Below are 55309 nucleotides of genomic sequence, written 5' to 3'. Positions count from 1 at the left end.
ATCACCGACTGGAAGCGCGAGCTGGCGCCCTACTACGACCAGGCGAAGCGGATGCTCGGCGTCGTCACCTACCCCCGCATGACGCCGTCGGACGACGTGATGAAGAAGGTCGCCGAGGAGATGGGCGTCGGCGACACCTACCACCAGGCGCCGGTCGGCGTCTTCTTCGGCGGACCCGGCCAGCAGCCCGGGGAGGAGGTCGCCGACCCGTACTTCGGCGGCGAGGGGCCCGCCCGGCGTACCTGCACCGACTGCGGCGAATGCATGACCGGCTGCCGCCACAACGCCAAGAACACGCTCGTCAAGAACTACCTCCACCTCGCGGAGAAGAACGGCGCTGTCGTCCACCCGCTCACCACGGTGACGCGGGTCTATCCGCGTGAGGGCGGGGGCTACGTGGTCGAGGCCCGCTGGACCAAGGCGAAGCTCTCCCGGCGGACCGCCGTCAAGACGTTCACCGCCGACCAGGTCGTGTTCTCCGCGGCGGCGCTCGGCACGCAGAAGCTGCTCCACAAGCTCAAGGTCACCGGCGACCTGCCGGCGATCTCCGACCGGCTCGGCGAGCTGACCCGGACCAACTCCGAGTCGATCCTCGGCGCCATCGCCCCCGACCTCCAGGTCGACTACAGCGAGGGCGTGGCGATCACGTCCTCGTGGCACCCGGACGCCGACACGCACATCGAGCCGGTGCGCTATGGCCACGGCAGCAACGCGATGTCGCTCATGCAGACGGTGCTCACCGACGGCGGTCCCGGCCGGATCAGGCGCTGGCTGCGGGAGATGTGGGCGCAGAAGGCGAACGCCACCAGGCTCTACGATCTGAGGCACTGGTCGGAGCGGACCGTCATCGCGCTCGTCATGCAGTCCCTCGACAACTCGATCACCACGTTCCCCAAGCGTGGCCCACTGGGCTGGCGGCTCTCGTCGCGGCAGGGACACGGCCAGCCGAACCCGACGTGGATCCCGGCGGCCAACGAGGCGGCCCGCAAGATGGCCGAGGTGATGGGCGGCGGCTTCCCCGGCGGCACGATCGGCGAGCCGTTCAACCGGCCGCTCACCGCCCACTTCATCGGCGGCTGCACGATCGGCGACTCGCCGGAGAGCGGCGTCGTCGACGCCTACCAGCGGCTCTACAACTACCCGGGCCTCCACGTCGTCGACGGCTCCACCATCTCGGCCAACCTGGGCGTGAACCCCTCGCTGACGATCACCGCCCAGGCCGAGCGGGCGATGGCGTTCTGGCCCAACAAGGGGGAGGCCGACCCGCGGCCGCCGCTCGGCTCGTCGTACGCCCCGCTCGAGCCCGTCGCGCCCGCCTCGCCGGCGGTCCCGCCGACCGCTCCCGCGGCACTGCGGCTGCCGGTCGTCGGCATCGGCTGACCTCGTCTATCCCACCCGGAGAAATAATCCGGGAATGGGCGTACGACGGCCGTAACCGGGTCCGACCAGCCTCGTTGGACTGGTCGGACCCGGGATTGCTCCCTCCCTTACAGACCGGGTCTCATGTCCAGGCGCTGTCCAACAGATGCGTGGACGATCAGGGCCCGGCCACCCTCCCTCCCCGGCCGGGCCCTGGTGCATTTTCCGAGCCTGCCGGCCCGGAGCGCAGCGACGGGCCGGCAGATGGCGAGGAGGTCGAGCGAGCGCACGGACGAGCTTGCGGTGCGTGACCGCGAGTCGAGACCCCGCAGTCGGCGTCGGGGCGCTAGCGAGTCAGCGCCCCGGTGAGTTCGGACCCGGGCGTACGCCCCGGTAGGCTCTGTCCATGGCGGAGGCTTCTACGCACTCAGAACACGACCTGGTCCTCGTCGTCGACTTCGGCGCACAGTATGCGCAGCTCATCGCCCGCCGCGTCCGCGAGGCCAGGGTCTACTCCGAGATCGTGCCGCACTCGATGCCCGTCGAGGAGATGCTCGCCAAGAGCCCCAAGGCGATCATCCTGTCGGGCGGCCCGTCGAGCGTGTACGCCGAGGGGGCGCCGTCGATCGACACCGGCCTCTTCACGGCGGGCACGCCGGTGTTCGGCATGTGCTACGGGTTCCAGCTGATGGCGCAGGGGCTCGGCGGCACGGTCGACGCGACCGGCGCGCGCGAGTACGGCCGTACGACGGTGACCGTCAGCGACGAGGGCACCCTGCTCGCCGACATCCCGCCCGTGCACAACGTCTGGATGTCCCACGGTGACTCGGTGACCGCGGCGCCGGAGGGCTTCGAGGTGCTCGCCTCGACCACGGTGACGCCGGTGGCGGCGTTCGAGGACGTCGGGCGTGGCCTGGCGGGGGTGCAGTGGCACCCCGAGGTGCTCCACAGCGAGCACGGCCAGCGCGTGCTCGAGCACTTCCTGTGGGACATCGCCGGCTGCCGCCAGACCTGGACCATCGGCAACATCGCCGAGGACCAGGTCGAGGCCGTCAAGGCCCAGATCGGCGATCGCGGCCACGCCATCTGCGCGCTGTCGGGCGGCGTGGACTCCGCCGTCGCCGCCGCCATCGTCGCGAAGGCGATCGGCGACCGGCTGACCTGTGTCTACGTCGACCACGGCCTGATGCGGAAGGACGAGAGCGAGCAGATCGAGCATGCCTTCCGCGAGTCCACCGGCGCCGAGCTGATGATCGTCGACGCGGAGAAGCAGTTCCTCGAGGCGCTCGCCGGGGTCACCGACCCGGAGGAGAAGCGCAAGATCATCGGCCGGGAGTTCATCCGCTGCTTCGAGCAGGCGCAGGTCGACATCCTCAGCAAGGCTCTGCCCGACGAGGGGGACGCCACGTCCGGGCCGGAGAAGATCGCCTTCCTCGTCCAGGGCACGCTCTACCCCGACGTCGTCGAGTCCGGCGGTGGCTCCGGCACCTCCAACATCAAGTCCCACCACAACGTCGGCGGCCTGCCCGACGACCTCGAGTTCGAGCTCGTCGAGCCGCTCCGCGCCCTCTTCAAGGACGAGGTCCGGCTCGTCGGCCACCAGCTCGGGCTGCCCGACGAGATCGTCTGGCGCCATCCGTTCCCCGGGCCGGGGCTCGGCATCCGGATCATCGGCGAGGTCACCAAGGAGCGTCTCGACATCCTCCGCGAGGCCGACGCGATCGCCCGCGAGGAGCTGACCAACGCCGGGCTCGACCGCGACATCTGGCAGTTCCCGGTCGTGCTGCTCGCCGACGTACGCTCCGTCGGCGTCCAGGGCGACGGCCGCACCTACGGCCACCCGGTCGTGCTGCGCCCCGTCACCTCCGAGGACGCCATGACCGCCGACTGGGCCCGGCTCCCGTACGACCTGCTGGAGCGGATCTCCACCCGGATCACCAACGAGGTCGCCGAGATCAACCGCGTCACCGTCGACATCACCTCGAAGCCGCCGGGCACCATCGAGTGGGAGTGACCCTGCGCGTCCCGTGAGCGCCGGAGCCGGCTTCGCTCACTCTGCGGATCGCGAGGCCGCCGTGTGGGCGAGCAGGGCAGACAGCACGACGTCGTACGCCGCGGGCGGCGGCACCTCGTGGCCCATCCCGTCGACGACGAGGAGCGTGGCGCCCGGGATCTCCCGCGCCAGCGCCTCGCCGTGCGCGAGCGCGAAGACCGGGTCGGCCGTGCCGTGGACGACCAGCGTCGGCGCGGTGATGTCCGCGAGCGATCCCGTGATCGGCTCCCCGCCGGGGAGCAGCGCGTGGTTGGTCAGCGCGGCGCGCACGTCGACGCTGCGCCGCACCACCCGCTCGGCCAAGGCCCGCGCGCGCGCTTCGTCGAACCCCACCGGGGCGAGCCGACGCTGGTCGGTGACGAGATGGTCGACCACCGACGCCGGGTCCGACCAGTCCGGCTCGGGCAGCTCCCCGAGGTCGCTGTCGTAGTCGAGGGGAGGGCTGTCCGCCGGCAGGGGTACGACGGGGGTGGTGGCGATCAGGGTGAGGGAGGCGACCCGCTCGGGGTGACGGAGGGCGACGGCCTGGGCGACGGCGCCTCCCATCGAGATCCCGACGAGGTGGGCGGTTGGGAGACCGAGATCGTCGAGCAGCCCGGGGACGTCCTCGACGAGGTCCGAGAACGTGTAGCCCGGCTCGCCGGGCGGTGAGGTCGTGGACCGGCCGGTGTCGCGCTGGTCGTACCGGACGACGTACCCGCCGGCCGCGGCGAGCAGCTCGCACAGCCCGTCGTCCCAGCAGTCCATCGGGCTCGACATCCCCGCGACGAGCAGGACCGCCGGATGCTCCGGCGTCCCGGACGTCCGCACGCAGAGCTCGACCCCGTCGACCTCGATCAGCCGCTCCATCGCCGCCCTCCGGAAGACATCCGATTGCAACATGCAAGCAGCCTGGTCGGTCGCGGTCAAGCCCGTTAGGTTCACGCCATGCGAGCGATCCACCACTGGGACCTGTGGGTGTCCGATCCGGCCGTCGCCTCCGAGGAGTGGGGGTGGCTGCTCGGCGAGCTGGACTGGGCGGCGGCCGACGGCGGCGGCTCCTGGGAGCATCCTGACGGGACCTACGTGTTCATGGAGCGCTCGATCGACCAGCGCGACGAGCCGTACGACCGGCTCCGCCCCGGCGTGAACCATCTCGCGCTCACCGTGGAGGACCGTACGACGCTCGACCGGCTCCGCGCCGAGTCGGGCGCCCACGGCTGGCGGGAGCTCTTCGCCGACCGCTACCCGCATGCGGGCGGGGAGCAGCACGCGCTCTACCTCGAGAGCTCCGAGGGCTTCGAGGTCGAGATCGTCGTGGCGCCCGAGTGATCCGACACCGATCGGGGACCGACCACGTGCGTCGCGTGTGCCCCCCGGCGGGCGGGTACCGGACGGCGTACCCGAACGAAGGAGGCCACGATGGCCGACACGATCGTGGACGACCGCCTCTGGGAGAACTTCCACCGCGCGGTGAACATGACCTCCCGCGAGCTCCGCGAGTGGCTCTCGGTCCAGGGGGCCGGTGAGGAGACCGAGACCGAGCCCGACCATGCCGGAAGCCGGCTCGGCCACCATGTCGCGGACATCCTCGCCAAGCGGCGGGCGGACCTGACGGAGGACGACGTCGCCGTGATGCGGCGGGTGGTCGACAAGGTCACCGACCTGCGCGGCGGCGACGTGGGGGAGTGGGAGCCGACCGCCGGCGACGACCACTGGCGCCGACGTCTCATGAACGTGGGCCACGACCCGCTCAAGCCATGACCTCCCGCGAGGCCCCCGGCGCGGACCGGTGGGTGCCCGATCGGCCGACGCTCCGCAAGCTCGACAGCGCGGTCCAGGACTGTCGCGGCTGCGAGCTCTACCGCGACGCCACCCAGGCGGTGATGGGCCGCGGCGACACGGGCGCGGGCCTGATGCTGCTCGGCGAGCAGCCGGGGGACCGCGAGGACATCGAGGGCGAGCCGTTCGTCGGCCCGGCCGGCGGCGTCCTCGACAAGGCGCTGGCCGAGGCCGGCATCGCGCCCGACTCCGTCTACACGACCAACGTCGTCAAGCACTTCCGGTTCCGCACGGTCGGCAAGCGCCGCATCCACCTCTCGCCGACCCGCGGGCAGGTCACCGCCTGCGCGCCCTGGTTGGCGGCCGAGCTCGAGGTGGTGCGGCCGGCCGGCGTCGTACTCCTGGGTGGCACCGCCGGCAAGGCGCTCTACGGCTCGTCGTTCCGCGTCGGCAAGGCCCGGGGGAAGGTCGTCGGCTGGCCGGAGGACCTGCCGTCGACCGACCCGGCGCCCTGGGTGCTCGCGACGATCCACCCGTCGGCTGTTCTCCGTGCGGAGGACGACCGCCAGGAGGCGTACGACGGGCTGGTGGCCGATCTACGCACCGCGGCCGCCGAGCTGAAGAGCTGAGCGGCCCGGCCGAGGGAGCGCGGTCGGACATGGCGGAGGCGCCACCCGGACGGGTGGCGCCTCCGCGCGTGTGCTGCCCCCGGCGCTGCGGTCAGGTGAAGAGGCTGACCCCTCCCGGGCCGACGAGACAGCCGAGCACGATCAGGGCGACGCCCCAGAGGATCCCACCGCGGAACAGACTCACGATCCCGGCCACAACCAGGATCACCGCGATGATCCACAACAGAAACGCCATCATTCCCTCCTTGGTTGGTGAGCCCGGGAGGTACCCGTCATCGCGGCCGGGGCATGCGCGCTACTCCTCTTCCCACTCGTCCGGGACGACGTGGACGGCGGCCTCCTCGGCCGAGGCTCCGGCCCCGTCGATCCCGACGTCGTCGCCGACCAGGTCGGACTCGGTGTCCTCCCCGAAGCCCTGGTCGGGGTCGACCAGCCGGCCTGCGCGACGGTCGCCGACCTCGCCGTCGTCGACCTCGTCGTACGACGACGGCTCGGCGTACGGGTCCCTGTCCGGCTCCTCCTGCTGCATCCGCTGGTCGATCGACTCGCGGTGCTCCTCCTCCCAGGCGGTGTTGCCGTAGCCCTGGCCGGGGGAGTACTTCTCCGGCGGCGAGTAGCCGGGGTCGAGCTCGTCCTCGGGGTCGTTCTCGTCCCGAAGGGTGTCCTCGGCGCCGGGCTGGTCCTCGTCGTCCACGCTGTAGTCGCCGTACGACTCTCGCTCTTCACTCACGCGGGATCACTCCTCTCGGACGCTCTGTCCTTCGACTCGTGACGGTACCCCCTTGGCGCCGCTCTGAGACCGGCGATCGCCCCGCCTGCAAAGAACAGAAAGTCGAGTGAGTTACTATTTTACAAATCGCGCAACTTGTGAGCCTGCTGTGGCGTCTAATGAGCCCACAGCGCAGACGGAGCGGTGAATGAGACGACCCACGACCCTGGCCGCGCTGGCGGTCGCCGTACTCGCCAGCACCGCGGTCGCCATCGACATGGCGCTGCCCGGCAGTCCGGTCGAGCACACGACCGCCTCGGCGCAGCCCGGTGCCGCGGGGCTCGGTGCCGCGCGGCCCGGCCCCCACACGTCGACGGCGATCCTGCCCAAGCAGGCGACGCCGACCCCCAGCTGGACGCCGTACGGCGCCGCCGGCGGCCGCCGGCCCAACATCATGATGATCACCTCCGACGACCTGTCGCTGCCGGACCTGAAGTACATGCCGCACGTCCGGGCGATCTTCCAGCAGGAGGGCGTCACCTTCTCCGACGCCATCGCGCCGACCCCGATCTGCGTTCCGTCCCGGGCCTCGCTGCTGAGCGGGCAGTACGCCCACAACCACGGCGCCGTCACGATCAGCGGCCCCCACGGTGGCTTCGCCGCCTTCGACGAGAACCGCACCCTGCCGATCGCGCTCCAGCGGGCTGGCTACGACACGCTCTTCACCGGGAAGTACCTCAACGGGTACGGCGAGACCGACCAGAGCTACGTGCCGCCCGGCTGGACCGACTGGCGCGCGACCGTCGACCCGTGGACCTACGGCTACTTCAACCCGCGCCTCAACCACAACGGCCTGGTGACGCAGTACGAGCGCTACACGACGTACCTCATGCAGGACCAGACCAACGAGATGCTCAACGCGCCGGCGCGCCAGGACAAGCCGTGGTTCATGTGGGTCAACTACGTCGCCCCGCACCACGGCGGCCCGACGCAGAGCGAGGACCCGGCGTACCTCTTCCCCGGGACGGGTGCCGCGACGATCCCGACCACGGTGCCGGCGCCCCGTGACGACCACCGGTACGACGGCGTACGACTGCCGCGGCGGCCCGACCTGTTCCGGACGCCGACCGGTGTGCCCGCGAACTCGCCGTCACGACGTCACTGGACGCCGCTGGAGCGCACGGCGATGCGGATGGAGTACGACCAGCGGATCGAGGCCGTGCAGGCGCTCGACCGCGCCGTCGCGAGCCACCTGCGGGTGCTCCGCCGGACCCACCAGCTGAGCCGGACGATCATCCTCTTCGGCTCCGACAACGGCTTCTCCGTCGGCGGCCACAACGTCAACGGCAAGCTCGACCACTACGACCAGATCCTGCGCGTCCCGCTGATGATGCGCGGACCCCGGGTGCCGCAGGGGAGGACGGTGCGGACGACGGTGACGATCCCGGACCTGACCGCGACCTTCCTCGCGATCGCAGGGGCGAAGCCGCTGCGCCCGCTCGACGGCGTCGACATCATGCCGTGGCTGCGGGGCCCGAGGCAGATGAGGGTCGTGCCGATCGAGGGCTGGCCGGTGAAGGACGGGAGCCACCGGTTCTACTCCGGCGTGCGCGTCGGGCCGTGGACCTACGTGCGCTACCGGGTCGGCGGCGAGGAGCTCTACAACCGCACGACCGATCCGTACGAGATCCACTCGCTCGTCGGGCGGCCGGGCTACCGCGCCCAGCTGCGGCAGCTGCGTCGGCTGACCGACCGGTATCGCGACTGCCGCGGGGCGAGCTGCCCGAAGTCGTTCTACCCCGCGCCGTCGCGGGCGTAGCCGCGGGCGTCAGGCGTCGGAGTCAGGCGTCGGCGGCGCAGCGGAACCCGAGGTTGCCGGCGGTCGAGTCCGGCGGCGAGCTCGACCGCGCGGACACGCGGTAGCGGTGGCAGTAGGACGCGTGGCAGAGGTAGGAGCCGCCGCGCATGACCCGGGTGACGCCCTCGGCCGGGCCGCGCGGGTCGCGCGCCGTGGCCCCCGCCAGCTCGCCGTAGTAGGCAGGGGAGAACCAGTCGGCGCACCACTCCCACACGTTGCCGGTCATCTGGAACAGGCCGAAGCCGTTGGGCTCGAAGTGGCGTGCCGGCGCCGTGGTCAGGAAGCCGTCCTCGAGGGTGTTGACGTCGGGGAAGTCGCCCTGCCAGACGTTGCAGCGGTGGCCGCTCTCCGGCACGAGGTCCTCGCCCCAGGGGAACCTCGCCCCGTCGAGGCCGCCGCGGGCGGCGTACTCCCACTCGGCCTCGGTCGGCAGCCGCGTCCCCGCCCAGGCGCAGTAGGCCAGCGCGTCGTCGTACGACACATGGACGACGGGGTGGTTGCTGCGTCGGCCGACGTTGCTGCCGGGGCCCTCCGGCGTACGCCACGAGGCACCGCGTACGCCGAGCCACCAGGGGGTCTCGGGCGCGCGGCCGAGGACGTCGCGCGGGTCGCCGGTGAAGGCGAGGTGGAAGACGGCGGAGAAGCCGGCCCGCTCGGCGGTCGTGACGTGGCCGGTCGCCCGTACGAACCGGCCGAACTCCTCGTTGGTCACGGTCGTCGCGTCCAGCCGGAACGCGGGCACCTCGACGTCGTGCACCGGTCCCTCGCCGTCGGCCGGGTAGCCCTCGCCGGTGCTGTCGCCCATGGCGAAGCGGCCGGCGGGGAGGTCGACCAGGCCGCGTCGCCGCCTCGTGGGCACGGCCGGCGGCCGCTCCGCCGGATCGGCGCTCGGCGCCCGCGTCGCCCGGAGCTCCACCGGGCGCGGCTGCGGCGCCCCCGCCGCGGGCTCGGGGACGCAGCAGGGGCCGGACATGCCGCCAACCCTACGTTCGGCGGCCCTACGGGTGCGTTCGGCGCGCGTCGGGCCCTGGCAGCGGGCACACTGGTCGCATGTCTCCTGCCGGACTCGCCGTGCTCGTGGTGGCCGCTGTTGCGGTGGGCGCGCTCATGGGGCTCACGATCGCGGGCGAGCGTCGGCGGGCGCGCGGCTGGGGCGCGGCAGTCGTGGCCGGCATGTTCTTCCCGGTCACGTGGACGGTCTGGTACGTGCGGGACGTACGTCCATACGCCGTCGGCCGCCGCGGCTGACGCTGTCCGGTCGGCCTGGGCGGTGAGACTACCTACGGCTCGGAGAGCAGCGTCCCGAGCGGACCGAGGTCGATGTTCAGATCCGCGGAGGTGAGGTCGAAGCGGGTCTTCAGCTCCTCCATCGCCCGCTCGAGCGCCATCAGCCCGTTGCCGAGGTCCTCGACCTGCTCGTCGCTCAGGTCGCCCTCGTCGACCCGGCGCAGCGCCTGCTTCTCCATCAGCTGGCGGATCAGCTCGACGATGGTGAGGACGAGCTTGACCAGGTCGCGCTCGACCGACTCCGCGTCGGTCTCGAGCCGCTGCGCGATCGAACGCCCCCGCTGCGTGTCGGGCTGCCTGCGGGGCTCGCTCATTGCGCCATCTCCGCCCGGACCGACGCGATGAGCGCGTGCAGGCGGATCTGCACGAGGTCGACGCCGGCGAGCGAGATGACCAGGTCGCCGGCCAGCACGACGCCGCTGCCCAGCAGCCGGTCGACGAGGTCGACCAGCGCGATCTGGGCCTGCGCCTGCCCTTCGGCGGTGGCCAGCGTCATCGGGCCTCCAGCGTCGCGAAGGAGTACGGCGGCCACGGCCCGGCGACCACGACCGAGACCGCCGGCTCGGCGTCGGCGGCCTCCTCCACCCGCGCGCGGAACCGCTCGGAGGCGTCCTGCTCCACGAGCACCGCGAGGTTCAGCAGCATCGTCCCCTCGAGCCCGGACAGCCTCGGGTCCTGCGGCTGCAGGCGGCGTACGGCGACGGCCTCGGGCGCGCCGTCCGTGAGCGCGTCGGCCACCCGCCGGGCCGCCTCGACGGCGTCGCTCTCCGCGGTCTGCCGGGCCTGGCTCTCGGCCTTCTTGCGGCGAAGGTACTCCGCGCCGCCCGTCGGCGCACCGGCCGCGACCGGCTCGGCGGGCCGCTGCCTAGCCAGCACCTTGACGCTCCACTCGGCCCGGCCGTCCACCCGGTCGAGAGCGGCACGCAGCTCGTCGTACCGCTCCTCGACCTGGCGCCGGACCCCGCCGTCGTCGAGGAAGATCGTCGCGAGCCGCATCGGGGCGGTGGGCGCAGCCGCCGAGGCCGCCTGGACGACCGTGTCGTGCGCCCGTGCCGTCGCCTCGACCCAGGCGAGGTCCTCGAGGTTGCGCCGCAGACTGTCCTCGCCGTACTCCTCGAGGTCGACGTCGGAGACCAGGGCCACCAGTCCGCGGTGCTCGACCGTCTCGAGCGGTCCGCCTCCGATCCCGTCGACGCCCGCGAGGGCGCCGGGCGGCAGGTCGCGTACGACGGCGTACACGTAGCGGCCGGTCTCAGTCATGGTGCGACTCCTCACGCTCCTCGGTGACGATCGCGCCGTCGGAGCCCTGCCCCGCCTCGAGGGCCTCGACCCGCTCGCGCAGGCGCCGGTTCTCGTCGGCCAGCCCCTGCTCGCTCGAGGTCAGCAGCGGGTCGTTGCGCCACCAGTCGATGCCCATCTCCTGGGCCTTGTCGACCGAGGCGACCAGGAGCCGGATCTTGATCGTCAGCAGCTCGATGTCGAGCAGGTTCACCCGGATGTCGCCGGCGATGACGATGCCCTTGTCGAGCACCCGCTCGAGGATGTCGGCGAGCGAGGCGGGGTTCGGCGCCCGGGACGTGCCCTGCGGCGCGAACGGTCGGGTGGTGGGCGCGTTGCTCAGGCTCTCGGTCATGTCAGTCCTCCTCCGCCGACCCGCGGACGTAGCGACGCAGGCGGCGGCAGGACACCAGGTCGCCGTGCTCGTCGAGCTCGACGGCGTAGCAGGCGAGGATGTCGGTCGTCTCCGGGATGCGGCGGAGCTCCACCGCCTCGATCTCGATCCGCCAGCCGTCGTCGGTGCGCTCCATGCCCACGACCGCCTCGGCCGACTTGCCGGTCAGGTCGTGGAGCTGCCGGGTCGCCAGCGAGGCGGCCTTGGAGCCGCGCAGCTTCTTGTCGTCAGTGGCAGTGCGTTCGGTGCGATCAGCCATGTCCTCTCGTCACCCGGTCCGGTGACGTCCTTCCATCAGTCGTGCGATGAGCTCGTCCTCCCACGCGGCCGCCTCCTCGTCGGTCAGCTCGCCGGCGTCGCGCAGGCGGTCGACCTCCTCCAGCTCGGCCCTGATCCGGGCCGGGTCGTAGAACTCCCCCTCAGCCTGGCGGCGGATCTGCTCGGCGACGGCCACGGTGCCGCGCACCGGCGCGAGCGGGAAGGTGAGCAGGCCGGTGAGGAGTCCCATCACTCGGCTCCGACGAAGTCGTACGGCGCGGTCGGCCCGACGAGCTTGATCCGCAGTCGGTCGTACGCCGCCGCGGCCAGGTCCTCCAGGTCCTGCTCGAGGGCGGGGAACCGGTCGGCCTCGACCAGCGCCGCGACGTCGAGCACGTCCATGCCCCCGACCTGGTGCTGCACCTCGGCGAGCGTGTGGGGACGGAGCACGGCGAGGACCCGCTCGGAGTCCTCCTCCGCCCGTCGGGTCACCGCCTCGGAGGCCAGCTCGCCGAGCCGGATCCGGTCGCCTCGGGCGAACTCCTCCGGCAGGTCCTTCGTACGCTGGCGCAGCTCCTGGATCTCCGGGTCTGAGCCGACCACCTCGCGCAGCACGGCCTCCTCGACGTACCGCGCGCGCACCTGGACCTGCACCTTGCCGGCGAGCTCCTCGAGCAGGGCGGCCAGCCGGACCTCCTCGGGTGCGAGCACCTGGTCGACCACGTCCTGCTCATCGGCGAGCAGCGACCCGAACTGCACGGGTACGACGGGCCCCTGTGCGGCCAGTGCGTCGACGACGCGGCTGTACTGCAGCAGGTCGTCCCGACCCGGACGCCAGTCGGGCAGGACTCCGCCGACGACCGCGGCGAGGTCGTGGTACGCGACCTGCCGCAGCCCCGAGCCGTCCGGCCCCACGGCGTCGGCCGGGAGGTCCGCGTCGCCGGCGACCACGCCGTAGACGAAGACCCCCGGCTGCGGCGTCTCGGTCACTCCGACCGCCTCCGCGAGGAGGAGGACGACTTCCGGGCAGGTCGGCGCCGGCCCTCGTCGTCGTTGTCGTCGTCGTTGTCGCCGCCGCCGGTGACCGCCTTCTTCACGCCTCGGATGGCGCCCTGTGTCTTCGACTCGGCGCCACCTTCGCGCAGGTCGTTGACGACGTCCCCGATGTCCTTCCCGCCGTGCTCGTAGAGGTCGAGTCGGTTGGTGGCCTCCGCGAACCGGAGGTAGGTGTCGACGCTGGCGATCACGATGCGCGCGTCGATCGTCAGCAGCTCGATGCCCACCAGGGAGACCCGTACGTAGGCGTCGATCACCATCCCCTTGTCGAGGATCACCTCGATGACGTCGGCGAGGCCGCTGGGTGCGGGCCTCTCCAGGTAGCCGCCTCCGCGGCGCGGCGTGGTCGTCTGTACGGTCATCAGCCAGCCCTCCTCGAGCGGGTGCGTCCCCTCGGAGCCTCTTGCTCCTCGGGCTCGTCGTACTCGTCCTCCGGCTCCTCCTCATCCGGCTCTTCTTCGTCCGGCTCCTCGTCGGCCGGCTCCTCCTCGTCGAGGTCCTCGTCGTCGTAGTCGTCCTCGGCTTCGTCCTCGGGCAGGTCCTCGGCTTCGTCCTCGGCCTCGTAGTCGTCCTCGGGCTGGTCCTCGTCCTCGGGCTCGCCGTCCTGCTCCTCGGCGTCCTGCTCCTCGGCGTCGAGGGCGTCCTCGTGGGTCTCGACGACCTCGCCGTCGTGGATGGTGCCGCGCCAGCCCTCGACCTGGTCGGGGTCGAGGATGGTCCGCGTCATCACGTGGCGGCGGAAGTGCAGGAGCTCGGCGCGCACCCGGCGGCCCTGGGCGCGCCAGAGGTTGCCGGTGCGCTCCATGAAGCCCTGGGGGTAGTACTCGAGCACGACGATGATCCGGGTGAGGTTCGGCCCGAGCTCGTGGAACGTGACCGACCCGTCGACGTGGCCCTTCTGGCCCTCGGAGCGCCACACGATCCGCTCCTCGGGGGTCTGCTCGAGGATAGTGGCCTCCCACTCCCGGTGCGACCAGAAGATCTGGGCCTTCCACTTGAGCCGCTCGTCCTCCTCGGCGTTGACGTTCTCGACCTTCTTCATGAAGGTCGGGAACGAGCCGAACTCGGTCCACTGGTCGTACGCGACGCGGATCGGGACGCCGACGTCGATCTCCTCGAGGATCGTGGTCGCCTTGGTGGCCTTGCCGCCACCACCGCTCTTGCTGCCGCCTCCGGTCAGCTTGTCCTTCGTGCCGGAGATGGCGCCCTTGAGCGCCCCCGTGACGGCGGAGCCGCCCTCGGACTTCGACTCGGCGCCCTTCTCGACCGCCTTCCCGATCGGGCCGCCGCCGGCGACGTCCTCGAGCCGGTCGGTGAGGTCCCCGACGCGCGAGCCGACGGTCTGCAGGGCCTTTTGCCCGAGCGCCGACACGAGGTCCTGCGAGACGCTCTTGAACCGCTCGGTGGCCTGGGTGCTGGATGCCATCGGTCTCACTCCTCGGCGTTCTTGGAGGACCGGCTGCGCGAGCTGCTGGACCTCTTCTGTCCGGATCGCGAGCCCGACCGCGAGCCCGAGCGGGACGACGACTTAGCGGCGGGTTTGCGCGCCGTGGACTTCCGGCTGGTCTTCTTGGCCGGTGGGCGCTCCTCAGCCTCGGGCTCCTCGTCCTGGGGCTCTTCGTCCTGGGGCTCCTCGTCCTGGGGCTCTTCGTCCTGGGGCTCTTCGTCCCGGGGCTCTTCGTCCCGGGGCTCCTCGTCCTCGGACTCCTCGCGCTGGTCGTCCGCCGGGGCCTGGAGCGCCTTCGTCATCTGCTCCATGCGTGATGAGGCGACGCCGAGGGCCGCGTCCCGGGCAGCCGTGGCCAGCCGACCGCGGACCTGGTCCTGGAGCGCCTTGAGCTCCGGGTTGGACTCCAGCAGCTTGGCGCCCTGCTCCACCAGTGATCCGCGGCTCGCGGCGAGCCGCTGTCCTGCCAGCAGACCGGCGACGGTGACGGCCAGCTTGAGCTTCTTCGTCCTACCGAGCAGGTAGCCGCTCGCCACGGCCGTGGCGATCTTCGTGGTTGTTGACATCTTCGTGCGAGCCGACCCCGCGCCCCTCCCGGACGCGTCCAGGTCGCTCCCTCCTCGACGGCCGCAGTACCCGGCAACCCCGCCGCCTAACACGTACCCCGGCCCGATCCGGCCGGACCACCTGGCCGAGCCTGACGAGCTAACCCAAGAGATCGTTCGACCAGCGGGCAGAGTCTGCAGGGAGCGAGAAGTGGCCGTGCCCGGGGTGCACCCGCAGGCGGGCCTCGGCGATCGCCGACGCGAACAGCCGCGCGTGCTCGACCGGGACCGTCCTGTCGGCGGCGCCGTGGTGGACCACGGTCGGGACGCGGATGTCACCGAGGTCGAAGCCCCAGGCGCGGGTGAGCAGCCGCAGGTCCTGGCGTACGCCGGCGCCGCCCTGCCGGAACGCGTCGAGGTAGCCCGCCAGGAAGTCCTCCCGCGGCCCCTGCCGCCCGAGCGCCTGCCGGTCGGCGTCGGGCAGCTCCGCGGTCACGACGCGGAAGAACGCCGGAGGCGAGCACCGCCCCAGCATCGCCAGCCGCTCCAGGAACCAGCCACCGAAGCCGGGCAGACGTGCACCGAGCGCGAGGGAGCGGCGCTGCCACGGCGCCATGCCCCCGGTCGGCCACTCCGGCGGCCCCAGCGGGGCGAGCAGGACGAGCCGCCGGAACCGCGAGGGCAGCAGCGCCGCACAGGCCGCGGCGAACGCGCCGCCGCCCGAGACGCCGACCAGCTGCGCCTCGGGGATGTCCAAGGCATCCAGGATCTCGGCCGCGTCCTCCACCCATGCGGACACGCGGTCCAGCCGGCGGAGGTCCGTCCCGCCGGTGCCGGGGCGATCGGGTGCGATCACCCGCAGGCCGCGCTCCTCGGCCACCGGGGCGAGCTGGCGCGCGGAGCGGCGCGAGTCGGCCAGCCCGTGGCAGAACAGCGTCGGCGCGCCGTCCGGTGGCCCCAGGAGGTCCACCGCGACCACACCGCCGTCGCGACGACGCAGCTCCATGTCCCCACCCCGGCGGGGAAGCCCGGGCGCCCCGGCGCAGGTCAGCGGGCGAGGGCGCCCATCGGGTCCCACGCGGGCAGCACGGTGGGCTCCTCGTCGAGGGCGGCGAGCAGCTCGGGCGAGAGCATCGACTTCGGGGCGGCGATCTCGAAGACGTACTCGTCGAACCACGAGTCGTTCATCGTGTAGAAGCCCTTGTCGGCGTGCTCGTCGCCCCAGGAGTTCTCGACCCGCCACTTCCGCGGGACCTGGCCGCCGTCCGGACCGTCGACGAGGTCGACGCCGGTGAAGAGCATCGCGTGCGTCATCAGCGTCTGGTGGTAGTCGAGCCGCGCCGCCTTGTCGAGGGTCAGCGCCGTGGCGTAGACCGACTCGAGGTCGTGCAGCCTCGCGTCCCAGATGCCGCGGTCGCGATCCATCTGCTGGCCGACGTCGCAGCCGAACCAGACCGGCGTACCCCCGACGATCATGTCGGCGGTGATCTTCTTCATCGTCTCGATCTCGACGTTGAGGTAGACCACCTGCGGGGCGTCGACGACGTTGCCGAGCAGGTCGACGGTGTAGGTCTTGCCGTACGCCGAGGTCGCGCGCGGGTCGTGCACGAGGCAGACGAGCTCCTCGGCGTCGATCGCGAAGTACTTCTGCTGGAACTCCTGCGGCGTCATCTCGCCGTCGCGGTGGAACTCGCCGTCCTTGTCCTTCCACTGCCAGAAGAACCGCTCCGGCGGGGTGCCGAGGTGGAGGCAGAGGGCGCGCCAGACGGTGGAAAGGGTCTTCTCGACGATCTCGTCGCGGGCCTCGGGCGCCGCCTCGCGGATGTCCCGCGCGGCGGTGTGGAGGATCTTGCGGAGCGAGGAGTTCATCTGTCGGGTGCCCTCGGAGCTGATCGTCTCCGGCATCGCGGCCTTCGGCACCACACCGTGCTTGCGGATGACGGCGACGAACATGTTCCACTGCCCGCCGTCGCCCATGCAGTCCTCGAGGAGGGTGGCGACTGTCCGGTCGTCGACCGGCCGGTCGGCGGTCTCGATCACGGCCTGGAGGTAGTAGTTGGCGCGCTCGATCTTGTCGAAGAACATCGCGTAGTTCTGGCTGAACTCGAACTCCTTGACGTTCAGCTTCTGCGCCGCGCCGACCCGGAACAGGTTGAGGCCGGCGAACAGCCAGCATCGGCCGCTCTGCTTCTGGTTCGTCGCCTTCCAGTCGTCGAGCTGGTGCGACATCGTCGTGTCGGTCGTCATGACCACGTCGTGGTCGAGCGCGACGTCCTTCAGCTCCGCGGTGGTCAAGGCGTTCTGCAGCAGCTTCGCCGTCGGATCGGCCGCGAACTCCTTCCGCAGCCTGGCGAGGTCGTCGGTGGTCAGAGGGGTGGTCGGCATCGAGGGGCTCCGTCTCGTCACGCAGAACTTTCAACGAAGAACGTACGCCTACGGTGTTGCGGACGTGTTGCCGGGATCACTTGAAGCGGATGGTGTCGGAGTACTTGCCGACCTTCGCGGTCATGGTGCCGTGCGGGGTGAAGGTGAAGTACCACCCGTTGCCGACCCCGCGGCCGTCGTACTCGACCTCGATGGTCTTGTCGCAGCTGCTGCCGCAGTTGAAGTTGCCGTCGGTGACGTTGTGGACCTTGAGGTCGTCGTACGGCGTGAACCCCTCGACGTGGAGCTGGTAGGCGATGCAGCCGGGCGCCTCGGTGCAGCTCTTCTCCTTGGCCCACCAGATCCGCGGCGGCTTCGACCGGCCGCACAGCTGCGACTCTGAGGTGCGGGAGGTGCCCCAGCCGTACGTCACGACGGAGCGGGCGCGGAGGCACGCCCGCTCGCCGCCGGCGTCGGTCTCGACGGAGTACGACGTCGCGTTCTCGGACTTGTGCACCACCTTGGCGCCGGCCCGCAGCTCGGCGACGCCGTTCTCGGCCGTCGGCGTGGCGACGTTGAACTGCACCGACCGGTAGCCCGGCACCACCCGGCCCTTCGGCTTCTCGGGGTCCGCGGCGTAGCACTTGTCGAGCGCGTCAGCGGTCCTGTCGTTGTCATCGTCGAGCCCGTCGTCGGTGGGCCGGAGGGCGTCGTCGGCGATGACGCCGGCGATGGAGGAGGCGCCGACGTCGTCGAGGCAGGAGGTGCTTGACAGGTGCCACGCCGAGCCGACCTCGTCGGCCCAGTCGTCGGTGCAGTCGAGCAGGCCCTCGACCAGGTCGTGGGCGTCCTCCGACGTCCACCGGCCGGTGTAGCGCCAGCCCCGCTCGGCGCCCTTGTCGGGGATGACGACGCCGTCGTCCTGCAGGTCGCCGGCGCGGCGCTGGTGGAGCAGCTTGTCGGAGGCGCAGGAGACCTGCTCGTCGTCGGCCCAGTCGGGTGCGTCGACGCCGTCGGCGACGACCGCGGCGACCGCCTTGTCGTCGCCGCTGAGCGGTCCGATGCCCAGCCGGCCGCTGAAGTAGGCCCACGTCATGGCGGCCGCGGCGATCAGCACGACGGCGAGGGCGGCGGCGAGCACGATGAGGCGCGTACGCCGCTTGCGCGGGGGCGGGCCGGCGGCGTACGGGAGGCCCTGGGTGGCGTAGAGACCGCCCGGCGGGGGCGGCTGGCCGGCCTGCTGCGGCGTCGACCACGGCGGAGGCGGCGGCGCCCCGGGGGAGGGGGCCGACGTCGCCGGTCCGGGCGGCGGCGCGGCCGGCCGGCGGGAGATGCGGGTGGGGTCGTACGCCGGCGGCGGGGCGACGGGGGAGGTACCCGGCAGCTGGGTCGGGCCGTCGATCGGCGGCCCGGCGAGGCGCTGGACGGCGGCGTCCAGCGCACCGAGCCATCCCTGGACGCTGCTCTCCGGGAGCGGCTGGGTGACGACGTGGACCAGGCCCGCGGTCTCGCCAACGTCGAGGATCTGCAGGCCGAGGCCGGTGCCGCCGCGGGCGATGGTGGCCGCCTCGCGGGCCAGCCGGTTGCGGAAGTCGGCCGGTCGGGACGCGCCGGGGACGGCGACGGTGAGCCCGACCGTACGCCGCAGGGTGGTGTCGGTCGCCTCGTAGACCGCCGTCGACGCGCTCTGTCCGAGCTGCCGCTGGAGCAGGTAGCGGCCGAGCTGCTGTCCCGGACCGGGGAACGCCGTCATCAGGAGTCCTCAACGCAGGCCAGGGGCCCCCGCCGGGCCCCGGATGCCTTGGTTATCGACCACGATCGGGCGGGGTAAACCTCGTTGTCGGACGGTAACCGTCAGGTGCTCGCCTGCGGGGCAGGCTCGACGGCCCGTCGTCCGCGGTCGAGCCGGCTGGGCCACCAGACCGCGCGGCCGAGGTCGAGGTTGAGCGCGGTGACGAGGACCGAGCGGACGACCAGGGTGTCGAGGAGGACACCGATCGCGACGGCGATCCCGATCTCGACGAAGGCGGTCAGCGGGAGCGTGGCGAGGACCGCGAACGTCGCGGCGAGCACGATGCCCGCGCTGGTGATGACTCCGCCGGTCGCGCCCAGCGCGACGAGCGCACCCTGGCGCGTCCCGCGCGAGGCGGTCTCCTCGCGTACGCGCGTCATCAGGAAGATGTTGTAGTCGATGCCGAGGGCGACGAGGAAGACGAACGCGTAGAGCGGGAAGTACGGGTCGGCGCCGGGGAAGCCGAGGACCCAGGTGAAGATCGCCGTCGAGAGCCCGAGCGCGGCGCCGAAGCTCAGCACGACCGTCACGATGAGCAGCAGCGGCGCGACGATCGCCCGCAGCAGCAGCATCAGGACGAGCAGCACGACGCCGAGCACGAGCGGGATGATCACCCGCGAGTCCCGGTCGGTCGCGTCGCGGACGTCGAGGTTGGTTGCCGAGTAGCCGGTCACCTGCGCGTCGGCGCCGCGGACGTCGTGGACGGTCGCGCGGACGGTGCGCACGGCGTCGTACGCCTTCTCGGACGTGGCGTCGCCGGGGGCGGGGGCGGTCACGAGCGCCGACTGGCCGCGCTTCGCCGAGACGATGGTCGGGTCGAAGCCGGCCTTCGTCAGCGCCCGGGCGACCCGGTGGGCGGTGCCGGGGTTGCTCACGACCTCCATCGGGTTCGACTGGTCGGCGAGGTGGTGCTCGGCCATGACCCGGTCTCCGGCGGTGTTGTCGAAGGAGCGGGTGTACTGGTCGGCGCCGGAGAGGCCGCCGGCGTCGAGCCGGAGCAGCCCGCCGCAGCAGAGGACCAGGATCGCCGCCGTGACGACCCAGACGAGCCGTGGCCGCCTCGAGATCCGCCGCCCGATCCGGGACCAGAGTCCGGTGGCGGTGGGCTCGGTGGAGCCGTACGTCGGCCGTACCGGCCAGAAGATCCACCGGCCGAACACCACGAGCAGCGCGGGGAGCAGGGTCAGCATGACGACCAGGCAGATGCCGATGCCGACCGCGCAGACCGGGCCGAGCCCGGCGGTGGAGTTCAGCTCGGCGACCATCAGGCACAGCATCCCGAGCGCGACCGTCGCCGCGCTCGCGATGATCGCGGGGCAGGCGCGACGCAGCGCGACCGCCATGGCGGCGTACCGGTCGCGGTGGGTGCGCAGCTCCTCCCGGTAGCGGGCGATGAGGAGCAGCGCGTAGTCCGTGCCGGCACCGAAGACCAGCACGTAGAGGATCGCCCGGCTCAGGCCGGTGACGGTCAGCCCGGCGTGCACGGTCAACAGGTAGGTCACCCCCATCGAGGTGACGAGGGCACAGCCGACTCCGAGCAGCGGGAGGATCCACAGGACGGGACTGCGGTAGGTGATCAGCAGGAGGAGGATCACCACGCCGGCCGCCGACACCAGCAGGATGCCGTCGATGCCCTGGAACGCCTCGGCCTGCGTCGCGACGTTGCCGCCCACGCCTGACACGTGGGTCTCGACCCCACTGATCCTGATCATGTCCCTCAGCTTCGAGACCGCGGCCGGCAGCTTCTCGAACGTGCCGCCGGTGGTGAAGTTGAAGACGACCTGGGTCGTCGCGACCGTACGGTCCTTCGACACCAGCCCCCGATCGGGGTCGATCCGGGCGGGCATCGCCGGGATCTTGTGCGCCAGTGCGCGGTTGGTCCTCGCCAGCGCCGAGCGCAGCTCGGCCGGGACCGCGAGCCCGGCCCGGGTCGCCTCGTCGCGCTTCTTCTCCAGCTGCTCGCGCCTCTTCCGGAGCTCCTTGCGTTCTTCCAGGAGCTCGGTGCGCTTCTCCCGGAGCTCCGTGCGCTTCTCGGCGAGCGCCTTGCGTTGCGCGGGCGAGGCAGGAGCGAGGACGGCCGCCCGCCCGGTGCGGTCGTCCTTCGCGACGCCGTACATCTTTGCGATCTCGCGCGCCTGGCGGCTGATCTTCCGGAAGTCGGAGGTCGTCAGACCGCCCGGCCGGTGGTAGACGACCGTCGTCGTCACCTCGCTCGGCGCGTGCACCTTGCCCAGCCGGTCGAGGCCCTCGGTGGACTCGGCGCTGCGGGGCAGGGAGTGGGACGGGTTGTTGTCCTCCGCCGCACCGAGGTGGCCGGCGTAGTGGAGGGCCATCACCCCGGCGATCACGGCCCAGGCGGCGATGACGAGCCACGAGACGATGCGGCCGATGACGCCCGAGATGCGCATGGGCACTAGCCCATCACGCCCGCGGCTGCTTGTGGACGGCAGGGTGGATGTGACTCGTCACACGACGTACGGCGGCTGCCCGGAGATCCTCCGGGCAGCCGCCGTGACGGGTGTGTCGCTCAGCGTCGGACGGTGAACGACCGGGTGTTGCTGGACTTGTTGAGGTTGGTGCCACCGGCGTACGAGGCCACGACCGACCATCCGCCGGTCTTGGTGAGCTTGTTGAACGTCGCCTTGGCGACGCCCTTCCTGAGGGTGACGGTCTTCGAGCCGACCTTCTTGCCCGCGTGCTTGAGGACCAGGGTCACCTTGCCCACGGCGAGGGTGCCGTACTTCGTCTTGACGGTCACCGTGGAGGCGAGCTTCTTCTTGTACTTCGCGTTGAGGAGGCTCTGCCGCGTCGTGGTGGTGTCCTTCACGATCCGGAGCGTCCGGCTGGCCGAGGCGCTGCCGGTGAAGGAGTCCGCGCTGGTCGGGACGTAGGTCGCGGTGACCCGGTAGCTGCCGACGGCCAGGACGGGTGCGGTGAACCGGGCCTTGCCGTTGACGACGGCGACCGTCGCGGTCCGGGTGCCGTACTTGAACTGCACCTTCCCTGCCGCGGTGCCCCGGCTGGCGGCGACGGTGGCCGTGAAGCTGGGCTTCTGGCCGTACGCCGCCGAGGAGCGGCTCAGGCCCAGCGCCGTCGTGGTCGTCGGGACGCCGACGGAGAAGGACTCCTCGTCGGAGGTGCTGCCGGCGTACAGGTCGTCGGACGGGGTGAAGTCCGCCGTGACCTTGTGGGCGCCCTTCGCGGAGGTGTCGAGCGGGATCGACGCGGTGCCGCTGTTGACGGCGACCGGGGCACCGAACGGGGCACCGTCGACCATGAACTGCACCGAGCCGCCCGGGGTGCCGGCGTCGCTGCCCACCGTCGCGGTGGCCGTGGAGGAGTCACCGATCTCCGGGTTCGGGTCGGAGACACCGACCTTGGTCGTCGTCGGCGCGACGACGTCGACCGACGAGGAGGTCACGGTGCTCGTGAGGTACGGCGAGGCGCTGTCCGGCTCGTAGGTCGCGGTCACGGTGTACGACGCGTGGCCCGGCAGCGCCGGCAGGGTCGCGCTCGCCTTGCCGTTGGAGTCCACGGTGTCGCTCACGGTCTTGCCGCCGACGGCGAACTGGACAGAGCCGGTCGCGTCGGGCCAGCTCGAGGTCGAGCCCGTCCGGGTGACCGTCGCGGTGGCGGTCGCCGGCGGGTCGCCGGCGGTCCAGCTGCTCTTGCTCAGCGACACCGTCGTGCTGGTCGGGGCCGTCACCTTCATGGTGTCGATGACCGGGCTGCCCGACGGGGCGGTGCAGTTGACGGGGTAGACCGTGGGCGTGCTGCTCGTGGTGTAGACGTCGAGCTCGAGGACCATGTCGCCGGCCTTCACCTGCGCGGTGCCGGGGATCGTCGGCCCGTGGTCGAGGTGGTTCGGCGCAGGGCTGCTGCCGGAGAACTCGGAGCCCGTGGTGTGCTTGAAGCTCGGGTGGGTCGTGACCGGGATCTGCGTCCCGCTGGCGACGTAGATCTGCTTCACCCCGAGACGGGAGGCGTCCGCGTCGTCCTGGCCGATCAGCTCGACGCCCTGGTATCCGAGGTTGCTGAGCGCGGTCTTCACCGCGTCCGGCAGGGTGACCGTCGCCGTGGTCGTGATGTCCAGCGGAGCGCTGGCCGGTGTCGAGTCGGGCGCGTCGGTGTCGATCGACACGGTCGTGGGCTGGGCGCCGCTCACGAGGTCGCCGTACGTGCAGCTGTAGGTCAGGTCGCCGCTCGCGGCGGAGGCCGCGCCGGGCAGCAGGGCGAACGAGCCGGCCGCGAGCGCCGCGGCGGCGATGGGAGGCAGCGTTCGTCTGAACGCGCGGTTGCGGGTGTTCACTTCGGGGGTCCCCCTCGTCGTCGGTGGCGGCCCCGAGCGGGGCCCGTCGCGGACGACTGTCGTGGCCCCCGTCACGGCGACGGCGAGTCTGTGAAGCCCGTTCCCCAAGTTGGGGGAGCGCTGGCGGCGGGCCCTACCGAATCTGGGGTACGACGAGCACGGCGGTGGGCCGGCACCCGTTCCGCAGCTGCGAACCGATGCCGGCCCACCGCCGGTCGAGGGGAGGGGTCAGACCCGCTCGGGGTCCTCCCGATGGACGTCGGTGGGCTCCGGGCGTGGGCGGGGTACGTCGCCCCCGCGGTCGAGCCTGCTGGGCCACCAGATCTTCGCGCCGAGGTCGAGGTTGAGCGCGGTGACCAGGATGGCGCGGACGATCATCGTGTCGAGCATGACCCCGAGCGCGATCGCCGTACCGATCTCGGCCAGGAAGACCAGCGGGATCGTCCCGAGCACCGCGAACGTCGCCGCCAGCACCAGCCCCGCCGAGGTGATCACTCCGCCGGTCGAGGCCAGGGCGACCAGCGAGCCCTGGCGGGTCCCGCGGGTCTGGGTCTCCTCCCTGACCCGGGTCATCAGGAAGATGTTGTAGTCGATGCCCAGGGCGACCAGGAAGACGAACACGAACAGCGGATAGCCGGAGTCGGCCATGTCGAACCCGTAGAGGTACTTGAAGATCAGGGCCGAGATCCCGAGCGCCGCCCCGAAGGACAGGATCACCGTCGCGATCAGGACCACCGGAGCGACCAGCGCCCGCAGCAGCAGCATGAGGATCAGCATCACGACCACGAGCACGATCGGGATGATCACGGTGTTGTCCCGGTGCGCGGCGTCGGCGGTGTCCAGGAAGAGCGCCGCCGATCCTCCGACCAGCGCGTCGGCGTCGGGCACCTGGTGGACGGCACTGCGGACCGCCTCGACCTGGTCGGCCGCCGCGTCGCTCGCGGGATCGAGGTCCTGGGTGATCTCGAGGTACTTCACCCCGTCGACCGGCGGCGTCGAGTCGTCGACGGCGCCGATCCCCGGGACCGACCGGACGGCCGAGACGACGGCGTCGGATGCGTCGGCGTTCGCGACGACCTGGATCGGCGTCGAGGTGTCGGCGAGGCCGTGGTCCTCCAGGGTGTGCTGCCCGACGATCGAGTCGTAGTCCTTGGTGTACTGCTCGTCGTTCGGGATGTTGCCCGTCTTCAGCGTCAGCAGGCCGAGGCAGGCGACGGCGAGGACGACGGCGGTGGTGACCCACACCGTCCGCGGGCGCCTGGCGATCCGCCGGCCGACCCGCGCCCAGAGCCCGGTGGTGGTGGGCTCGGGCGAGCCGTACGTCGGCCGCTTCGGCCAGAACATCCACCGACCGGTGATCACGAGCAGGGCCGGCAGCAGGGTGAGCATGACGAGCAGGGTGACGACGACGCCGATCGCCATGATCGGGCCGAGACCGGCCGTGGAGTTCATCTCCGCGAACAGCAGGCACAGCATCCCGATCGCCACGGTCGAGGCGCTGGCGATGATCGCCGGCGAGGCGCGGTGCAGCGCGAACGCCATCGCCTCGTGCCGGTCCTCATGGCGGCGCAGCTCCTCGCGGTAGCGGGCCACCAGGAGCAGCGCGTAGTCGGTGCCCGCCCCGATCACCAGCACGCTCAGGATCGCCTGGCTCTGGCCGTTCACCGTGAGGTCGGCGTACTTCGCCAGGAAGTAGATCACCGCCTCGCTCGTGAACAGCGCGACGACCGCCGAGAGGATCGGCAGCAGCCAGAGGATCGGACTGCGGTAGGTGAAGAGCAGGATCACGATGACGACGCCGAGGGCGGCGTACAGCAGCGTGCCCTCGATCCCGGAGAAGGCGTCGGCGGCGTCGGCGGCCTGGCCGCCCGGGCCGGCGAGATGGACGTCCCCGCCGTCGAGCTGGGCGATGTCGCGCAGCTTGTCGACGATCGGCGGCAGGTCGTTCCAACCGTTCGCCCCGAGGTTGAAGGTGAAGAGCGCGGTGGCGACAGTGCCGTCCTTGGAGACCAGTCCCATCTTCTGTCCGGCGGCCTCGTCGGTGGGGACGACGACCGTGGGCTGGCCGTCCTTGCCCTGCACCACGCCCTTGAGGTCGGCGATCTCGGGCGCCTGCTGCTTCATCGCGGCGTAGTCGGCCGTGGTGAGCCCGCCGTCACGGTGGTAGACGACGACGGTCGGGATGTCGTCCTGGTCGGAGAACGGGGCCAACCGCTCCAGCGCCTTGGTCGACTCGGCGCTGTCGGGCAGCCATGACGACGCCTCGTTGTTCTGGACGTCGGTGAGCTTCTGTGCGAACGTCCCGGCGACAGCGAAGATCACGATCCACGCCGCCAGGACGATCCATTTCGTCACGCGCCCGGTCAGCGCGCCCGCGAGCTGTCTGTGCATGCATTACAGGGCAGCACTCTTTACCCGGCCCGGCATCCGGGTTTCCCCCTAGATCGGGCCCTGACATACCTCATACGAGGATCAGGAGATCCACTCCTTGACCTGCGCGATCGCCGCTGCGGCGTCGGTGGCCGGGGCCGGCGTGACGTTGAGGCTGGTGACGCCCGCCTCGGCGTACGCCGCGATCCGCTCGCGCACGTAGCCTTCGGGTCCGACCAGGTTGCCGGACTCGAGCCACTCGAGCGGGACCCTCGCCTCGGCGTCGCGCTTGTGGCCGTCGAGGTAGAGATCCTGGATCTCCTTCGCCTCCTGCTCGAAGCCGTAGGAGACGGCGAGGTCGTTGTAGAAGTTCTTGCCGCGGGCACCCATGCCTCCGACGTACAGCGCGTAGAGCGGTCGGAGCTGGTCGAGCAGTGCCTTCGTCTCGGGGCCCTCCCCGATCGCGAGCATCCCACCGGCGGCGACCTGCAGCGGGCCGAGATCGGCGGAGCGCTTCGCGCGGCCCGTGGCCAGCGGCTCACCCCAGACCTGGTGCGCCTTCTCGGGGAGGAAGAGGAACGGCAGCCAGCCGTCGGCGACCTCCGCGGTCATCGCGACGTTCTTGGCGCCGAGCGCGGCGACCCAGATCGGGACGTCGGCGCGCTCGGGCCGGTTGAGGAGCTTGAGCGGCTTGCCGAGGCCGAGGCCCTGGTCGGCGGGGAGCGGCAGCGTGTAGATGCCGTCGTGCTCGAGACGCTTCCCGGCCAGCCCCATCCGGAGGATCTCGATGATCTCGCGGGTGCGCCCGAGCGGCTTGTCGTACGGCACGCCGTGGAAGCCCTCGATCACCTGCGGGCCGCTCGCCCCGAGGCCGAAGACCGCTCGCCCGCCGGAGACGTTGTCGAGGCCGGCGGCGGTCTGCAGCAGCGCCCCCGGCGTACGGCTGTAGATGTTGAGGATCCCGGTGCCGAGCTCGACGCGCTCGGTCTTCGCGGCGAGGTAGCCGAGCAGGGAGACCGCGTCGAAGCCGTACGGCTCGGCCACCCAGAGCTGGTCGAGCCCGGCCTTCTCGAGGCCGACCACGTGGTCGGCGGTCTCGCGGGGGTTCCCGAAGTACGACAGCGGCATCGAGAGCTTCATGCGCCGGACCCTATCGGCCTCTGGGGTGAGCAGTAGGTTGGGAGTCGTGACAGAGATCAGGTTCGGCTACAAGGCGTCCAACGAGCAGTTCGCACCGACCGAGCTCCTGGACTACGGCGTACTCGCCGAGGAGTGCGGCTTCGACTCCGTGTTCGTCTCCGACCACCTCCAGCCGTGGCGCCACGACGGCGGCCACGCGCCGTTCGCGATGACCTGGCTCGGCGCGCTGGGCGCGAGGACCGAGCGGATCACGATGGGTACCTCGGTGCTCACCCCGACGTTCCGCTACCACCCTGCGATCGTCGCGCAGGCCTTCGCCACCCTCGGCTCGCTCTTCCCCGGCCGGGTCGTGCTCGGGATGGGCACCGGTGAGTCGATGAACGAGGTGCCCCTGGGCCTCGAGTGGCCCGACGGCAAGGAGCGCTTCGCCCGGTTCCGCGAGGCGGTGCGGATCATCAAGCGGCTGTGGAAGGAGGACCGGGTCGACTTCGAGGGCGACTACTACAAGCTCGACCGGGCCACCATCTACGACAAGCCGTCCGTGCCGGTCCCGATCTACCTCGCCGGCTCCGGGCCCGCGGCGACGAAGTACGCCGGCCGCTCCGGCGACGGCTACATCACCACCTCGGGCAAGGGCCGGGAGCTCTACACCGACACGCTGCTCCCCGCCGTACGCGAGGGCATCGAGCTGTCCGGCCGCAAGCCGGACGACCTCGACATGATGATCGAGGTCAAGGTCTCCTTCGACCACGACCTCGAGAAGGCGAGGGAGGCGACCCGGTTCTGGGGCGCGCTCGGGCTGTCCGCGGAGCAGAAGCACTCGGTCGAGGACCCGGTCGAGATGCAGCGCCTCGCCGACGCGCTTCCGACCGAGGCGACCGCCAAGCGGTTCATCGTCTCCACCAACCCCGACGAGCACGTCGAGCGGATCAAGGAGTACCTCGACATGGGCTTCACCCACTTGGTCTTCCACGCCCCCGGCCCCGACCAGGCGACCTTCCTGAAGCTGTACGGCGAGGAGATCCTGCCGAGGCTCCGCGCCCTCTGACGGGCGGCAGTCAGGAGGGAGGTCGGATGTCGACGTTGCAGCGACAGCGCATGTCGTACGACGAGTGGCTCGCCCTTCCCGAGAATCCCAAGGCGGAATGGGTCGACGGCGAGGCGGTGTGGTCCGTGACGCCGCCCCGGCCGCGGCACGGCCGGTCGCAGTTCAGACTCGCGGCGCTCTTCGACCGGGCCCTTCCCGACCTGCCCGGCTACACCCGACGGGGACGGTGACCGTCGACGCCCACGGCACCGTCCACCTCGATCTCCGGTGGATCCTCGACCTCTGATGCGGCGACTCAGCCCGTCCGGCGCCACTGCGGGGCGGAGAGGACCGCGCGGGGGAGCACGAGGAGCAGGCCCGCGAGGACCACGCCGAAGAGGACGCCGACCGTGAGTGCCACCCAGCGGTCGACGACCAGGTCGAACATCAGCACGCTGATCCCGATGATGAGCAGCGACAGGGTGGTGAGGATGCCGCTCATGAGCCGGCGGCCGGTGGCGACGACCCGCTCCTTGATGTGACGCCCGGAGAGCCGCTGGTGCACGGCGATCGCGGTCATGATCAGGGCCGTGGTGAGCAGCGCCAGGACCACCAGCCCGAGGAACAGTCCGCGCTGGGCGCGGTCGAGGCCGGCGAAGCGCTGCTGGAAGGGCAGCGTCAGCAGGAACCCGGCGGTCAGCTGGGCGCCGGTCTGCATGACCCGGAGCTCCTGCAGCAGGTCGTCCCACAGCCGGTCGAGCCGCTCCTCCGGCGTCTCGTTGCGGCCGTCGACGAGATCGGGTTTGTCCTCGCTCATCCGCTCAGTCTCGCGCATGGCAGCGCGGTACCCGGTCGACCGGTGGCCTAGAGTCGCCGCCATGCCGTGGACCCGGGGCGCGCCGCTGACCGCCCGTCACCGCGACCGTCTCGTCACCGCCGGCCTCGACCCGGACGCGCTCGAGGGGCTCGCCTACCGCGAGGTGACCGGCCCGCTGCCGGACTGGTGGCATCAGGGCGGCAACGCGCTCTACCTGCGCGACGGGTTCGACCTCCCCGAGCGGCTCGTGGAGCTGCTGTGCACCTACCCGTTCGGCGACGCGCTGCTCGTCGTCGGGACCGGGCTGGAGTCGCTGACCTGCCTCCTCGTCGGCGGCGACGGTGCCACGATCTACGTCGGCCCGGACAGTGCGCTGGCGGCCGGTGAGATCTACTGCGGCGCCGGCTCCGCCGTCGTACTCGCCGGCGGCGTGGTCGCCACCGCCCGGGCCGTCGTCGACGCCCGCAACGGCGGCTCGGTGGTCGCCGAGCACGACCAGCTCTGGGCGGCGAACGTCTACGTCGCCACCGACGACATGCACCGGCTCGAGGACGCCGCGACCGGTCAGAGGATCAACCCGTACGGCGCCCACATCCGGCTCGGCCGCCATGTCTGGCTCGGCCGGGATGCGATCGTCACCGGTCACGTCGAGATCGGGGACGGCGCCGTCGTCGGGATGCGCAGCCTGGTGCGCGGCCAGAAGGTCGCCCCCGGCACCGCCGTCGCCGGCACCCCCGCCCGCGTCATCCGCGAGGGCGTCGTCTGGCGCGGCGACGACACCCCCTGACCTGAGAGGCCTCTCAGCCGCCCGTGGCTGAGCCGCCGGGCACTGGTCACCCGCCATTCACGTCGTGCTGGCCGCGCGGTCGTCGCCGCTCGCGACCCTCTTCACATGATCCCCGCCGAACGACCGCTGGTCATCGGACACCGCGGCGCCCCCGGGTACCTTCCAGAGCACTCCCTCGAGTCCTACCGTCTCGCGCTCCGCCAGGGCGCCGACGCGCTCGAGACCGACGTCGTCATGAGCAAGGACGGCGTCCTCGTCCTGCGGCACGAGAACGAGCTCAGCCGCACCACCGACGTCGCCAATCGTCCCGAGTTCGCCGACCGGCGTACGACGCGCATCGTGGGCGGCAAGAAGCTCACCGGCTGGTTCACCGAGGACTTCACCTACGAGGAGATCTACAGCCTCGGCGCGCCGACTGAGACCGACAAGGTCATCACCCTCGACACGCTGCTGCTCCTCGTCGCCGAGGAGTCCGCGCGGCGCGGGAGCCGGATCGGCCTGCACGTCGAGGTCAAGCACCCGTCGTACTTCGCCGAGCACGGGCTCCCGATGATCCACCCGGTCCTCGAGACGCTCCGCGACCACGGGGTCGACCACCCCGGCTCGCGGGTCTGGATCCAGAGCTTCGACGACGACTTCGTACGCCGGATCAGCCCCTTCACCGAGCTCCCCCTCGTCCAGCTGATGGACCCCAAGTGGGGCCGGGTCGACTGCCACGCGATCGCGGCGTACGCCGACGCGATCGGGCCGAAGAAGTCGATGGTCCGCAAGAAGGGACAGCCCGCGACCGGCCTGGTCGAGGCAGCGCACCAGGCGGGGCTCAAGGTCTTCGTGTGGACGCTCCGGGCCGGTCGCGACCAGGCGCTGCGGCTCTACGAGGCGGGCGTGGACGGGGTCTTCACCGACTACCCTGACCGCTGCGTCGCGGCGCTGCGCGACGTGAGCGTGGAAGAGACTGCCTAGTCTTGCTGCATGCCGCCGCTGAACGGGGATCGCAGAGTTCTCGACGCGGCGCGCGTCGTACTCCTGCGTGATCCCCGGGCCACGATGGCGGCCGTGGCCCGCCAGGCCGGCATGGGCGTGGGTGGTCTCTACCGCCGGTTCGGGAGCAAGCAGGATCTGCTCCGGGCGGTCTGCGACGACAACCTGCGGAGGTACGTCGCGCTCGGCGAGGCGGCCATCGCCGACTCCGACGATCCGTGGACGGCGCTCGCCCAGTTCCTTCGCAACGTCGTCGACGACGGGATCCACCAGCTGACGCCGTGCCTCGCCGGCGTGGTCCCGCTGGACGACGGCCTCACCGAGCTGGCCGAGCAGGCGGACGACGTCACCGAGCGGCTCCTGCGCTCGGCCCGGGGGAGCGGGGTGCTGCGCGCCGACGTGAGCCGCGCCGACCTGACCCTGCTCGTGGAGCAGCTCGGCAGCCTCGACCTCGGCTCCGAGAGGCGTACGGCGGAGCTGCGCCACCGTTACCTCTCGCTCATCCTCGACGGCCTGCGGGCCGACGCCGCCTCGCACCGACTCCCCGGCCCCGCGCCGCAGGACGGCGAGCTCGCCCTCCGCTGGAAGACCTAGCGCTCCGAGCGCCGGCGGCGTACGCCGGCCAGCGTCACCGCCAGCCCGGCGGCGCCGGCCACGACGAACGGGACCGGCACGAGCCAGCGGATGTCGTCGCCGGTAACCACGTCGGCCTGGATCAGCGCCCAGGCGCCGACGAGACAGCAGAACACCAGACCCATCACGAGCTGTCCGATGTTGACCTGGTGCCGGCCGCTGCGGACCAGCCTGTTCGTGCGCTCACTCATCGGCGTACCTCATCTCGATGTCACCGGCGTGCAGGTCGGCGTCCAGCGTGAGGACGGGCCGGTCCGTCGTCGCGCTCGTGTCGGTGGTGTCGACGCGCCAGGTGGTGTCCCAGCCGTCGCGGTCGTCGCCGAACACCCGGATGTCTCCGGGGCCCTCGACCCTCAGGGTGCCGACGACGTCGAGCGAGCGCGGGACGACGACCACGATCTCGCCGATCCCGCCGTCGAGCTCGAGGGTCCGGCCGTCGAGGTTCTGCGGGTCGGAGACCGCGCTGAGGTCGATCTCGATCCGGCCTGCGTCCACGTCGTAGCTGTCGCCGAGCGCGGCGGCCGTGACCGGGCGGGCGTCGACGCGGTCGGTCTCGACCTGGTCGGCGGCGATGCTGCCGACCAGACCCAGCGAGGCGATCACGCCGAGCAGGATGAGGCCACCCGCCCGGCCCCAGAAGGCCCCGGCCACGAGCGCGGCGCCGATGATCCCGACCGCGAGCGCGGGGTAGGCCGACCCGGCCACGTCGGCGCCGGCCGCGTCGGCGATCCCGAGGAAGCCCTCAGCCAGCGCGATCAGGCAGATCACCGGCCAGAACAGCAGCGGCCCGCGCCGCCGGGGGTCCGGGGGCGGCACCCAGGCCGGCGGGGAGGGGTACGTCGGCGCTGCGCCGCCCTCGAAGGGTGCGGTCGTCTCGGCGCCGGTCGTCGGCGGTGTCGAGGCGGTCGCGGTCGGGGCGGCAGCGGGCGGCGAGGTCGGCTGGTCGGTCGGCCAGGTCTGGCGCTGGGCCTGCTCGCGCTGGGCCTGCTCACGGGTCCACGGCAGCCACGCCCGCTCCCGCCGCGACAGCAGCACCAGGACGATGAGCGCCACCACGACGATCGGCCAGGGGAAGTGGAACTGCCCGGCCGTGTCACCCAGGATCGCGAGCAGCGCGAGCGCCGCAACGACGTACAGCAGGAAGCTGCGGCTGCGCGGGTCCATCCGCACGACCGCGCGGTCGCTGTCCTCCTCGGGCACGCAGAGCCACCCCGCGGCGTACAGCAGCAGGCCGGCGCCGCCGAAGAAGACCAGGACGACCAGCCCGACCCGGACGATGATCGGGTCGATGTCGAGGTGGCGGGCGAGGCCGCCGGCGACGCCGGCGACATACCTGCCCTCGGGGCTCCCGCTGACGGTACGCCGCAGGCGGCCCAGGTCGCGGGCCTCGTCGCCGGTGACCCGCGGCCCGTGGTCGTGGGGCCCGCCGGCGCCGGCAGCGCCGCCGGGATCGCCGGGCGCCGGGGACGGTGGCTCGGTCGGAGTGGTGGTCATGGCTCCAGCGTGGTCGCGCGAGGTGTCGGGCACCATCGGGGACGCCCCTGATTCGCCGGGGTGGCCACCCCGAGCCGTACCCCCGACACCGCCGGGGCGGGATCAGGGCGCTCCCTCATGGTGGCGCGCCCGCGCGCGTGTGACGATGGTCGGGACCATGACAGCACACCAGACGACGACCCCGCTGCCGGGGATCCGACGGGCCTACCGCGACACGGACGCCTCGGTCCTCGGTGGCGTCGCCGCGGGGCTCGCCCGGCACCTCGGCGTCCCCGTGCTGGCGGTGCGCGCCTTCTTCGTGGTGACGGCCGTGCTGAGCGGGCTCGGCGTGGTGCTGTACGCCGGGCTGTGGATCTTCCTCCGCGCCGCCCCGCCGGTGGAGCACTCGACGCCCGGCGGTGAGGCCGCCGCACGCGGCGGACGACGGCCGGCCCGGATCTCGCGGTTCATCGACAAGGGCCCGGCGCTCGCGCTCGTGGCCCTCGGCTTCGGCGCGCTGCTCCTCGTGGAGATGGCGCTCGGTCAGGGCGCGGTGCTCTGGCCGGTCGTCCTCGGCGTCGTCGGGATCGCGCTGCTGTGGCGCCAGGCCGACCAAGCGCAGCGGGAGCGCTGGCTGGACCGCCGCGGGCGACTCGACCCGATCAGGATGGTCTTCGGCAGCGGCGGCTGGGCGTCCTACGGCCGCGTCGCCGCCGGCGTACTCCTCGTCGTCGGGGCCTTCGCCCTCTTCACCGTCCGCGGCGGCTCCGCGGAGGACGCCGGCGATCTCACCCTCGCCTTCCTCGTCGGCATCCTCGGCATCGCGGTCGTCGTCGGGCCGTGGATCCACCGGCTCGTCACCGACCTGTCGGCCGAGCGGGAGGAGCGGGTCCGCACCCAGGAGCGCGCCGACGTCGCCGCCCACCTGCACGACTCCGTCCTCCAGACGCTCGCGCTCATCCAGCGCAGCGCCGACGACCCGGCCACGGTCGCCCGGCTGGCCCGGGCCCAGGAGCGCGACCTGCGCAGCTGGCTGTACGACGCCCCCGGCTCCGCCGAGGAGTCCTTCACGATCGCGCTCCGCGCGGCGGCGGCCGACATCGAGGACGACCACGGCGTCGTCGTCGACGTCGTGGTCGTCGGCGACGCGCCGCTCGGCAGCACCACCACCCCGGTCGTCGCCGCCGCCCGGGAGGCGATGACGAACGCCGCGAAGCACGCCGGGACCGGCCGGGTGGACGTGTACGCCGAGATCCGGCCGGACGCGCTCGACGTGTTCGTCCGCGACCGGGGCGCCGGGTTCGACGTCGCCCTCGTGCCGGGCGACCGCCACGGCGTACGGGACAGCATCATGGGGCGCATGGAGCGCCACGGGGGCGAGGCCACGATCAGGTCGCGGCCCGGCGAGGGCACGGAGGTCCACCTCCACCAGCCGCTCGAGCAGCCCGCACACCAGAGCGAGGGAGCCACCGATGAGTGACGTGCGCGTCGTGGTCGTCGACGACCACGCGATGTTCCGCAGCGGCGTACGCGCCGAGCTGGCCGGGCAGCCCGGGGTCGTGGTCGTCGGCGAGGCCGAGGACGTCGACAGCGCGGCCGCCGTCATCGCGGAGCAGTCGCCCGACGTCGTACTCCTCGACGTGCACCTGCCCGGCGGCGGTGGCGTCGAGGTGATGCGGCGGGCGCCGACGGTCGACGGGAGCCCGCGCTACCTCGCCCTGTCGGTCAGCGACGCGGCCGAGGACGTCATCGGGACCATCCGCGGTGGAGCGCGCGGCTACGTCACCAAGACGATCACCGGACGCGAGCTGGTCGCCGCGATCTCCCGGGTCGCCGACGGCGACGCGGTGTTCTCCCCGCGGCTCGCCGGGTTCGTGCTCGACGCCTTCGCCGGCACCATCGCCATCGCCGACGTCGACGAGGACCTCGACCGGCTCACCGAGCGGGAGCGGGAGGTCATGCGGCTCATCGCCCGCGGCTACTCCTACAAGGAGGTCGCCAAGGAGCTGTTCATCTCCATCAAGACGGTCGAGACGCACATGTCGAGCGTGCTGCGCAAGCTGCAGCTCTCCTCGCGCCACGAGCTCACCCGCTGGGCCTCCGACCGGCGCCTGCTCTGAGCTCGAGGGCCGCCGCCGGCCGGCGTACGCCCACGCCCTACGCTGTGGTGCCGTGACCACCGTGAAGTCGATCCTGCTCGTCATCCACCTGCTGGGCTTCGCGGCCCTGTTCGGCGGGCTGCTGGTCCAGGCCAAGGAGCCGGTGAAGAAGGTCAACGGGCCGATGCGCGACGGCATCGGCACGGCGTTCGTGATCGGCCTCGCGCTGTTCGGCATCGACTCGGCGGACGACCCGGCCCCGGGCTCGGAGTGGCACTGGAAGATGACCGTCAAGCTGGTCGTCGGCCTGGTCATCCTGGTCGCGGTCATGATGAACCTCCGCAAGGAGTCGATCTCGAAGGGGCTGTGGGGCACCCTGCTGCTCCTCACCGTCGGCAACGTCTGCGTCGCCGCCATCTGGCACGCGAGCTGAGGCCGGCGCGCCGAGCTCGGCGCGGTCCCACGTTTCTAGCGCTGTCGGTGGCGGGACATAGGCTGAAGAAAGCATGAGTACGCCGGAGCCGACCCCCACCGCCACCATCCCGGGCCTCGAGGCGTTCGCCGCCGGGTCGCCCGCCGAGCAGCCGCGCACCAAGCGGCGCGGGCCGGGAGCCGAGGAGCTGCTCGAGGGGCTCAACGACGCGCAGCGCGCCGCCGTCGTCCACGAGGGGACCCCGCTGCTCGTCGTCGCCGGTGCCGGGTCGGGCAAGACCCGGGTGCTGACCAGGCGGATCGCGTGGCTGATCAGCCAGCGCGGCGCCCACCCCGGCTCGATCCTGGCGATCACGTTCACCAACAAGGCCGCCGCCGAGATGAAGGAGCGGGTCGAGGCCCTCGTCGGCAGGCGCGCCCGGATCATGTGGGTGAGCACCTTCCACTCCGCCTGCGTCCGGATCCTGCGCAAGGAGGTGGACAAGGTCGGCCTGAAGTCGAGCTTCTCCATCTACGACGCCCAGGACCAGAAGCGGCTCATGTCGCTGGTCCTCAACGACCTCGACCTCGACCCGCGGCGCTACCAGCCGGCGCAGGTCCTCAACTGGGTCTCCGACCAGAAGAACGAGCTGCGCGACGAGGACGAGGCGGCCAAGGACGCCCGCAACGGGCTCGAGGAGACCTACGCCGCGGCGTACGCCGAATACCAGAAGCGCCTGCGCCAGGCGAACGCCCTCGACTTCGACGACCTCATCATGACCACGGTCCACCTCTTCCAGGCCTTCCCGGAGGTGCGCGAGACCTACCGCCGGCGGTTCCGCCATGTCCTCGTGGACGAGTACCAGGACACCAACCACGCGCAGTACGCCCTCGTCCACCAGCTCTGCGCCGACGACCCCGACGACACCGCGCTGACCGACCCGGCGGCCGATGCCGGAGCGCCTCGTTCCGAGCCCGCCGAGCTGATGGTCGTCGGTGACGCCGACCAGTCGATCTACGCCTTCCGCGGCGCCAACATCCGCAACATCCTCGACTTCGAGCAGGACTTCCCGAACGCCACCAGCATCCTGCTGGAGCAGAACTACCGCTCGACCCAGACGATCCTCACGGCCGCCAACTCGGTGATCCAGCACAACAAGGGCCGCAAGGAGAAGCGGCTCTGGAGCGACGCCGGCGACGGCGAGCGGATCGTCGGCTACGTCGCCGACGACGAGCACGACGAGGCGCGGTTCGTCTCCGACGAGATCGACAAGCTCGTCGACGAGGGCCACAAGGCGTCCGACGTGGCGGTGTTCTACCGCACCAACGCGCAGTCGCGCGTGTTCGAGGAGGTCTTCATCCGGACCGGCCAGCCCTACAAGGTGGTCGGCGGCGTGCGGTTCTACGAGCGACGGGAGGTGCGCGACGCGCTGGCCTACCTCCGCATGCTCGCCAACCCCGACGACCAGGTCAGCCTGCGCCGGATCCTCAACACCCCCAAGCGCGGCATCGGCGACCGTGCCGTCGAGTGCGTGCAGGCGCTCGCCGACCGCGACGGCCTCACCTTCTGGCAGGCGCTGCAGAAGGCCGACCAGGCGCCCGGCCTCGCCTCGCGCAGCCTCGCCAACATCTCGGCGTTCGTCGCCGTGGTCGAGGAGCTGCAGCAGATGGTCGAGGCCGGCGAGCGCGCCGACGTCATCCTCGAGACCACCCTCGCGCGGTCGGGCTACCTCGAGGCGCTCGAGGCCTCCGACGACCCGCAGGACGCCACCCGCGTCGAGAACCTCGCCGAGCTCGTCGCCGTCGCCCGCGAGTTCAGCGACGACCCGGTCGCCGCACCGAGCGCGGACCCGGCCGACGTTGACGCGGGCCTGGTCACCCCCGGCCTCGCCGACTTCCTCGAGCGGGTCGCGCTGGTCGCCGACTCCGACCAGATCCCCGAGACCGACGAGGGCGTCGTGACGTTGATGACGCTCCACACCGCGAAGGGGCTGGAGTTCCCCGTCGTCTTCCTCACCGGGTTGGAGGACGGCGTCTTCCCGCACGCCCGCGCCCTCGGCGACGGCACGGAGCTGGAGGAGGAGCGCCGACTGGCCTACGTCGGCATCACCCGCGCCCAGCAGCGGCTCTACCTCAGCCGCGCCGTCGTACGCTCCGCCTGGGGCGCGCCGTCCCACAACCCCGGGTCACGGTTCCTCGACGAGTTGCCGGTCGACCTGGTCGACTGGCGGCGCACGGAGGCCGCCCAGACCAGCTGGGGCCGCCCCAGCCTGGCGGGGGAGCGCTGGTCCGGCCAGCGGCTCGGGCAGCCGACCGCCGCAGGCCGCCGCAACTTCTCCAGCGCCGCCCTTCGCGCCGACGCCGCGGAGAAGTCGAAGCCCGCCCGTGAGGTGCCCTCGCTCGACCCGGGCGACCGGGTCACCCACGACACCTTCGGCCTCGGCACCGTCGTCTCGGTCGAGGGCGTGGGGGAGAAGGCCGTCGCCTCGATCGACTTCGGCACCGAGGGAGTCAAGCGGCTGCTTCTCCGCTACGCCCCCGTCGACAAGCTCTGACGATCTGTCAGTAGGCGTCCGGGTTGACACCGTGCTGGCGCAGGGCCTCGTCGGGGTCGACGGGGTCACCGCCGCCGGGACGGACCTCGAGGTGGACGTGTGGGCCGGTGACGTTGCCGGTCGCGCCGACGTAGCCGATGACCTCGCCCTCCTCGACGGTGTCGCCGACGGAGACGGCGTACTCGCTCTGGTGGCAGTACCACAGCTCGGTGCCGTCGGGCAGGGTGACGACGGTCTTGTTGCCGTACGAGCCGTCGTAGCCGGTCGAGGTCACGGTGCCGCGGGCGACGGCGTGGATGGGCGTGCCGTACGGCGCGGCGAAGTCGAGCCCGGTGTGGATCGTCGCCCACAGGCCGCTGACGTCGCCGAACCGGCCGGTGAGGTGGTAGACGCCGGGGGCGATCGGCAGGCCCCACTGGTTGCTGTTGAGGTACTTGTCCTGGCTCTCGGCCTGCTGGTCGAGGCCGGCCAGCGCCTTGGCGCGCTTGTCGGCGGTGGACTGGGCCGCCGCGGCGCGGTTGGCGCTCCGGCTGACGGGCTCCTGGTCACGCCCGCCGCCGACCCCGGCCGTCTCGGACGTGCCGGTGAGGGCGCTGGCGGTGGCGACACGGCTCTCGGCGACCGGCGTGCTGTCGGGCTGCGCGGTCAGCATCGCACCGCCGACCGCGGCGGCCAGCGCGGCGGCGCCCACGGCGACCGGGAGCGACGGCAGGCCCTTGCGGAGCGTACGACGGCCGGAGGCGCGGCGGCGACCGCCGCCGTTGCCGACGGCGGGCAGGGTGGTCGTCGTCTCGAACGAGAGATCGGTGGTGAGGGTCGCGGCGACGCTCAGCCGGGGCTGACCGAGGGAGGTCTCGTCGCTGAAGAGCGGCTTGGGCAGCCCGGCCGCGTCCGACGGCTCCGGCGGCCGCCTCGGCCCGGGTACGGCGAGGGGCGCGGGGGCCTGATCGGCCGCCTTCCGCGCGGCGGGGGACTGCACCGTCGGCGTCTGGCCGGCGAGCCCCGTCGGCTCGGGGGCACGGTCGGCCTCCGACGTCCGCGGCCGGTGCAGCGGCCGGGAGAGCTCGGGCGGCAGCGGGAGCGGGGCGCGAAGGCGCGGCCGCGGTGCGGTGTCCTGCAGCTCCGCCTCGACGAGGGCGCGGAGCTCACCGGTGCTGATCCGGGGGTCCTCGGTCCGCTCGTGGGCCTCGCGCTCGGCCTCCACACGGGTCCGGGCGGAGAAGAAGTCGGAGAGCTCGGACTCGCGCAGCACCACGCGGTTCGGGCGGTGGCGGGCGACCGGCTCCTCGGCGGGCTGCTCCGCACGCTGCTCGGTCCGTGGCTGGGACGGCTCGTCGACCGGAAGGGCGCGCCGCTTCCCGACGTACGGCTTCGCGGGCGGACGCTCGTCAGCGGGACGGTCTGCGGGGAGCGCGCGGCGCTTGCCGACGTAGCCTCCCGAGGGAGGGGTCACCGAGTCCGGAATGTCGGGTCCGACATCGGCTCGGTGGTTACCCATGTGTTCATTGCTCCGCTGCTCGGGGTTCAGACGGCGAGGCATGACTGTAACGGACGCTCCGAGGGCGTCAAGAATCATCCACAGCGCGTTTCAGTGCCGCACGGCCGTGATGACGCTCGGATCCGAACGTCGGTGACTCATTTCCGCCAGTTCCGCTGGCGGGGATGCGACAGCTGACCAAGCGCCGACGCGCGAGGAGGGGGTCTGTATGGCCTGCGTCACAGGGGTGCACCCTGGACTCGTCCTGCGCCGCGGGCGAGGTCTAGTGTGCCTTGCGGACAACTTCTGACACGTGGCTGCGCCCCCCACGTCGCGCGCCCGTACCGCAATACACGGAACCAGGTGGATCAGTGGATCTCATGGAGTACCAGGCGAAGGAGCTCTTCGCCAAGCACGGCGTCCCGGTGACGCTCGGCAAGGTCGTCGACACCCCCGACGCGGCCAGGGCCGCGGCGGAGGAGATCGGCGGCGTGGTGGTCGTCAAGGCCCAGGTCAAGGCCGGTGGCCGCGGCAAGGCCGGCGGTGTGAAGCTCGCGAAGACCCCGGACGAGGCGTTCTCGTACGCGAGCGACATCCTCAAGCTGACGATCAAGGACCTGCCCGTGCGCAAGCTCCTCATCGTCCCGGCCGCCACCATCGAGGACGAGTACTACTTCTCGTTCCTGCTCGACCGCTCCAACCGGCAGTACCTCACGATCGCCTCCGTCGCCGGCGGCATGGAGATCGAGGAGGTCGCCCACACGAACCCCGACGCCGTCAAGCAGATCGGCATCGACCCGGGTGCGGGCGTCGACGAGGCCAAGGCCCGCGAGATCGTCGAGGCGACCGGCTTCCCGGCCGAGGTCGCCGAGCAGGCCGTCGACTTCGTCCAGAAGCTGTGGACCGTCTTCGTCGAGGAGGACGCGACCCTCGTCGAGGTCAACCCCCTCGCGAAGCTGTCCGACGGCAGGCTCGAGGCGCTCGACGGCAAGGTCACCCTCGACGACAACGCGGTCGAGGTGCGCCACCCCGAGGACGAGCAGTACGTCGACACCGACTCCACCGACCCGCTGGAGGCCAAGGCCAAGGAGAAGGGCCTCAACTACGTCAAGCTCGACGGCCAGGTCGGCATCATCGGCAACGGCGCGGGCCTCGTGATGAGCACCCTCGACGTCGTCGCGTACGCCGGCGAGGCGCACGGCAACGTCAAGCCGGCCAACTTCCTCGACATCGGCGGCGGCGCCAACGCGCAGGTCATGGCCGACGGCCTCGACGTGATCCTCAACGACGACCAGGTGAAGTCGGTCTTCGTCAACGTCTTCGGCGGCATCACCGCCTGCGACGAGGTCGCCAAGGGCATCGTCGGCGCGCTCGGCATCCTCGGCGACGAGGCGAGCAAGCCGCTCGTCGTACGCCTCGACGGCAACAACGTCGACCTGGGTCGCCAGATCCTGCGCGACGCCAACCACCCCCTCGTCACGATCGTCGAGACCATGGACGGCGGCGCCGACAAGGCCGCCGAGCTGGCCAACGCCTGAGTCGCTGAAGGAAGAGCAATGTCGATCTACCTCAACAAGGACAGCAAGATCATCGTCCAGGGCATCACCGGCGGCATGGGTGCCAAGCACACCGCCCTGATGCTCGACTCGGGCGCCAACATCGTGGGCGGCGTCAACGCCCGCAAGGCCGGGACCACGGTCACCCACAAGGACCACGAGGGCAACGACGTCACCCTCCCGGTCTACGGCACCGTCAAGGAGGCCATGGCCGAGACCGGCGCCGACGTGTCGGTCGTCTTCGTGCCGCCGGCGTTCACCAAGGACGCCTGCGTCGAGGCCATCGACGCGGGCATCGGCCTCCTCGTGGTCATCACCGAGGGCGTGCCCGTCCAGGACACCGCCGAGGTCTGGTCCTACCTGCAGGGCAAGTCCACCCGGATGATCGGCCCGAACTGCCCCGGCATCATCACCCCGGGCGAGTCGCTGGCCGGCATCACGCCGCACACCATCACCGGCAAGGGCCCGATCGGCCTGGTGTCGAAGTCCGGGACGCTGACCTACCAGATGATGTACGAGCTGAAGGACTTCGGCTTCTCCACCGCCATCGGCATCGGCGGCGACCCGATCATCGGCACCACCCACATCGACGCCCTCGAGGCCTTCGAGAACGACCCGGAGACCAAGGCGATCGTGATGATCGGCGAGATCGGCGGCGACGCCGAGGAGCGCGCCGCGGCCTACATCAAGGAGCACGTGAGCAAGCCGGTCGTCGGGTACGTCGCCGGCTTCACCGCCCCGGAGGGCAAGACGATGGGTCACGCGGGCGCGATCGTGTCTGGCTCGTCCGGCACCGCGGCCGCGAAGAAGGAGGCCCTCGAGGCCGTCGGCGTCAAGGTCGGCAAGACGCCCTCCGAGACCGCCGAGCTCATGCGAGAGATCCTGCAGAGCCTCTGACCCCACGTGGTCGCCGCAGCAACGTCATACGCCCCGCGCCGGCAACGGTCGCGGGGCGTATGACGTCTCGGGCTTCCCCCGCGAAGCCCGTCAGCCGAAGCAGTCTTGGTCTTTCGCGACCAGCGAGATCTCGGTGACCGTGCCGTCGCTCTCGACCCCGAACTCCAGAGAGCGGTCGGGGTACCTCGCGTCCTCGTGGATCCAGTAGCCGCTGTCGTTCTCCTTCAGGTCCGGATAGGCCTTGCGTACGTCGGCGAGCGTGCTGCCGAGCTGGATGCCCGCCTCGGTCGCCATCCGCGGGACGGCGGAGATCGCCACGACGCCGTGCTTGGGCGAGATGTAGCCCTCGGGGTCGCCTCCGGGACTGCGGACGAGCTGGAAGGTGCCGCAGGAGGTGCCCTCGGGTGCGTAGACCGCCACCAGTGTCTTGGAGCCGGTCGTCTGCGCCACGGTCTCGTGCAGCCTGAGGTCGCCGTACCCCTGCATCGTGAGGCGGCGGCCGGTCGGCGGGAGCATCCGGCTGCCCTCGACGCCGCACCCGCGCTTGCTGAAGACGCACATCGCCGGCGCGACCTTCCGGGTCGCGACCGTGGCGTCGCCGCCGTCGGCGGGCAGGGTCCGGAGGACGTACTCGCCGGCGTCGGAGACCGCGAAGATCGCGTTGCCGACCTTCGTGAACTGGTAGATCGCCCCGTCCGGCCGGCCATCGGCGGAGGCCATGCCGACGGTGATGCTGTCGTAGCCGGTGTCCGGGTGCAGGACCTTCCAGGTGTAGCCGCTGGCCGACGTGCAGTCGCCGACGCTGTCCTGCAGGTTGCCCCAGGTGCGGGCGGCGGTCTTCTCGTCGACGTAGACCCGCAGGTCCCTGCCCTGGCTGCCCCACGGCCCCGAGACGGTGACGGCGAGCCGGTCGGACGGCGTGGCGGCATCGTTGGGCCACAGCCGGTCGGCGCACTCGTCGGACGTCGTGACGCCGGCCGTCTTCCTCGAGGGACCCTTCTTCACCCCGCCCTTCTGGTCGATCCCGGCATCGATCGGGAAGCCGGGCTGGATCTTGGTCACGGGCGCCCGGCCGGGACCGACCGGCGGTGCCGAGCCGTCGGTCTTCCCGTGCAGGACGAGGGTGGTCGGTACGACGACGAGGACGATCGCCGCCACGGCGGCGGCCGCGGTGAGCGCGCGGGCGCGCCGGCGGCGCTGGTCGCCGCGACGGCGTACATCGGCGGCGGGTGGGGGCGTCACGGGGATCTCCCGGAGCTTGTGGAGGTCGAGCTGCTCAGGCATGGCTGGTTCCCTCCTCGAGTCCGTTCCCGTCCTGCAGGAGGGCGGCGAGGGCGGTGCGACCGCGGCTGAGCCGGGCCTTGACGGTGCCGGTGGGGGTCCCGAGCTGTTGGGCGACGGCGTCGACGGACATGTCGGCGAGGTGGTGCAGGACGATCGCCTCGCGCTGGGCGTCGGGGAGCTTCGCCAGCGCATCGACGAGCGCGACGTGGTCCTCGGTGACGCCGGGCGTCGTCACCGCGGCCCCGACTGCGCGGTCAGGTGGCCGTCTGCCGCGGACGACGCGGCGCCAGCGGGAGACGGCCAGCCGGTACGCCGTCGTACGCAGCCAGGCCTCGGGGTGGCCGACGCGGTCCATCTTCCGGCGGTGCTGCCAGGCCCGGGCGAACGCCTCCTGCACGCACTCCTCGGCCTCGTCGCGGTCGCCGATCATCGCGTAGAGCTGCACCGTCAGCCGGGCGTACGACGCGTGGTAGAGCTCGTCGAACTGCTGCTCGTCCATCCTCACCCCCTGGCTGCCGGTCTCTCGGGTGCAGAGACGCCCGGGTGGGGTGCCCGGTTGCATCGCCTCCGGAAGTCGTGGAGCGGCGAGCCTAGAGGTGGGCGAGCCGGTCGGCGGCCCGGTCGGCGAGGGCGACGAACGCCGCCGGGTCCATGTCGACCGTCCCCGACGGCACGAAGCCCAGCTGGGCGACGGCGCTGCCCTGGCGCGCGACGGCCATGAGGTAGGTGACCGTGTCGGTCTTCGTGGTCTCGACGACGACCCGCCAGACGTCGATCTGGCGCTCGCCCCGGCTCTCCGAGCGGAGCGGGGTGACGTGGCTGCCGAGCTCGCGGTCGCCGCAGGTCGCCAGCCGGTGGCGGATGTCGGCGACGAACGACGCGGCGGCCTTCGCCTTGCCGAGATCGCCGACGGTCTCGGTCAGGCCGAAGGCGGGCGCGAGGTTCTTGGCCGTCGGGATCACGAACGTGCGGGTGAGGTCGCCGCTGACGCCCTTGGCGTGGAAGTCGGCGTTGTCGCAGCGGGTCGCGGCCAGGTTGCTCTTCGCGGCGACGGGGACCGTGCCGGCCCACGGCTTGGCGACCCCGCGGACGGGCGGGAGGTCGACCTCGCCGAGGAGGCCGGGGTACTTGCCGACGGCGATCGGCGGGACGTCCTTCGTCCGCGGCTCGTCCTCGGTGCAGTCGCCGTGACCCGGGAGGGTGCAGGCGTGCTGGACCGCCGCGCCGAGGAGCTCGGTGGTGCGCGGCATGGCCGCCTTGGTCGTCCCGGGCAGGGTCGTGGCCACCGAGGTCGTGATCGACCCCGTGCGGGCGACGCCGATCACGACCGCCCGGACCGGGTCGTCCCAGTCGCGGAGCCCCACGAGCGTCGCCTCGTCGCCGATCCCGCGCACGTCGCGGGTGTACATCAGCTGGACCCGGGGGTCGACGCAGCCGGCGTACCACTGCAGGGCGCGGGCGTACGCCGCCTTGGCGGCCGTCGCCGAGGCCGATGCCTCGGCCGACTGGCCGGCGGTGACGTGCTTGCCCTTGCCGGTGAACGTGCGGACGAGCGCTGCCTTGGCGTGCGGGTCGGCGTACCTGCCCTGCTGGCAGGGGAGCACCAGCCCGGTGCCGCGCTTGTTGTCGGAGGTGATCTCGGTGCTCCAGCGGCCGCCGAGGTCGGCGCCGACGTCGTCGCCGCTGAGCAGGTCGGCCGCCGAGAGCGGGTAGCTGGAGTCGAGGCTCGCCGTCGCCGCCGACGACGACCCCTCGTCGTGGAGCGAGAGCGCCTCGAGCCGCGGCCGCGCGTCGGCCTGGTTGGCGACGAAGTAGCCGGAGCCGACGAGGGTGGCGACGGCGACCAGCGCCCCCGCGAGGGTGTGGGTACGCCGTCGCGCCGAGCCGGCCCGGGTGAGGATCGAGCCGCGTGGCCAGCGCTGGCGGGCGACGACCTCGGCCAGCGGCTCGAAAGTGGCCATCAGGTCCTCGAGGGGTACGCCGAGCGTGGCGGCGTACGTCGTCAGCGCCGCCTGCAGCTCCCGCTCCGCCCGCGGCTGGGTGATGCCGATCTCGCGCGCCAGCTGGTCGAGCGGGAGGTCGCCGAGCGTCGCGAGCAGCAGTGCCTTGCGCTGGTTGAGCGGCAGCTTGTGGAGCGCGGCCAGGGTCGCCTTCGCCTCGGCCGGGACCGACTTGTCGCGGTGGAGGTGCGGGACGGAGTGCCGGCGCTGGGCGCGTGACCACGCCAGCGGGCGCACCCAATCCTCGCGGGCGCTGGTGGCCGGGTCGAGCCGGCGTACCTTCCGCCAGTGGTGCCACGCGATCACCAGCGCGTCCCGGACCGCCTTCTGGGCCGCCGAGAGATCGCCGGTGAGCGCCCAGGTCTGGAGCAGCAGACGGCCGCGGACGTCCTTGTAGAACGTCTCGAAGGCGCGGTGCTCGCTCAGCTGGGTCCCCATGACAGCCGGTCAGACTACGTGATGGGTGGGCGTCACGAAGAGTCGCCGGCGAACGGCGTGCCTCCTCGTCGGGGACGGGTAGCCGGGCGAGGATGGGCCGCGATGGCCTCCTTGCTGCAGTCTCCGTCCGGCTCCACGCGCCGGTCCGCCGACGAGGTCGCCGCCGACCTCCGGCACCGGCGGCCGCTCGTCGCGGTGGCGCTGCTCGGCGGCGCCGGGGCGGCGCTCGGCACCCTCGTCGTCTGCCTCGCTGTCGGTGTCGTCGGGTGGTTCCTGAGCGACGCGGGCGCCCACGGGACGCCGTCCGACGCGCTCCGGGTCGGGGCGCTCGGCTGGCTGATGGCCCACGGGTCCGGGCTGATGGTCTCGGGCGCGGCGGTCACCGCCGTACCCCTCGGCCTCACCCTCGCCTGTGCCTGGTCGGTCTGGCGGGTCGCGCTCCGGGTCGGCGACTCGGTCTCCGGTCACGGACCGGACCTCGACGCGCTCGCCGACGGCGAGCGGGACCTCACCGTGCCGGTGGCGGCCGGCCTCTTCACTCTTGCGTACGCCGTCGTGGCGGTCGTCGTCGTGACGCTGGCCGGGTCGGCGGCGACTGCGCCGAGCACCGCCGGGGTGGTGACCTGGTCGGTCGCGCTCTGCCTGCTCGTCGGCGGGACGGCGATCTCGGTCGGCTCGGGCCGGGCGGCGACCTGGGTCGGACTGCTGCCGCCGGTCGTGCGGGCCACCGCCGCGACCGTCCGCACGATGCTGGTCGGCTGGCTCTGGCTGAGCGCGGCCGTGCTCCTCGTCGCGCTGGTCGTGGACTTCAGCACCGCCGTCAACGTCATGTCACAGCTCCACCTCGGTGCCGGCAGCGCCACCCTCTACGCCTTCCTCAGCCTGCTGGTGCTGCCCAACGCGACGGTCTTCTCCTCGTCGTACCTCCTCGGCCCCGGCTTCACCGTCGGCGTCGGCACGGTCGTCAGCCCGACCGCGGTCTCGCTCGGTCCGCTGCCGATGTTCCCGCTGCTCGCGGCGCTGCCCGACAACGGCCCGCACCCGGTGTGGACGCCGTACCTCGTCGCGCTCGCCCCGATCGTCGCAGTGCTCGCCGTCGTACGCGTCCAGCGCCGACGGCCGACGCTCCGCTGGGACCACGGCGCCCTGCGCGGCGGGTGCGCGGGCGTCGTCACCGGCCTGCTCGTCGGCGTCCTCGCCGGTCTCGCCGGCGGAGCCGTCGGCCCCGGCCGGATGACCGAGGTGGGCCCGTACGCCGGCGCGGTGCTCGTCCACGCGATCGCGTGGTTCGGCGTGGCCGGCGTGCTCGCGGGCGTCGGGATGACGTGGTGGCAGCGGCGGCACCCACCGGCGCACTCCTAGACTCCCGGTGTGCCGAAGCCACTCCGCCTCGTCGTCCTCGTCTCCGGGACGGGCTCCAATCTGCAGGCCCTGCTCGACGCCTGCGCCGACCCGTCGTACGGCGCGGAGGTGGTGGCCGTCGGCGCCGACCGTGACGGGATCCTCGCACTGGAGCGGGCGCACGCGGCCGGGCTGCCGACGTACGTCCTGCGGGTGAAGGACTACGAGACCCGCGAGGCCTGGGACGCTGCCTTCACCGCGGCGACCGCGGCGTACGACCCCGACCTGGTGGTCTCCGCCGGCTTCATGAAGCTGGCGGGGGAGACGTTCCTCGATCGCTTCGGCGGGCGCTATCTCAACACCCATCCCGCCCTGCTGCCGAGCTTCCCCGGCATGCACGGCCCGCGGGACGCGCTCGAGCACGGGGTGAAGGTCACCGGGGCGACCCTCTTCGTCGTCGACGCCGGCGTCGACACCGGCGCGATCGTCGCGCAGACCGTCGTACCCGTCGAGGACGACGACACCGCCGAGACGCTCCACGAGCGGATCAAGACGGCCGAGCGGGCGATGCTCGTCGACTCCATCCGCCGGATCGCAGCAGTTGGCTTCCGTCTGGAGGGACGACGAGTTCGGTTCGGGGCGGCGCCGCCGATAGAGTGAGGTCACACGACTGGCGCAGGTGGGGGACCACCGGGGAGTGTCTTCCAGAGATGGGAAGAGTGGCATCGACCGCCTGGGTGCCCCTCATCGACGAAGCGAATCGACCGATGAGGAGTGAGCGTGGCTGCTGACCAGAGCGTGCGCGTCCAGGCGGCGACCGGCGAGACGGCGCCCGACCAGATCGCCATCAAGCGGGCCCTGGTGTCCGTCTACGACAAGACCGGTCTCGAGGACCTGGTCACCGGCCTCCACGAGGCGGGCGTCGAGCTCGTCTCGACCGGCGGCTCGGCGAAGCTGATCGCCGACCTCGGCCTGCCGGTCACCAAGGTCGAGGACCTCACCGGCTTCCCCGAGTGCCTCGACGGCCGGGTCAAGACGCTCCACCCGCGCGTCCACGCCGGCATCCTCGCCGACCGCCGCCTCGAGTCCCACGTGCAGCAGCTGGAGGACCTCGGCGTCGAGCCGTTCGACCTGGTCGTCTCCAACCTCTACCCGTTCGCCCAGACCGTCGCCTCCGGTGCGGGGCCGGACGAGGTCATCGAGCAGATCGACATCGGCGGCCCGTCGATGGTCCGCGCCGCCGCCAAGAACCACCCGAGCGTCGCGATCGTCACCAGCCCCGAGCAGTACGCCGAGACCCTGGAGGCGGTGAGGGCCGGCGGCTTCAGCTACGACCAGCGCAAGCGGCTCGCCGCCGCGGCCTTCGTCCACACCGCGACGTACGACGTCGCCGTGGCCTCCTGGATGGGCAACGTCCTCACCGACACCTCCGAGGGGACCGGCTTCCCCGCCTGGGTCGGCGGGACCTGGGAGAAGGCCGCGGTGCTCCGCTACGGCGAGAACCCGCACCAGCCCGCGGCGCTCTACCGCAGCGGCTACGGGCCCGCGGGCCTGGCCGGCGCCGAGCAGCTGCACGGCAAGGAGATGTCCTACAACAACTACGTCGACACCGAGGCCGCACGCCGGGCCGCCTCCGACTTCGCCGAGCCGGCGGTCGCGATCATCAAGCACGCCAACCCGTGCGGCATCGCCGTCGCGTCGCGGGAGGGCGACATCGCCGAAGCCCACCGCAAGGCGCACGAGTGCGACCCGGTCTCCGCGTTCGGCGGGGTCATCGCGGCCAACCGGCCGGTCTCGGTCGAGATGGCCAAGCAGGTGGCCGAGGTGTTCACCGAGGTCATCGTCGCGCCGGCGTACGACGAGGGCGCCGTGGAGATCCTCTCGGCGAAGAAGAACATCCGCATCCTGGTCGCCCCCACCCTCGAGGGCTCCCACGTCGAGACCCGCCCGATCAGCGGCGGCCTCCTGATGCAGCAGGTCGACCACGTCGACGCCCCCGGCGACGACCCGGTGACCTGGACCCTCGCGACCGGTGAGGCCGCCGACGAGGACACCCTGAAGGACCTCGTCTTCGCCTGGCGTGCCTGCCGCGCGGTGAAGTCGAACGCCATCCTGCTCGCCCGCGGCGGCGCCTCCGTCGGCGTCGGCATGGGACAGGTCAACCGCGTCGACTCCTGCAAGCTGGCCGTCCAGCGGGCCAACACCCTGGCCGACGGCGAGGAGCGGGCACGCGGCGCCGTCGCCGCGTCGGACGCGTTCTTCCCGTTCGAGGACGGACCGCAGATCCTCATCGACGCCGGCGTCAAGGCGATCGTGCAGCCGGGCGGCTCGGTCCGCGACGAGCTGACCGTCAAGGCCTGCGAGAAGGCCGGCGTGACCATGTACTTCACCGGCACGCGTCACTTCTTCCACTGATCTTCCACCGAGGAGCCCACACGGATGACTGCACAGAAGCTGGACGGCACCGCCACCCTCAAGGCCATCAAGGCCGAGCTCGCCGAACGGATCGAGAAGCTCAGGGCCCAGGGCGTGACGCCCGGGCTCGGCACCGTGCTGGTCGGTGACGACCCGGGCTCGCACTGGTACGTCAACGCCAAGCACAAGGACTCCCTCGAGATCGGCATCGAGTCGATCCGGGTCGACCTGCCCGCGGGCTCGACGCAGGAGGAGGTCGAGGCGGCGATCGACGAGCTCAACGCCGACCCGGCCTGCACCGGCTTCCTGGTCCAGCAGCCGACCGGCCTCGACGAGTTCGCGCTGCTGTCCCGGGTCGACCCGGACAAGGACGTCGACGGCCTGCACCCCTACAACCTCGGCAAGCTCGTCCTCGGCGAGGACGGCCCGCTCCCGTGTACGCCGGTGGGCTGCATCGAGCTGCTCCGCCGCCACGGCGTGGAGATCAACGGGGCCGAGGTGGTCGTGGTCGGCCGCGGCCTGACCGTCGGCCGTCCGCTGGGGCTGCTGCTCACCCGGCGTACCGAGAACGCCACGGTCACGCTCTGCCACACCGGCACCCGCGACCTCGCCGCCCACACCCGGCAGGCCGACATCGTCATCGCCGCCGCCGGGGTCCCCGGGATCATCACCGCCGACATGGTCAAGCCCGGTGCCGCGCTGCTGGATGTCGGTGTCTCGCGTGTCGACGGCAAGATCGCCGGCGATCTCGCGGAGGATGTATGGGACGTGGCCGGGTGGGTCTCGCCCAACCCGGGCGGCGTGGGTCCCATGACGCGTGCCATGCTGCTCACCAACATCGTGCTGAGCGCTGAGAAGTCCGCCGGGAGGCTCTAGGTTGACGGTTGTGTCCTCACTCGCCGACGGCTCCGCCGACGACACACCCGACGGCGACCGCCGCCAGGGCGAGGTCGAGGAGACGGCAGAGTCGGCGGGATCGGCCGAGTTGGCGGAGGGCGTCCCCGCCGAGGCCCCCGAGGAGCACGTCCCCGTGCTCGCCGAGCCGGAGGTACGCCGACACCCCTCGACCATCGGCGGAGCGTTCTACCTCGTCATCCTGGCCGCGACGGTCCTCGGCCTGGTGATCGTCTCCACCGGCCGCTGGCGCACCGGCGTCCACTGGATGGCGGGGGCGATGGGTGCGGCGGCGGTCCTGCGTGCCGTCCTGCCGGCGCGCGACGCCGGCATGCTCGCCGTACGCAACAGGTGGTTCGACGCCGCCCTGCTCGGCGGCACCGGCATCGCGCTGTGGGTGCTCGCCACCAGCGTGCCCGAGGCCTGAGAGAAGACGTACGACGCCGGCCCGATCACTCGGGCCGGCCGTCGTCACGTGGTCGGTGGGCCGGGGGTCAGCCCTGGGGCGGCGGCTGCTGGCCCGGGTCCTCGATCGGCACCCACTGCTGCTTGGCGTAGTCCCAGCGCCAGCCGTCCTGCTCGTAGACCGGCAGCTCGCCCTCGGCGGCGGGCTGGCTCGGCTGCTGCCAGGACTGCCCGGAGACCTGCGTCTGCTCCGTGGGGTACTGCTCGGCGGCCGGCTGGGCCCACTCCTGCTGTCCCCACTCCTGCTGGGCCGGCTGGCCCTCCGCCGGGGCCTGCTGGCCCCAGCCCTCCTGCTGGTTCCACTGCTGCTGGAACTGGTCGGGGCCTCCCCAGACCGGAGCGGCGGCCCGCTGCCTGGCGACGAACTGCCAGCCGGAGCCCGGGACGGGCTCGTCGGTGCGGCCGAAGAGCGCGGGGTAGCCGACGCCCGCGGCGGCGGCGCCGAGCAGCGGCGCGATGATGAAGACCCAGAGGTCCTTGATCGCATCGCCCCCGGAGAAGAGCGCGGGGCCGATCGAGCGGGCCGGGTTCACCGACGTACCGGTCAGTGGGATGGCGACGAAGTGGATCGCGGCGAGGGTGAGCCCGATCGCCAGCGGGGCGAGGCCGGGGTGCTCGTTGCGGGTGTCGGTGACCGCCAGGATCACGAAGACGAAGACGGCGGTCAGGATGATCTCGATGATCAGCGCGGCCCACCAGTGGATCCCGTCGTCGCCGCCGAAGGTGTTGGCGCCGAGCCCGGTGTCGGTCGACTTGAAGCCGCTGAAGCCGTGGTAGGTGATCCACAGGACCAGTGCCCCGACGATGGCGCCCACGATCTGGGCGGCGGCGTAGTAGCCGGCCTCCATCCACGAGATGCGTCCGCTGACCGCCGCTCCGGCCGAGACGGCCGGGTTGAAGTGGCCACCCGAGATCCGGCCGAAGGAGTAGACGGTGACCACGATCGCGAGCCCGAAGGCCAGGCCGGTCGTGCCGTTGAAGGCGGGGTCGCCCGCCTGCAGGCCGCCCGCCATCGCGGCGCCGCAGCCGAAGACCACCAGGATGAACGTGCCGATCGTCTCGGCCGCGAGCTTCTGGGCCAACGTGGGAGCCGCCGCCGGCGTCGGCGGCAGCGCGGTGGTTTCCCCGATCGTTTCCTCGGTCATGTCCCGTGAACTGCCCTTCAGTGTGTGGGTCTCGCCCCGTCGAACGGCGGAAGACCATCCGAACAACATGGACGTACGTCTCAACTACCTTCGGTCTCGCTGGTCACACTAGCCCTTCCGGACCCCCTGTCCGTGGTGCGAAGGTGGGCGGGGGTCGAGGTGTCGGAGACGTCAGGTATCTTGACGTCAAGGAACTTCTCGTCCCTGCGACGCCGCGAGCGTCACCGAAGGTCACTGCAGCCGCATGTCAGGAGTCGCCACACCCATGGCCAAGATCATCTACACGCACACGGACGAGGCGCCGCTGCTGGCGACGTACTCGTTCCTGCCGATCATCTCCGCGTACGCCGCGAAGGCCGGTGTGGAGGTGGAGACCCGCGACATCTCTCTGGCCGGACGCATCCTCGCCCAGTTCCCCGACGAGCTGGGCGACAAGGCGGTCCCGGACGCGTTGGCCGAGCTCGGCCAGCTGGCGAAGACGCCCGAGGCCAACATCATCAAGCTGCCCAACATCTCCGCCTCGATCCCGCAGCTCAAGGCCGCGATCAAGGAGCTGCAGGCGCTCGGCTACCCGCTGCCCGACTACCCGGAGAGCCCGTCGACCCCGGAGGAGAAGGAGACCCGGGCGAAGTACGACAAGGTGAAGGGCTCCGCGGTCAACCCGGTGCTGCGTGAGGGGAACTCCGACCGCCGCGCGCCGGCGTCGGTCAAGAACTACGCCAAGAGCCACCCGCACACCAACAAGCCCTTCGGCGAGGGCTCCAAGACCGCCGTCGCCACGATGGGTGGGCACGACTTCAAGTCCAACGAGAAGTCGGTGACCCTGCCCGCGGACGACACGCTACGGATCGTCCTGGAGACGACCTCGGGGGAGGAGATCGTCCTCAAGGACTCGCTCCCGGTCCTCGCCGGCGAGGTGGTGGACGCGACCGTCATGCAGGCCGCCTACCTCAAGTCGTTCCTCGTCAACGCGCTGGCCAAGGCCGACGCCGAGGGCGTGCTGTTCTCGGTCCACCTCAAGGCGACGATGATGAAGGTCTCCGACCCGATCATCTTCGGCCACGTGGTGAAGGCCTACTTCGCCGACGTCTTCGATCGGTTCGGCGCCGACCTCGCCGCGGCCGGGCTGTCCGCCAACGACGGCCTCGGTGCGATCCTCGCCGGCCTCGACTCGGTGGAGAACGGCGCCCAGATCAAGGCCGCCATCGACGCGCGCCTCGAGAGCGGCCCGCGGCTGTCCTACGTCAACTCCGACAAGGGCATCACCAACCTGCACGTGCCCTCCGACGTCATCGTCGACGCCTCGATGCCGGCGCTGATCCGCAACGGCGGCAAGCTGTGGGGCGCCGACGGCGGCGAGGACGACACGCTGGCGGTCATCCCGGACAGCTCGTACGCCGGGGTCTACCAGACCGTCATCGACGACGTGAAGAAGAACGGCCCGCTCGACCCGGCCACGATCGGCAGCGTGCCCAACGTCGGTCTGATGGCGCAGGCGGCCGAGGAGTACGGCTCCCACGACAAGACCTTCGAGGTCCCCGCCGACGGCACCGTGCGGATCGTCAACAGCGCCGGCGACGTGCTGATCGAGCACGACGTCGAGACCGGCGACGTCTGGCGCGCCTGCCAGACCAAGGACATCCCGGTCCGGGACTGGGTCAAGCTCGCCGTGACCCGGGCCCGGGCCAGCGAGACGCCGGCGATCTTCTGGCTCGACGAGAGCCGGGCCCACGACGCCGAGCTGATCAAGAAGGTCAACGCCTACCTGCCCGAGCACGACACTGACGGCCTGGAGATCCGGATCCTCACGCCCGAGCTCGCGACGGCGTACTCCCTCGAGCGGATGCGCCAGGGCCTCGACACCATCTCGGTCACCGGCAACGTTCTGCGCGACTACAACACCGACCTCTTCCCGATCCTCGAGGTCGGCACCTCCGCCAAGATGCTCTCGGTGGTCCCGCTGATCGCGGGCGGTGGCCTCTTCGAGACCGGTGCAGGCGGCTCCGCGCCGAAGCACGTCCAGCAGCTGGTCAGCGAGAACTACCTGCGCTGGGACAGCCTCGGCGAGTTCTTCGCCCTGGTCCCGTCGCTGGAGAAGTACGCCGAGCAGGCGGACGCCCCGGCGGCGAAGGTGCTCGCCGCGGCGCTCGACCGCGCCACCGGCACCTTCCTGGAGAACGACCGCAGCCCGGGCCGCAGGCTCGGCACGATCGACAACCGCGGCTCGCACTTCTACCTCGCCCTCTACTGGGCCCAGGAGCTCGCCGCCCAGACCGAGGACGCCGAGCTGGCCGCGGCCTTCAAGCCGCTCGCCGACAAGCTCGCCGCCGACGAGCAGAAGATCGTCGAGGAGCTCCTCGCCGTCCAGGGCAGCCCGGCCGACATCGGCGGCTACTACCGCCCCGACGACGCCAAGGCCTCCGCCGTGATGCGGCCCTCCGCGACCCTCAACGAGGCGCTCGCGGCGCTCTGAGCCGGGTTGGACCGCGCCTCGGGTTTTCCCCGGCTGACCGGGGAAACCTGAGGTTGTGGGGTGTTCTGACACCCAACAAGGTCGGATTTCCCCGGTCAACCGGGGATTCCTGCGACGACACCCCACCCCGGCACCCACCGAAAAATGACAAGAGAACAGCAGATGAGCCCGCGTAGCGTCGTCCCACGATGAGCGCGACGACGACCCTGCCGGCACCGCCGCACGAGCAGACCAAGCGCCCGGCTCAGGACCCCTCCAGACAGGTCGACTGGCGACGCCTGCGCCATCCGGTCGCCGTCGCGGCCCTGGTGGCCCTCGTGCTCACGGCACTGGGCCAGTCGCTCGGTACGGTGGTCGCCGGTCAGCTCGCCGAGCACCCCACCACCCGCCTGGTGTGGCTGCTGGCGGCGTGCGTCGTGGGCGGGGCGGTGTTCTACACGGCCGGGCTGGTCGCCTGGGCCGGCGTCGTCGACCGCGCCGAGGGCAGGCTGCGGGGCGACGTCCTCGAGGCGGCGCTCCACCAGCCGCTCGCCGACCTCACCGAGCAGGCGGTCGGTGAGATCCTCGACCGCGTCGACGACGACACCCACGAGGTCGGCACGCTGATGCGGCAGCAGGTGTGGCGCGTGCTCCTCACGGTCTTCGCGCTCCTGCCGATGTGGGTGGTCGCCGGAGTGACGTGGTGGCCGTCGTTCCTGCTCTTCCCCGTGGTCGGCGCGGTGATCGTCTGGGTGATCCGTCCGCTCCTGGTGGAGATCGCCCGGCGCAAGGTCATCGAGGAGATGGCGTGGACCGACCACGCCGCAGCCCTCGAGGAGGGCGTCGCCGGTCGCGACGACCTGCGCACCAGCCTCGGACAGTCGTTCGCGATCCGGCGGCTGGCGGAGCTGTCGGCGAGGGTCCACGAGAAGTTCTTCCGGGTCGTGCGGGTCGAGGCACGGCTCGCCGTACGGGCCGGGATGCTCCTCCACGGGCTGCTGATCGGAGTCGCCGTCGCGGGTGTCGCGCTGGTGAGCAGCGACCATCTCTCCGTGGCGAGGTTGGTCACGCTCTTCCTGGTCACCACCAGCTTCGTCGGTCAGATCAACAACCTGGCCCACCAGCTGCCCGACATCCAGGCCGGGCTCGGTGCCGTCATCCGGCTCCGGCAGATGCTGGGCGTCCCGGCGGAGCCGACCGGCGGCGACGCGGTCCCCGCCGGCGCGCTCGACCTGCGGATCCGCCGCCTCGACTTCTCGTATGCCGAGGGCACCTTCGGCCTGCGCGACATCGACCTGCGCGTCGACGCGGGCCACACGATCGCGCTCGTCGGCCGGACCGGGTCCGGGAAGTCCACGCTCGCCTCGCTGCTCTCGCGCGCGGTCGAGCCGCCGCCGGGCACGGTCTTCCTCGGCGGAGCCGACATCACCCGGCTCGACCTCCACGAGCTGCGCGCCCGCGTCGGGGTCGTCACGCAGCGCACCGAGATCCTCGCCGGCACCCTCGCGGAGAACATCGCGCTCTTCGCGGAGATCCCGCGGGACGAGATCGTC

At 71.8% G+C, this 55309-nt stretch carries 54 protein-coding genes and 1 riboswitch (2 of these 55 cut by a window edge); of the genes, 25 read left to right on the top strand and 29 right to left on the bottom strand.

Going from position 1 to position 55309, the window contains the following annotated elements; translation table 11 throughout:
- Positions 1-1380, top strand: partial view of a GMC family oxidoreductase N-terminal domain-containing protein gene (locus ABLE53_RS17425; RefSeq protein WP_348860352.1) — the 3' portion only. It extends 384 nt beyond the left edge of the window; the window shows 1380 of its 1764 coding nt (coding positions 385-1764); the start codon falls outside the window, past its left edge; it ends in the stop codon at positions 1378-1380.
- Between the two features lie 385 nt (positions 1381-1765).
- Positions 1766-3373, top strand: coding sequence for a glutamine-hydrolyzing GMP synthase (guaA, locus tag ABLE53_RS17420; protein ID WP_348860351.1), 1608 nt, complete (start codon positions 1766-1768; stop codon positions 3371-3373).
- A 36-nt stretch (positions 3374-3409) separates the two neighbouring features.
- Here the strand turns inward: guaA and ABLE53_RS17415 are convergent, their stop codons facing one another.
- Positions 3410-4294 (bottom strand): alpha/beta fold hydrolase, encoded by an 885-nt coding sequence (locus ABLE53_RS17415; RefSeq protein WP_348860349.1) that lies wholly within the window; start codon positions 4292-4294, stop codon positions 3410-3412.
- Positions 4295-4339: 45 nt separating this feature from the next.
- Between ABLE53_RS17415 and ABLE53_RS17410 the strand changes: the two genes are divergently transcribed.
- From ABLE53_RS17410 to ABLE53_RS17400, 3 genes are all read left to right on the top strand, one after another.
- The gene (locus tag ABLE53_RS17410; protein WP_348860348.1) at positions 4340-4723 is read left to right on the top strand and encodes a VOC family protein; all 384 of its coding nucleotides are present in this window, start codon (positions 4340-4342) and stop codon (positions 4721-4723) included.
- Between the two features lie 90 nt (positions 4724-4813).
- A complete protein-coding gene (locus ABLE53_RS17405; protein ID WP_348860346.1) occupies positions 4814-5155 on the top strand; it encodes a DUF3140 domain-containing protein in 342 nt (113 codons plus the stop codon).
- Positions 5152-5802, top strand: coding sequence for a UdgX family uracil-DNA binding protein (locus ABLE53_RS17400; RefSeq protein ID WP_348860345.1), 651 nt, complete (start codon positions 5152-5154; stop codon positions 5800-5802). Before ABLE53_RS17405 ends, ABLE53_RS17400 begins: the two co-directional genes overlap by 4 nt.
- Before the next feature lie 91 nt (positions 5803-5893).
- On the opposite strand, the gene ABLE53_RS17395 is transcribed toward ABLE53_RS17400, so the two are convergent.
- A complete protein-coding gene (locus ABLE53_RS17395) occupies positions 5894-6037 on the bottom strand; it encodes a GPGG-motif small membrane protein (protein WP_348860344.1) in 144 nt (47 codons plus the stop codon).
- 60 nt (positions 6038-6097) lie between these two features.
- The gene (locus ABLE53_RS17390; RefSeq protein ID WP_348860343.1) at positions 6098-6532 is read right to left on the bottom strand and encodes a DUF5709 domain-containing protein; all 435 of its coding nucleotides are present in this window, start codon (positions 6530-6532) and stop codon (positions 6098-6100) included.
- 187 nt (positions 6533-6719) lie between these two features.
- Between ABLE53_RS17390 and ABLE53_RS17385 the strand changes: the two genes are divergently transcribed.
- On the top strand, positions 6720-8330 hold the full coding sequence (locus ABLE53_RS17385; RefSeq protein ID WP_348860342.1) for a sulfatase family protein: 1611 nt from the start codon (positions 6720-6722) through the stop codon (positions 8328-8330).
- Positions 8331-8352: 22 nt separating this feature from the next.
- Here ABLE53_RS17385 and ABLE53_RS17380 read toward each other — a convergent pair whose 3' ends face one another.
- Positions 8353-9342: a formylglycine-generating enzyme family protein gene (locus tag ABLE53_RS17380; protein ID WP_348860341.1), complete on the bottom strand. Its 990-nt coding sequence runs from the start codon at positions 9340-9342 to the stop codon at positions 8353-8355.
- Between the two features lie 77 nt (positions 9343-9419).
- On the opposite strand from ABLE53_RS17380, the gene ABLE53_RS17375 reads away from it, so the two are divergent.
- On the top strand, positions 9420-9617 hold the full coding sequence (locus ABLE53_RS17375; RefSeq protein ID WP_348860340.1) for a hypothetical protein: 198 nt from the start codon (positions 9420-9422) through the stop codon (positions 9615-9617).
- A gap of 32 nt (positions 9618-9649) precedes the next feature.
- Here ABLE53_RS17375 and ABLE53_RS17370 read toward each other — a convergent pair whose 3' ends face one another.
- From ABLE53_RS17370 to ABLE53_RS17290, 17 genes are all read right to left on the bottom strand, one after another.
- Positions 9650-9970, bottom strand: coding sequence for a gas vesicle protein K (locus ABLE53_RS17370; RefSeq protein WP_348860339.1), 321 nt, complete (start codon positions 9968-9970; stop codon positions 9650-9652).
- A complete protein-coding gene (locus ABLE53_RS17365; protein ID WP_348860338.1) occupies positions 9967-10152 on the bottom strand; it encodes a gas vesicle protein in 186 nt (61 codons plus the stop codon). Before ABLE53_RS17365 ends, ABLE53_RS17370 begins: the two co-directional genes overlap by 4 nt.
- Positions 10149-10916 (bottom strand): GvpL/GvpF family gas vesicle protein, encoded by a 768-nt coding sequence (locus ABLE53_RS17360; RefSeq protein WP_348860335.1) that lies wholly within the window; start codon positions 10914-10916, stop codon positions 10149-10151. The genes ABLE53_RS17365 and ABLE53_RS17360 overlap by 4 nt, the downstream gene beginning before the upstream one ends.
- A complete protein-coding gene (locus ABLE53_RS17355; protein WP_348860333.1) occupies positions 10909-11289 on the bottom strand; it encodes a gas vesicle protein in 381 nt (126 codons plus the stop codon). Before ABLE53_RS17355 ends, ABLE53_RS17360 begins: the two co-directional genes overlap by 8 nt.
- A 1-nt stretch (position 11290) precedes the next feature.
- The gene (gene gvpO, locus ABLE53_RS17350; protein WP_348860332.1) at positions 11291-11587 is read right to left on the bottom strand and encodes a gas vesicle protein GvpO; all 297 of its coding nucleotides are present in this window, start codon (positions 11585-11587) and stop codon (positions 11291-11293) included.
- Between the two features lie 9 nt (positions 11588-11596).
- Positions 11597-11836 (bottom strand): gas vesicle protein GvpG, encoded by a 240-nt coding sequence (locus ABLE53_RS17345; protein WP_348860331.1) that lies wholly within the window; start codon positions 11834-11836, stop codon positions 11597-11599.
- The gene (locus tag ABLE53_RS17340; RefSeq protein ID WP_348860330.1) at positions 11836-12576 is read right to left on the bottom strand and encodes a GvpL/GvpF family gas vesicle protein; all 741 of its coding nucleotides are present in this window, start codon (positions 12574-12576) and stop codon (positions 11836-11838) included. Before ABLE53_RS17340 ends, ABLE53_RS17345 begins: the two co-directional genes overlap by 1 nt.
- Positions 12573-13004: a gas vesicle protein GvpJ gene (gvpJ, locus tag ABLE53_RS17335; RefSeq protein WP_348860329.1), complete on the bottom strand. Its 432-nt coding sequence runs from the start codon at positions 13002-13004 to the stop codon at positions 12573-12575. Before gvpJ ends, ABLE53_RS17340 begins: the two co-directional genes overlap by 4 nt.
- A complete protein-coding gene (locus tag ABLE53_RS17330) occupies positions 13004-14068 on the bottom strand; it encodes an SRPBCC family protein (protein WP_348860328.1) in 1065 nt (354 codons plus the stop codon). Before ABLE53_RS17330 ends, gvpJ begins: the two co-directional genes overlap by 1 nt.
- A 5-nt stretch (positions 14069-14073) precedes the next feature.
- A complete protein-coding gene (locus ABLE53_RS17325) occupies positions 14074-14655 on the bottom strand; it encodes a hypothetical protein (protein ID WP_348860327.1) in 582 nt (193 codons plus the stop codon).
- 139 nt (positions 14656-14794) lie between these two features.
- Positions 14795-15640 carry an alpha/beta fold hydrolase gene (locus tag ABLE53_RS17320; RefSeq protein WP_348860326.1) on the bottom strand — a complete coding sequence of 282 codons (846 nt, stop codon included), beginning with the start codon at positions 15638-15640 and terminating at the stop codon, positions 14795-14797.
- Positions 15641-15681: 41 nt separating this feature from the next.
- Positions 15682-17019: a C1 family peptidase gene (locus tag ABLE53_RS17315; RefSeq protein ID WP_348860324.1), complete on the bottom strand. Its 1338-nt coding sequence runs from the start codon at positions 17017-17019 to the stop codon at positions 15682-15684.
- A gap of 76 nt (positions 17020-17095) precedes the next feature.
- The gene (locus tag ABLE53_RS17310; protein WP_348860323.1) at positions 17096-18751 is read right to left on the bottom strand and encodes a hypothetical protein; all 1656 of its coding nucleotides are present in this window, start codon (positions 18749-18751) and stop codon (positions 17096-17098) included.
- A gap of 101 nt (positions 18752-18852) precedes the next feature.
- On the bottom strand, positions 18853-21198 hold the full coding sequence (locus ABLE53_RS17305; RefSeq protein ID WP_348860322.1) for an MMPL family transporter: 2346 nt from the start codon (positions 21196-21198) through the stop codon (positions 18853-18855).
- A gap of 119 nt (positions 21199-21317) precedes the next feature.
- Positions 21318-23099, bottom strand: a complete 1782-nt coding sequence (locus ABLE53_RS17300; protein ID WP_348860321.1) for an Ig-like domain repeat protein — start codon at positions 23097-23099, stop codon at positions 21318-21320.
- Positions 23100-23327: 228 nt separating this feature from the next.
- Positions 23328-25490: an MMPL family transporter gene (locus ABLE53_RS17295; protein WP_348860320.1), complete on the bottom strand. Its 2163-nt coding sequence runs from the start codon at positions 25488-25490 to the stop codon at positions 23328-23330.
- 81 nt (positions 25491-25571) lie between these two features.
- On the bottom strand, positions 25572-26609 hold the full coding sequence (locus tag ABLE53_RS17290; protein WP_348860319.1) for an LLM class F420-dependent oxidoreductase: 1038 nt from the start codon (positions 26607-26609) through the stop codon (positions 25572-25574).
- On the opposite strand from ABLE53_RS17290, the gene fgd reads away from it, so the two are divergent.
- Positions 26608-27657 (top strand): glucose-6-phosphate dehydrogenase (coenzyme-F420), encoded by a 1050-nt coding sequence (fgd, locus tag ABLE53_RS17285; protein ID WP_348860318.1) that lies wholly within the window; start codon positions 26608-26610, stop codon positions 27655-27657. The two genes, ABLE53_RS17290 and fgd, sit on opposite strands and share 2 nt — an antisense overlap.
- A 26-nt stretch (positions 27658-27683) precedes the next feature.
- The gene (locus ABLE53_RS17280) at positions 27684-27887 is read left to right on the top strand and encodes a hypothetical protein (RefSeq protein ID WP_348860317.1); all 204 of its coding nucleotides are present in this window, start codon (positions 27684-27686) and stop codon (positions 27885-27887) included.
- A 65-nt stretch (positions 27888-27952) separates the two neighbouring features.
- Here the strand turns inward: ABLE53_RS17280 and ABLE53_RS17275 are convergent, their stop codons facing one another.
- Positions 27953-28453 carry a DUF6328 family protein gene (locus ABLE53_RS17275; RefSeq protein WP_348860316.1) on the bottom strand — a complete coding sequence of 167 codons (501 nt, stop codon included), beginning with the start codon at positions 28451-28453 and terminating at the stop codon, positions 27953-27955.
- 61 nt (positions 28454-28514) lie between these two features.
- On the opposite strand from ABLE53_RS17275, the gene ABLE53_RS17270 reads away from it, so the two are divergent.
- The 3 genes from ABLE53_RS17270 to ABLE53_RS17260 all read left to right on the top strand — a co-directional run bounded on the left by ABLE53_RS17270 (position 28515) and on the right by ABLE53_RS17260 (position 30815).
- Positions 28515-29240, top strand: coding sequence for an acyltransferase (locus tag ABLE53_RS17270; RefSeq protein ID WP_348860314.1), 726 nt, complete (start codon positions 28515-28517; stop codon positions 29238-29240).
- 105 nt (positions 29241-29345) lie between these two features.
- Positions 29346-30203, top strand: coding sequence for a glycerophosphodiester phosphodiesterase family protein (locus ABLE53_RS17265; protein ID WP_348860313.1), 858 nt, complete (start codon positions 29346-29348; stop codon positions 30201-30203).
- A gap of 9 nt (positions 30204-30212) precedes the next feature.
- On the top strand, positions 30213-30815 hold the full coding sequence (locus tag ABLE53_RS17260) for a TetR/AcrR family transcriptional regulator (protein WP_348860312.1): 603 nt from the start codon (positions 30213-30215) through the stop codon (positions 30813-30815).
- Here ABLE53_RS17260 and ABLE53_RS17255 read toward each other — a convergent pair.
- Together ABLE53_RS17255 and ABLE53_RS17250 are read right to left on the bottom strand one after the other, a co-directional pair.
- Entirely contained in the window at positions 30812-31045 is a 234-nt protein-coding gene (locus ABLE53_RS17255; RefSeq protein WP_348860311.1) for a hypothetical protein, read from the bottom strand. The two genes, ABLE53_RS17260 and ABLE53_RS17255, sit on opposite strands and share 4 nt — an antisense overlap.
- Positions 31038-32348: a PspC domain-containing protein gene (locus tag ABLE53_RS17250; RefSeq protein WP_348860310.1), complete on the bottom strand. Its 1311-nt coding sequence runs from the start codon at positions 32346-32348 to the stop codon at positions 31038-31040. The genes ABLE53_RS17255 and ABLE53_RS17250 overlap by 8 nt, the downstream gene beginning before the upstream one ends.
- Positions 32349-32505: 157 nt before the next feature.
- Here ABLE53_RS17250 and ABLE53_RS17245 point away from each other — a divergent pair, with 157 nt between their 5' ends.
- From ABLE53_RS17245 to pcrA, 4 genes are all read left to right on the top strand, one after another.
- Complete coding sequence (locus tag ABLE53_RS17245; RefSeq protein ID WP_348860309.1) at positions 32506-33807, top strand: PspC domain-containing protein; 1302 nt, start codon at positions 32506-32508, stop codon at positions 33805-33807.
- On the top strand, positions 33800-34447 hold the full coding sequence (locus ABLE53_RS17240) for a response regulator (protein ID WP_348860308.1): 648 nt from the start codon (positions 33800-33802) through the stop codon (positions 34445-34447). Before ABLE53_RS17245 ends, ABLE53_RS17240 begins: the two co-directional genes overlap by 8 nt.
- Positions 34448-34499: 52 nt before the next feature.
- Positions 34500-34859 carry a hypothetical protein gene (locus ABLE53_RS17235; protein WP_348860307.1) on the top strand — a complete coding sequence of 120 codons (360 nt, stop codon included), beginning with the start codon at positions 34500-34502 and terminating at the stop codon, positions 34857-34859.
- Between the two features lie 73 nt (positions 34860-34932).
- Positions 34933-37392, top strand: a complete 2460-nt coding sequence (gene pcrA, locus ABLE53_RS17230; RefSeq protein ID WP_348860306.1) for a DNA helicase PcrA — start codon at positions 34933-34935, stop codon at positions 37390-37392.
- Between the two features lie 7 nt (positions 37393-37399).
- On the opposite strand, the gene ABLE53_RS17225 is transcribed toward pcrA, so the two are convergent.
- The gene (locus ABLE53_RS17225) at positions 37400-38845 is read right to left on the bottom strand and encodes a peptidoglycan DD-metalloendopeptidase family protein (protein WP_348860305.1); all 1446 of its coding nucleotides are present in this window, start codon (positions 38843-38845) and stop codon (positions 37400-37402) included.
- Between the two features lie 395 nt (positions 38846-39240).
- On the opposite strand from ABLE53_RS17225, the gene sucC reads away from it, so the two are divergent.
- Both sucC and sucD read left to right on the top strand, forming a co-directional pair.
- The gene (sucC, locus tag ABLE53_RS17220) at positions 39241-40407 is read left to right on the top strand and encodes an ADP-forming succinate--CoA ligase subunit beta (RefSeq protein ID WP_348860304.1); all 1167 of its coding nucleotides are present in this window, start codon (positions 39241-39243) and stop codon (positions 40405-40407) included.
- Between the two features lie 18 nt (positions 40408-40425).
- Positions 40426-41322, top strand: a complete 897-nt coding sequence (gene sucD / locus ABLE53_RS17215) for a succinate--CoA ligase subunit alpha (RefSeq protein WP_348860303.1) — start codon at positions 40426-40428, stop codon at positions 41320-41322.
- Between the two features lie 90 nt (positions 41323-41412).
- Here the strand turns inward: sucD and ABLE53_RS17210 are convergent, their stop codons facing one another.
- The 3 genes from ABLE53_RS17210 to ABLE53_RS17200 form a co-directional block, all read right to left on the bottom strand.
- Positions 41413-42606 carry a hypothetical protein gene (locus tag ABLE53_RS17210; protein WP_348860302.1) on the bottom strand — a complete coding sequence of 398 codons (1194 nt, stop codon included), beginning with the start codon at positions 42604-42606 and terminating at the stop codon, positions 41413-41415.
- On the bottom strand, positions 42599-43105 hold the full coding sequence (locus ABLE53_RS17205) for an RNA polymerase sigma factor (protein ID WP_348860301.1): 507 nt from the start codon (positions 43103-43105) through the stop codon (positions 42599-42601). Before ABLE53_RS17205 ends, ABLE53_RS17210 begins: the two co-directional genes overlap by 8 nt.
- Positions 43106-43196: 91 nt before the next feature.
- Positions 43197-45044, bottom strand: coding sequence for an RNA polymerase sigma factor (locus ABLE53_RS17200; protein ID WP_348860299.1), 1848 nt, complete (start codon positions 45042-45044; stop codon positions 43197-43199).
- Between the two features lie 102 nt (positions 45045-45146).
- Here ABLE53_RS17200 and ABLE53_RS17195 point away from each other — a divergent pair, with 102 nt between their 5' ends.
- From ABLE53_RS17195 to ABLE53_RS17175, 5 genes are all read left to right on the top strand, one after another.
- Entirely contained in the window at positions 45147-46406 is a 1260-nt protein-coding gene (locus ABLE53_RS17195) for a cell division protein PerM (RefSeq protein WP_348860297.1), read from the top strand.
- A 9-nt stretch (positions 46407-46415) separates the two neighbouring features.
- On the top strand, positions 46416-47045 hold the full coding sequence (purN, locus tag ABLE53_RS17190; protein WP_348860295.1) for a phosphoribosylglycinamide formyltransferase: 630 nt from the start codon (positions 46416-46418) through the stop codon (positions 47043-47045).
- Positions 47042-47131: riboswitch (ZMP/ZTP riboswitch) on the top strand. It overlaps the preceding gene by 4 nt.
- Positions 47132-47165: 34 nt before the next feature.
- Complete coding sequence (gene purH, locus ABLE53_RS17185; RefSeq protein ID WP_348860293.1) at positions 47166-48800, top strand: bifunctional phosphoribosylaminoimidazolecarboxamide formyltransferase/IMP cyclohydrolase; 1635 nt, start codon at positions 47166-47168, stop codon at positions 48798-48800.
- Positions 48801-48824: 24 nt separating this feature from the next.
- The gene (locus tag ABLE53_RS17180; RefSeq protein ID WP_348860292.1) at positions 48825-49676 is read left to right on the top strand and encodes a bifunctional methylenetetrahydrofolate dehydrogenase/methenyltetrahydrofolate cyclohydrolase; all 852 of its coding nucleotides are present in this window, start codon (positions 48825-48827) and stop codon (positions 49674-49676) included.
- A 10-nt stretch (positions 49677-49686) separates the two neighbouring features.
- Entirely contained in the window at positions 49687-50121 is a 435-nt protein-coding gene (locus ABLE53_RS17175; RefSeq protein WP_348860291.1) for a DUF3017 domain-containing protein, read from the top strand.
- A gap of 67 nt (positions 50122-50188) precedes the next feature.
- Here the strand turns inward: ABLE53_RS17175 and ABLE53_RS17170 are convergent, their stop codons facing one another.
- Complete coding sequence (locus tag ABLE53_RS17170; RefSeq protein WP_348860289.1) at positions 50189-51304, bottom strand: MIP/aquaporin family protein; 1116 nt, start codon at positions 51302-51304, stop codon at positions 50189-50191.
- A gap of 265 nt (positions 51305-51569) precedes the next feature.
- Here ABLE53_RS17170 and ABLE53_RS17165 point away from each other — a divergent pair, with 265 nt between their 5' ends.
- Positions 51570-53777: an NADP-dependent isocitrate dehydrogenase gene (locus tag ABLE53_RS17165; RefSeq protein WP_348860288.1), complete on the top strand. Its 2208-nt coding sequence runs from the start codon at positions 51570-51572 to the stop codon at positions 53775-53777.
- 188 nt (positions 53778-53965) lie between these two features.
- Positions 53966-55309: the 5' portion of an ATP-binding cassette domain-containing protein gene (locus ABLE53_RS17160; protein ID WP_348860287.1), read on the top strand. Its footprint extends 2172 nt past the window's final position; the window shows 1344 of its 3516 coding nt (coding positions 1-1344); it begins with the start codon at positions 53966-53968; its stop codon lies off the right edge, out of view.

The sequence above is a fragment of the Nocardioides asiaticus genome (assembly GCF_040049175.1).
Lineage (GTDB): Bacteria > Actinomycetota > Actinomycetes > Propionibacteriales > Nocardioidaceae > Nocardioides > Nocardioides cheoyonin.
This window is presented reverse-complemented; position numbering and strand designations above follow the sequence as displayed.

What these genes read in the sequence shown, in the direction of transcription:
- ABLE53_RS17170 (WP_348860289.1), bottom strand. Translation starts at nt 51,304, where the DNA reads ATGACCGAGGAAACGATCGGGGAAACCACCGCGCTGCCGCCGACGCCG.
- ABLE53_RS17275 (WP_348860316.1), bottom strand. Translation starts at nt 28,453, where the DNA reads ATGAGCGAGGACAAACCCGATCTCGTCGACGGCCGCAACGAGACGCCG.
- ABLE53_RS17395 (WP_348860344.1), bottom strand. Translation starts at nt 6,037, where the DNA reads ATGGCGTTTCTGTTGTGGATCATCGCGGTGATCCTGGTTGTGGCCGGG.
- ABLE53_RS17305 (WP_348860322.1), bottom strand. Translation starts at nt 21,198, where the DNA reads ATGCGCATCTCGGGCGTCATCGGCCGCATCGTCTCGTGGCTCGTCATC.
- ABLE53_RS17265 (WP_348860313.1), top strand. Translation starts at nt 29,346, where the DNA reads ATGATCCCCGCCGAACGACCGCTGGTCATCGGACACCGCGGCGCCCCC.
- ABLE53_RS17375 (WP_348860340.1), top strand. Translation starts at nt 9,420, where the DNA reads ATGTCTCCTGCCGGACTCGCCGTGCTCGTGGTGGCCGCTGTTGCGGTG.
- ABLE53_RS17260 (WP_348860312.1), top strand. Translation starts at nt 30,213, where the DNA reads ATGCCGCCGCTGAACGGGGATCGCAGAGTTCTCGACGCGGCGCGCGTC.
- ABLE53_RS17400 (WP_348860345.1), top strand. Translation starts at nt 5,152, where the DNA reads ATGACCTCCCGCGAGGCCCCCGGCGCGGACCGGTGGGTGCCCGATCGG.
- ABLE53_RS17415 (WP_348860349.1), bottom strand. Translation starts at nt 4,294, where the DNA reads ATGTTGCAATCGGATGTCTTCCGGAGGGCGGCGATGGAGCGGCTGATC.
- ABLE53_RS17295 (WP_348860320.1), bottom strand. Translation starts at nt 25,490, where the DNA reads ATGCACAGACAGCTCGCGGGCGCGCTGACCGGGCGCGTGACGAAATGG.
- ABLE53_RS17205 (WP_348860301.1), bottom strand. Translation starts at nt 43,105, where the DNA reads ATGGACGAGCAGCAGTTCGACGAGCTCTACCACGCGTCGTACGCCCGG.
- ABLE53_RS17255 (WP_348860311.1), bottom strand. Translation starts at nt 31,045, where the DNA reads ATGAGTGAGCGCACGAACAGGCTGGTCCGCAGCGGCCGGCACCAGGTC.
- ABLE53_RS17355 (WP_348860333.1), bottom strand. Translation starts at nt 11,289, where the DNA reads ATGACCGAGAGCCTGAGCAACGCGCCCACCACCCGACCGTTCGCGCCG.
- ABLE53_RS17345 (WP_348860331.1), bottom strand. Translation starts at nt 11,836, where the DNA reads ATGGGACTCCTCACCGGCCTGCTCACCTTCCCGCTCGCGCCGGTGCGC.
- ABLE53_RS17365 (WP_348860338.1), bottom strand. Translation starts at nt 10,152, where the DNA reads ATGACGCTGGCCACCGCCGAAGGGCAGGCGCAGGCCCAGATCGCGCTG.
- ABLE53_RS17325 (WP_348860327.1), bottom strand. Translation starts at nt 14,655, where the DNA reads ATGTCAACAACCACGAAGATCGCCACGGCCGTGGCGAGCGGCTACCTG.
- ABLE53_RS17380 (WP_348860341.1), bottom strand. Translation starts at nt 9,342, where the DNA reads ATGTCCGGCCCCTGCTGCGTCCCCGAGCCCGCGGCGGGGGCGCCGCAG.
- guaA (WP_348860351.1), top strand. Translation starts at nt 1,766, where the DNA reads ATGGCGGAGGCTTCTACGCACTCAGAACACGACCTGGTCCTCGTCGTC.
- pcrA (WP_348860306.1), top strand. Translation starts at nt 34,933, where the DNA reads ATGAGTACGCCGGAGCCGACCCCCACCGCCACCATCCCGGGCCTCGAG.
- ABLE53_RS17410 (WP_348860348.1), top strand. Translation starts at nt 4,340, where the DNA reads ATGCGAGCGATCCACCACTGGGACCTGTGGGTGTCCGATCCGGCCGTC.
- ABLE53_RS17245 (WP_348860309.1), top strand. Translation starts at nt 32,506, where the DNA reads ATGACAGCACACCAGACGACGACCCCGCTGCCGGGGATCCGACGGGCC.
- ABLE53_RS17310 (WP_348860323.1), bottom strand. Translation starts at nt 18,751, where the DNA reads ATGACGGCGTTCCCCGGTCCGGGACAGCAGCTCGGCCGCTACCTGCTC.
- ABLE53_RS17290 (WP_348860319.1), bottom strand. Translation starts at nt 26,609, where the DNA reads ATGAAGCTCTCGATGCCGCTGTCGTACTTCGGGAACCCCCGCGAGACC.
- ABLE53_RS17240 (WP_348860308.1), top strand. Translation starts at nt 33,800, where the DNA reads ATGAGTGACGTGCGCGTCGTGGTCGTCGACGACCACGCGATGTTCCGC.
- ABLE53_RS17165 (WP_348860288.1), top strand. Translation starts at nt 51,570, where the DNA reads ATGGCCAAGATCATCTACACGCACACGGACGAGGCGCCGCTGCTGGCG.
- ABLE53_RS17320 (WP_348860326.1), bottom strand. Translation starts at nt 15,640, where the DNA reads ATGGAGCTGCGTCGTCGCGACGGCGGTGTGGTCGCGGTGGACCTCCTG.
- ABLE53_RS17195 (WP_348860297.1), top strand. Translation starts at nt 45,147, where the DNA reads ATGGCCTCCTTGCTGCAGTCTCCGTCCGGCTCCACGCGCCGGTCCGCC.
- ABLE53_RS17210 (WP_348860302.1), bottom strand. Translation starts at nt 42,606, where the DNA reads ATGCCTGAGCAGCTCGACCTCCACAAGCTCCGGGAGATCCCCGTGACG.
- sucD (WP_348860303.1), top strand. Translation starts at nt 40,426, where the DNA reads ATGTCGATCTACCTCAACAAGGACAGCAAGATCATCGTCCAGGGCATC.
- gvpO (WP_348860332.1), bottom strand. Translation starts at nt 11,587, where the DNA reads ATGGCTGATCGCACCGAACGCACTGCCACTGACGACAAGAAGCTGCGC.
- fgd (WP_348860318.1), top strand. Translation starts at nt 26,608, where the DNA reads ATGCGCCGGACCCTATCGGCCTCTGGGGTGAGCAGTAGGTTGGGAGTC.
- ABLE53_RS17405 (WP_348860346.1), top strand. Translation starts at nt 4,814, where the DNA reads ATGGCCGACACGATCGTGGACGACCGCCTCTGGGAGAACTTCCACCGC.
- ABLE53_RS17180 (WP_348860292.1), top strand. Translation starts at nt 48,825, where the DNA reads ATGACTGCACAGAAGCTGGACGGCACCGCCACCCTCAAGGCCATCAAG.
- ABLE53_RS17360 (WP_348860335.1), bottom strand. Translation starts at nt 10,916, where the DNA reads ATGACTGAGACCGGCCGCTACGTGTACGCCGTCGTACGCGACCTGCCG.
- ABLE53_RS17385 (WP_348860342.1), top strand. Translation starts at nt 6,720, where the DNA reads ATGAGACGACCCACGACCCTGGCCGCGCTGGCGGTCGCCGTACTCGCC.
- ABLE53_RS17200 (WP_348860299.1), bottom strand. Translation starts at nt 45,044, where the DNA reads ATGGGGACCCAGCTGAGCGAGCACCGCGCCTTCGAGACGTTCTACAAG.
- gvpJ (WP_348860329.1), bottom strand. Translation starts at nt 13,004, where the DNA reads ATGACCGTACAGACGACCACGCCGCGCCGCGGAGGCGGCTACCTGGAG.
- ABLE53_RS17315 (WP_348860324.1), bottom strand. Translation starts at nt 17,019, where the DNA reads ATGCCGACCACCCCTCTGACCACCGACGACCTCGCCAGGCTGCGGAAG.
- ABLE53_RS17330 (WP_348860328.1), bottom strand. Translation starts at nt 14,068, where the DNA reads ATGGCATCCAGCACCCAGGCCACCGAGCGGTTCAAGAGCGTCTCGCAG.
- ABLE53_RS17250 (WP_348860310.1), bottom strand. Translation starts at nt 32,348, where the DNA reads ATGACCACCACTCCGACCGAGCCACCGTCCCCGGCGCCCGGCGATCCC.
- ABLE53_RS17370 (WP_348860339.1), bottom strand. Translation starts at nt 9,970, where the DNA reads ATGAGCGAGCCCCGCAGGCAGCCCGACACGCAGCGGGGGCGTTCGATC.
- ABLE53_RS17270 (WP_348860314.1), top strand. Translation starts at nt 28,515, where the DNA reads ATGCCGTGGACCCGGGGCGCGCCGCTGACCGCCCGTCACCGCGACCGT.
- ABLE53_RS17280 (WP_348860317.1), top strand. Translation starts at nt 27,684, where the DNA reads ATGTCGACGTTGCAGCGACAGCGCATGTCGTACGACGAGTGGCTCGCC.